Source organism: Paraburkholderia sp. IMGN_8, assembly GCF_038050405.1.
In the GTDB taxonomy this organism is placed as follows: Bacteria; Pseudomonadota; Gammaproteobacteria; order Burkholderiales; family Burkholderiaceae; genus Paraburkholderia.
In genome coordinates, this window is record NZ_CP150900.1 from 339338 (window position 1) to 396376 (window position 57039).

Here is a 57039-nt window from a genome sequence, read left to right on the forward strand (position 1 = left end):
GCTGGCGATATCAACGAAAGCCTGATCGTCGAATTGTATTCGCGGTAATCGGATTAACGGCCGGGGCACCCCGATTGCGTTGCGCAAGGGGGCGTCTCGGCTGTTTATTTTCAGGTTGTTACCGGTCAGCCTTATCGGTGTAACGAGCCGAGGGTATTGAAAAGGAAAACCTATGCAAACCAGTTTGTTGAAGCCCAAGATCATCGCAGTTGAATCGCTTGGTGAGAGCCACGCGAAAGTGGTCATGGAACCGTTTGAACGCGGTTACGGCCACACCTTGGGTAACGCGCTCCGGCGCGTACTGCTGTCGTCGATGATCGGCTATGCGCCGACCGAAGTGACGATCGCAGGCGTCGTACATGAATACTCGACGCTCGACGGTGTGCAAGAGGATGTGGTCAACCTGTTGTTGAACCTGAAGGGCGTAGTGTTCAAGCTGCATAACCGTGACGAAGTGACGGTTACGCTGCGCAAGGAAGGCGAAGGCGTTGTCACTGCTGGCGACATCGAACTCGCGCACGATTGCGAAGTGATCAACCCGGATCACGTGATTGCGCATCTGTCGAAGGGCGGCAAGCTCGATGTGCAGATCAAGGTCGAAAAGGGCCGTGGTTATGTGCCGGGCAACGTGCGTCGTTACGGCGAAGAGTCGGCCAAGATCATCGGCCGTATCGTGCTGGACGCGTCGTTCTCGCCGGTTCGCCGGGTGAGCTACGCTGTTGAAAGCGCGCGTGTCGAACAGCGTACCGATCTCGACAAGCTCGTGATGAACATCGAAACCAACGGTGTTATCTCGCCGGAAGAAGCGATCCGTCAATCGGCGCGTATTCTGGTCGATCAACTGTCGGTGTTCGCTGCTCTGGAAGGCACGGAAGCTACGGCAGAAGCGCCGTCGCGTGCGCCGCAGATCGATCCGATCCTGCTGCGTCCGGTCGATGATCTCGAACTGACGGTTCGTTCCGCGAACTGCCTGAAGGCCGAGAACATCTACTATATCGGCGACCTGATCCAGCGCACGGAAAACGAACTGCTCAAGACCCCGAATCTGGGTCGCAAGTCGTTGAACGAAATCAAGGAAGTACTGGCGTCGCGTGGTTTGACGCTCGGCATGAAGCTCGAAAACTGGCCGCCGGCTGGTCTCGACAAGTAATCCCGGGACAGAACCCGCCGCTGCACTGGCACAGACGCGGATTTTCCTTTAAAATCCGCGTCTTGTCTTTTTTCACTACCGGCCCGTGCGCTCACACCTTTCGGGTGATCGAGCGCGATAGAAGAGCTGGACCAAAACTTTGAATCAAAGGAATTAACATGCGTCACCGTCATGGTCTGCGGAAACTGAACCGCACGAGCAGCCACCGTCTGGCAATGCTCCGTAACATGTCCAACTCGCTGATCGAGCACGAAGTCATCAAGACCACGCTGCCGAAGGCGAAAGAACTCCGTAAAGTCGTCGAGCCGCTGATCACGCTCGGCAAGAAGCCGTCGCTGGCAAATCGTCGTCTGGCGTTCAACCGCCTGCGCGATCGTGACTCGGTCACGAAGCTGTTCGAAGTGCTGGGCCCGCGTTACGCGACCCGTCCGGGCGGCTACCTGCGCGTTCTGAAGTTCGGTTTCCGCGTCGGCGACAATGCACCGATGGCATTGGTCGAATTGCTCGACCGTCCGGAAGTCGAAGAAACCGAAGTGCAAGAAGCTGAGTAAGCTTTTTAGCATCGACGAAAAAGCCAGGCTTTGAGCCTGGCTTTTTTGTTTGTGGCGTCGGGTGTCGCTGTGGCCGGCCAGGCACGGTGGCCAAATGCCGCAGGCGACAAGTGGGCGGGCCTGCGGTACCGCAAAGCTAGGTGATACGATAACGGCACCTGAACCGTGCCTGGCCGGAGCCTTCTGTGAGCGCGAATGTGACCTTGATTCTGACGACGCTGCCGGATGCCGCCGCTGCTCAGAAGCTCGCGGCAGAGGCGCTGGCTGCGCGGCTATGTGCCTGCGTCACGCAGTTGGGCGCGGTGCAGTCCAGCTATCACTGGCAGGGCGCGATCGAAACTGTGCAGGAGATCCAGTTGCTGTTCAAGACGAGCGCTGTACGCGCGCTGGAACTCGAGCAGTACATTCAGGCGCACCATCCCTACGACACGCCGGAAATCCTCTTATGGCAAGCGACGGCATCGGCCGCGTACGGCCAGTGGATCACTGCTGAAACCCAACGCCCTCTCCATGTTTAACGGTCTCGACCGACGCGCGCGCAATGCACTGCGCACCGTCTTTTTCCTGCTCGGCTGCCTGATCCTCGCCCAGTTCGGCGCACTTGCCCATGCCGCGGACGACTTCCTTGATCCCGCCGTGGCCTTCAAATTCAGCGCGACCGAGAAACCGGGCGAAGTCGACGTCACCTACAAGATCGCGGACGGCTATTACATGTACCGCGAGCGGTTTGCGTTCGCGACCCGCAACGGCACGACGACGATCGGTGAGCCGCAATTGCCAGCCGGACACGTGAAGTTCGACCAGACCTTCAACAAGAACGTCGAGACGTACCGCAATGAGTTGACGATCCGCATCCCCGTCAAGCAGGCGCAAGGGCCGTTCGACCTCGCGGTTACGTCGCAGGGTTGCGCGGACGCGGGCATCTGCTATCCGCCGATGGATCGCGTCTACCACGTGAGCGGGGCGGCATTGCAGTTGGCAGGCAGCGTCGGCGCGGCAGCCGCCACCCAGCAATCCGCAGCCGCCGACACGCCGTGGTATGAGCGCGCCACCAACGCTGATTACGCGCAGTCGTTGCTGCAAGGCGGCGGCTTCTTCGCGATCATCGGGCTCTATTTTGTGGCCGGCGTCGTGCTCAGTTTGCTGCCGTGCTCGTATCCGATGATTCCGATCCTGTCGGCGATCATCATCGGCGAAGGCGCCCGGGTGACGCGTGCTCGCGGGTTTGCGTTGTCGCTGGCGTATGTGGTCGGCATGGCACTGGTCTACACGGCGCTTGGCATAGCTGCCGCGCTCATTGGGCAGAGTCTCGGCGCGTGGCTGCAAAACCCGTGGGTGCTGGGCGCGTTTGGCGTATTGCTGACGATTTTCGCACTGACCCTGATTGCGGGGTTCGATATCGCGTTGCCGCAGCGCTGGCAGGACGGCGTGTCGCGTGCGTCGACAGGGCGCTCAGGCGGCAAGTTCGCCGCGGTGGCCGCGATGGGGGCGCTGTCCGCGTTGGTGGTCGGGGCCTGCATGACGGCGCCGCTCTTCGCCGTTCTGGCGTTCATTGCGCACGCCGGCGACGCGCTGCTTGGCGGTGCCGCGCTGTTCTCGATGGGGCTCGGGCTCGGCGTGCCGCTCCTGATCATCGGCCTTGGCGCTGGTACCTTGTTGCCCCGCGCGGGCGCGTGGATGAACGGCGTGAAGGTGTTCTTCGGCGTCGTGCTGCTCGCCGCCGCGCTATGGATCGTGTGGCCCGTGCTCGGCGCCACTGCGACGATGCTGCTGAGCGCGCTATGGTTGCTGGTCGCTGCGGCGGCGCTCGGCGTGTTCTCCTCGCTCGCCGAGGGCGCTTCCGTGTGGCGCCGGCTTGGCCGGGGCATCGGTGCGGCGCTGGCAATCTGGGCCGCTGTGCTGCTGGTGGGCTTGGCCGCTGGATCGTCCGATCCGTTGCGTCCGCTTGCTGTGTTGGCAGCCCGCGGCGGGGATGCGAGTGTAGCGAACGCCGCTAAAACGCCGAATTTGCCGCCACAGGGGGATCTCACGTTTGCCCCGGTTCGTTCCTCGACCGAACTCGACCAGGCCGTCAAAACGGCTGCGCAGCCCGCCATGCTCGATTTCTATGCGGACTGGTGCGTGAGTTGCAAAGAGATGGAGAAATTCACCTTCAGCGATCCGCGCGTCCAAGCCAGGTTGAAGCAGATGAACCTGCTGCGCGCGGACGTCACCGCTAACAATACGGACGACCAAACGCTGCTCAAGCGTTTCGGTCTGTTCGGGCCGCCCGGTATCATCTTCTTCGATCACGGCGGTAATGAAGTGCTGCGTGTCGTGGGATATGAGTCTGCGGACAAATTCTTGCGCAGCCTCGATCGCGCAATCGCGCCCGGGGCGTAGCCGAAAAGCGACTTGCGGTGGTGTGCGCGGTGATTCCCGCCGCGCGACCGGGCACGACTCACGGCACCGCACCGCCAACAAAAAACGGAGGCGCGACTCAAAAGTCCGCCTCCGTTTTTCGTCACACTAACAACGCCCCGAAAAGCGGCGCATCAGCTTACTTCTGCGACCTCAGAATCCGCGCGGCGTCCAATGCGAAATAGGTCAGCACGCCGTCTGCGCCGGCCCGCTTGAACGCCAGCAGCGATTCCATCATCGCCTTGTCGTGGTCGAGCCAGCCGTTCTGCGCCGCCGCTTTCAGCATCGCGTATTCACCGCTCACCTGATACACGTAAGTCGGGAACTGGAATTCGTCCTTCACGCGACGCACGATGTCCAGATACGGCATGCCCGGCTTGACCATTACCATGTCCGCGCCTTCGTCGATATCCGCCTGAACTTCGCGCAGCGCTTCATTCGAGTTGGCAGGGTCCATCTGGTAGGTCATCTTGTTGCCCTTGCCGAGATTCGTCGCGGAACCGACCGCATCGCGGAACGGGCCGTAAAACGCCGACGCGAACTTGGCGGCATAAGCCATGATCCGCGTGTGGATATACCCCTCGCTCTCGAGCATCTCGCGGATCGCGCCGATGCGGCCGTCCATCATGTCCGAGGGCGCCACGATATCGACGCCCGCTTCAGCCTGTGCCTGGGCTTGTTCGACCAGGATTTCGACGGTTTCGTCGTTGATCACGTAGCCGGTTTCGTCGAGTACGCCGTCCTGGCCGTGGCTCGTGTACGGATCGAGCGCGACGTCGGTCAGCACGCCCAAGTCGGGAAAATGCCTTTTCAGTTCACGAACGGCGCGCGGGATCAGGCCCGCGGCATTGGTCGCTTCGCGGCCGTCAGGCGTTTTCAGCGACGGCTCGATCGCGGGAAACAGCGACAACACCGGCACGCCCAGTTCGACGCATTGCTCGGCGACGCCCATCAGCAGGTCAACCGACACGCGCTCGACGCCTGGCATCGACGGCACGGCTTGCCGCACGTTGGTGCCTTCGACGATGAACACGGGGTAGATCAGATCGTTGGTGGTGAGGATGTTTTCTCGCATCAGACGGCGCGAGAAGTCGTCGCGGCGCATGCGGCGCGGACGGTAGTGCGGGTAGAGGCTCATATCGAGTCGAATATCGTGGATGTCGTGGAGTGTGGACAAGTACCGCCTGCCTCCGCTCCCGGAAACTTTTCGAGACAATGGTATATCATACCGATCGAGCAAGGCGCCTAGCGCTGACCTCCCCGCTTCTCCTCCCTGAGCGGGTGCCTGTCGTTTTTCGATTAGGCTGTTTGACCCGCCGTTAAAGCGGCGGGTTTTTTTATGGGCGGCCGAAACGGCGTCTTCGCCCTGTTTTCACCCTGTTTATCCGAAGCCGCCGCGCTTACTGCGCCGGGTCCGCTTCGCCCTTTGCGACGGGAATCAGCCAGCCTTCGATCAGCTCGTGCGCTTCGTCGAGCCCGATGCGCTTGAGCGCCGAGAACAGCTGGGCGGTCAGTTCGCCCCGGTAGCCGGCTGCACGATATTCAGCCAAACCTTTCTGTGTCGCGCGCAATGCGTTCGTGCTTTCCTGGCGCGTCAATTTGTCGCACTTAGTCAGCAGCGTGTGGATCGGCTTACCGGTCGGCGCGAACCACTCGATCATCCGGCGATCCAGATCGGTGAGCGGGCGGCGCGAGTCCATCATCAGGATCATGCCGCGCAATTGCGAGCGCGATTGCAGGTAGGTAGACAGCAGCGCTTCCCAGTGGGCCTTGGCCGCGCCCGGTACTTCGGCATAGCCGTAGCCCGGCAGGTCGACCAGATGCGCAGTCGGCTCGTCAGCCTTGCCAACCGAGAAGTAATTGATGTGCTGAGTGCGCCCAGGCGTCTTACTGGCGAATGCCAGCCGCTTCTGATTGCACAGAATATTGATGGCCGTCGACTTCCCCGCATTCGAGCGCCCGGCAAAGGCGATCTCAGGTTGCGCGGTGGCCGGCAAATCACGCAGGTGATTGACGGTCGTGAAAAAACGGGCTTGGTGGAGCAGGAAGGACATTTTCAGGCCAGGATTCGAGACGCCGGGGAACCCGGAGTGGGGACGGGTCAAGCCCGACTGGCGTCTTAGCGATTAGCGAGTTATTGTACAATACGACGGTTTACTGAAAACCTGAGGGGGCCAGCCCGCGTGCCTTGGCGGCTCTCAGCGGTCACTCAGTCGCCGTCGTATTTTGCAAAACCTCTAAAATCCCACAAGACGAAACAGGGTGTGCGAATGAATCGACTGTGCAAGGCTCTGATGGTGCTTCAAGTAGCGGCAGGTCTTTCAGGTTTGGCAATTCAGGCACGAGCAGCAGATCCGGCAAAACCGGACGTCAATCGGGGGCAGGCAATCGCGGTGCAGGTTTGTGCTTCATGCCACGGCGCGGACGGCAACAGTGCCGGCGGCGCGTATCCGAAGCTGGCGGGCCAGCATCCCGAGTATCTCGTCAAGCAGCTCAAGGATTTCAAGGCGCAGCCGGGCGCCAAGCAGCCCACGCGCAACAATGCGATCATGGCGGGCATGACCGCGGCGCTGTCCGATCAGGACATGGTCAACGTTGCTGCCTATTTCGCCACACAGGCGCCGAAGCCAGGCTACGCGCATAACAAAGACACTGTAGCGCTCGGTCAGAAGATTTATCGCGGTGGGATTGCCGATAAGGGTGTGCCGGCGTGTGCGAGCTGCCACGGGCCGACTGGTCAGGGGATTCCGTCGCAATATCCGCGTCTGTCGGGGCAGTGGGCGGATTACACGGTGGCGCAGCTGACCGCGTTCACGCAAGGTCCGGGCGCGCGTAATAACAACGACGCGATGCATGCAACTGCAGCGCGTCTGTCGGACAGCGAGATCAAGGCTGTAGCCGATTACATCGCGGGCTTGCATTAAGAAGTCCGCACGCAAGTGCAACCGGTCCGATAAGGCCGGTACAAAACAAGAAAAGGGTGGGGGCGTCGTGCCTACGACAGCCCTTCACCCTTTTTTGCTGTTCAGTCGGAGTATGAATGAGCGTCACCACGTCGGGTATGCAGTCGAAGTCGCGCAATCGCATCGTGCGCAGCATCATCGAAGTATTGAGTTCAATGCGCTTCGCGATCGCGCTGCTCGTGATCCTGTCGATTGCCAGCATTATCGGCACCGTCCTCACGCAGGACGATCCGTATCCCAACTACGTCAATCAGTTCGGCCCGTTCTGGGCGGACATCTTCCGCTCGCTGAGCCTGTACACGGTGTACAGCTCGTGGTGGTTCATGCTGATTCTCGGCTTCCTGATGGTGTCGGTATCGTTGTGCGTGATCCGCAATGCGCCGAAGATGGTCGCCGACGCGAAGAGCTGGAAGGACAAGGTTCGCGAAGGCAGCCTGCGCGCGTTCCACCACAAGGGCGAGTTCGCGGTGCACGGCACGCGCCTGCAGATCTCGGCGGTGCTGGCCAAACTCTCCGCCAAGCTCGGCTACAAGTTCGTCACGCGTGAGTCCGACGGCGCGACGCTGATCGCCGCCAAGCGCGGCGCGCTGACCAGGTTCGGCTACATCTCCGCACACCTCGCGATCGTCGTGATCTGTCTGGGTGGTTTGCTGGACAGCAATCTGCCGATCAAGCTGCAAATGTGGCTGTTCGACAAGTCGCCGATTCGCAGCAACACGGTGATCAACGACATTCCGCCAGAACATCGTCTGTCGCAATCGAATCCGACTTTCCGCGGTTATGCGTGGGTGCCGGAAGGGCAGCATGTGTCGACGGCGATCCTGAACCAGCCGGACGGCTCGTTGATTCAAGACCTGCCGTTCTCGATCGAGTTGAACAAGTTCATCGTCGACTATTACTCCACCGGCATGCCGAAGCTGTTCGCGAGCGACATCGTCGTGGTGGACCACAAGACCGGCGCGCGCGTGCCGGCGCGAGTCGAAGTGAACAAGCCGTTCGAATACGACGGCGTGTCGATTTATCAGTCGAGCTTCCAGGACGGCGGCTCGCAGATGCAGATGACTGCATACCCAATGACCGGCAACAGCGCGAAGACCGCGCCGTTCGGCGGCACGATCGGCGGCAACGCGCCGTTGAGCACGGCCTCTCCGCTGGCTGATGGCCAGACTGTCGAATTCACCGATTTCCGTGCGATCAACGTCGAAAACGTCTCGAACGGCAGCGGCCAGAACGATGCCCGCGGCGTCGCCGCGCATCGCTCGCTGAAAGAAGCGTTCGACGAGCGCCTCGGCTCCGGCGCGAAGAGCTCGAAACCGCTGGATCTGCATAACGTCGGCCCGTCGGTGCAGTACAAGGTGCGCGACAAAGACGGTCAGGCGCGCGAGTACAACAACTACATGCTGCCGGTGGACGTAGGCGGCGAGCGGATGTTCCTCGCCGGCATGCGCCTGAATCCGGACGACCCGTTCCGCTACCTGCGCATTCCCGCCGACACCGGCGGCACCGTCAAGGAATGGATGAACCTGCGCGCCACGCTGGAAAATCCGGCCATGCGCGCCGCGGCCGCGCACCGTTTCGCGCTGCGTTCGGTGCCGGGCTCGAATACCGAGCTGCAGCAGCATCTGGAAGAAAGCGCGCTGCGTGTGCTGACCCTTTTTGCTGGCGCGGACGGCAGCATCAAGATGCCGAACGGCCAGACGGTGGGCGGTTTCCAGGCGATCGCCGGTTTTATCGACCATTCGGTGCCGAAGGATGAACAGGAAAAGGCCGCGGGCCTGTTGCTGCGCATGCTTGAAGGCTCGACGTGGGACCTCTGGCAACTGTCGCGCGAACAGCTCGGCGAGCCTGACGCACAGGCCAATGCGGATGCCAGCCGCTTCGTTCAAAGCTCGATCAACGCAATATCCGACAGCTTTTTGTATGGATCGCCGGTCTACTTGCAGCTTGACTCCTTCAAGCAGGTGCAAGCTTCGGTATTTCAGTTGACGCGCGCGCCGGGTAAAAAAGTCGTGTATCTTGGCAGCTTGCTCCTCGTGCTGGGCATCTTTTCGATGTTCTACGTTCGCGAACGGCGCCTCTGGTTCTGGCTCAAAGACACCGCTCACGGCACGAATGTCGTGATGGCGATGTCGAGCGCGCGCAAGACGCTCGATTTCGAAAAGGAGTTCGTCCAAACGCGCGACGCCGTCGGCGCCGCGCTGGGCGCCAAACTCATCGATGCATCCGATGCCGCCGGCGCCTCCGACAAACCCGGCCATGCCGGCGCGCCGTCCGCACGCTCACAAGATTCAACCCGGTAAGATCATGGATTTGACTCAGGTTTCTTCATCCTCCTCTACTTCGCCGTCGCGGCACCAGAAAGCGCCCGCTGGCGAGGCGTTCAACGCAGCGCAGTTCGACGAGCGGCCGTTCCTGAAGCGCCTCGGCATGACCGACTGGCTGTTCGCCCTCGCGATGGTCGCGGGCGCGGGGTTCGCGCTGTCGCGCTATCACCCGTTCATGAACTACTACGACAAACTGGTGCTGGTGTGCGCGGTGCCGGTGTTCGTCGTGCTCGGCTGGCGCTGGAAGCCGGTGCGCCCGCTGATGGTGGGTATCGCGGCGCTGTCGCTGTTTGCGATCCAGATCTATCAGGGCGATCTGACGCGCGCGGATAACGCGTTCTTCCTGAAGTATTTCCTGTCGAGCCAGTCCGCGATTCTGTGGATGAGCGCGCTCTTCGTATTCGCCACGGTGTTCTACTGGATCGGCCTGCTGTCGCGCTCGCCGACCGGCGCCGCGATCGGCTCGAAGATGACCTGGGCCGCGGTGCTGATGGGCTTCGTCGGCCTGATGGTGCGCTGGTACGAGTCGTACCTGATCGGCGCGGACGTCGGTCATATTCCGATCTCGAACCTGTATGAAGTGTTTGTGCTGTTCAGCCTGATCACCGCGCTGTTCTACCTGTACTACGAGCAGCACTACAATACCCGCGCGCTCGGCGCATTCGTGCTGCTGGTGATCAGCGCGGCCGTCGGCTTCCTGATGTGGTACTCGGTCGCGCGCGACGCGCAGCAGATCCAGCCGCTGGTGCCGGCGCTGCAAAGCTGGTGGATGAAGATCCACGTGCCGGCGAACTTCATCGGTTACGGCAGTTTCGCGCTGTCGGCGATGGTCGGCGTCGCGTATCTGATGAAAGAGCGCGGCGTGCTGGCCGATCGCCTGCCGGCGCTCGACGTGCTCGACGACGTGATGTACAAGTCGATCGCCGTCGGCTTCGCGTTCTTCACGATCGCGACGATTCTCGGCGCGCTGTGGGCCGCCGAAGCATGGGGCGGCTACTGGAGCTGGGACCCGAAGGAGACGTGGGCGCTGATCGTCTGGCTGAACTATGCGGCGTGGCTGCATATGCGCCTGATGAAGGGCCTGCGCGGCGCAGTGGCGGCCTGGTGGGCGCTGACCGGCCTGCTGGTGACGACCTTCGCGTTCCTCGGCGTGAACATGTTCCTGTCGGGGCTGCATAGCTACGGCAAGCTGTAAGATCTGGCGTTCTGAACCGACTAAAAACCGCCGCGTGCTTCGCACCGGCGGTTTTTTTATGGCTCGCGGAATATTTGCTGCATTCAACGTGTTTGTTAGAGCAGTACGTATGCATGGCTGGACAAGCCGATCATCAATCTGGCCCCGTAAAATGACCTAACCGATGGGCCGGCAAGGAGCAGCACGATGTGGATCAAGCGAAGCGACAGAATTCAACTCACCGGCGATGACATTGCGCGCAGCGAAATCACGCCGCAGCGGGTTTTTGAAAACCGGCGGCGCGTGTTGCAGGCTGCGGGCGCGGTGGCGCTCGGCGGTCTGATCGGTGTGAATGGCGAGGCGCGGGCGGCGTATGCCTCGCCGGATCCGAAGGCGCAAAAGCTGGCGGCGAAGACCAACGCGAAATTTGTCGCGCTCGACAAGATCACGCCGTTCAAGGACATCACCACCTACAACAACTACTACGAGTTCGGTACCGATAAAGCTGATCCGGGACAGAACGCCGGCACGCTGCGACCGCATCCGTGGAAGGTGAGCGTCGAAGGCGAGGTGAAGAATCCGAAGGTGTACGACATCGACGAATTGCTCAAGCTCGCGCCGCTCGAGGAGCGCGTGTACCGCCTGCGTTGCGTCGAAGGTTGGTCGATGGTGATTCCGTGGATCGGCGTGCCGCTTTCCGAACTGATCAAGCGGGTTCAGCCGACCGGCAATGCCAAATACGTCCAGTTCATCACGCTGGCCGATCCTTCGCAGATGCCGGGCCTGTCGACGCCGGTGCTCGATTGGCCGTACTCCGAAGGGTTGCGGATGGATGAGGCGATGAATCCGCTGACGTTGCTGACGATGGGCCTCTACGGCCAGATATTGCCGAATCAGAACGGTGCGCCGATCCGCGTCGTGGTGCCGTGGAAATACGGCTTCAAGAGCGCGAAGTCGCTGGTCAAGATCCGCTTCCTCGACAAGCAGCCGCCGACCAGCTGGAACACGTACGCGTCGAACGAATACGGTTTCTATTCGAACGTGAACCCGAACGTCGATCATCCGCGCTGGAGCCAGGCGAGCGAGCGGCGCATCGGCGAGGACGGTTTCTTCACGCCCAAGCGCAAGACGTTAATGTTCAACGGCTATGGCGATCAGGTCGCGTCGCTGTATCAGGGCATGGACTTGAAGAAGAATTTTTGAGCGGCGTGAACATGGCTTCCGATACGCAACCTGTTGCTCCAACCGAACGCAAAGTGCCGCGAGCACAATCCGCATCGACGACGGCAAAGCGGCCCACAACCGGCGCACGCTGGATCGTACCGGCGAAGATCGCGGTGTTTATCGCGGCGTTGTACCCGCTCGCGCGCATTGTGCTGTTCGGCGTGACCGATCGGCTCGGCGCGAACCCAATCGAGTTCATCACGCGCTCGACGGGCCTTTGGACGCTCGTCTTCCTGTGCATCACGTTGGCCGTGACGCCGTTGCGCCGGTTGAGCGGCGTGCCGGCGCTGCTGCGGTTTCGTCGCATGCTTGGCCTGTACGCGTTTTTCTACGCGACGCTGCACTTTACGACCTACCTGTGGTTCGACAAATGGTTCGACGTTGCGGCGATTCTGAAGGACATCGGCAAGCGGCCGTTCATCACGGTCGGCTTTGCCGCGTTCGTGTTGCTGATTGCGTTGGCGCTCACGTCGCCGCGCGCGATGGTGCGCAAACTCGGACGCCGCTGGCAGACGTTGCATCGCACGATCTATGCGATCGGCGCGCTCGCGATTCTGCATTTCTGGTGGATGAAGGCGGGCAAGCATGACCTGCTGTTGCCGAGGATTTACGGTGCGATCATGGTTGCGCTGCTGGGATGGCGCTTGATCGTATGGATGCGTGAGCGGAGCTTGAAAACGCGCTGACCGCGCTGCACAGTGCGCAATAGAAAAAGGCGATGCCACGGTGGCATCGCCTTTTTTTATGCGTCAGCTTCGACGTCAGTTTTGACGTTTACGCCGGCAAGATCGTTTCGCCTGCAAATAGCTGTTTCACCTCTTCGCGAGCGCGAACCAAATGCGCTTGTGTACCATCGACCATCACCTCGGCCGCACGCGGACGCGTGTTGTAGTTCGAGCTCATCACGAAGCCGTACGCGCCTGCCGAACGAATCGCCAGCAGATCGCCCGGTTCGACCGCGAGCAGACGCTCGCGACCCAGCCAGTCGCCGCTTTCGCAAACCGGCCCGACTACGTCGTACACGTGTGCAGGCACTTCGTGCTTAACGACCGCGTCGATTGCGTGATACGCCTCGTACATCGCAGGGCGGGCAAGATCGGTCATTGCAGCGTCGACGATGGCGAAATTCTTTTCCGCGCCCGGCTTCAGAAACTCGACGCGGGTGAGCAGCACGCCGGCATTACCGACGAGCGAACGGCCCGGTTCGAAGTACACCTCGCGGTGGCTGTGACCACGCGCTTCGATGCGATCGAGCATGGTGCGCACGAAGTCGCCGATTTCCGGCGGCGTTTCGTCGTCGTAGGTGATGCCGAGACCGCCGCCTACATCGATATGGCGAATTTTCACGCCGTCCTGCTCGATCTGCTCGACCAGTTCCAGAACTTTATCGATCGCGTCCAGATACGGTGCGACCTCGGTGATCTGCGAGCCGATATGGCAATCGATGCCGACCACGTCGAGATGCGTCATCGCCGCGGCGGCACGATAGGTGGCGCGCGCATCCTCGAACGCGACGCCGAACTTGTTCGACTTCAGGCCGGTGGAGATATACGGATGCGTTTTGGCATCGACGTCCGGATTCACGCGCAGCGATACCGGCGCCTTCTTGCCCATTTCCGCGGCAACCGCATTCAGGCGATCCAACTCCGGAATCGATTCGACATTGAAGCACTTGACGCCGGCCGCGAGCGCGTCGCGCATTTCGTCGGCGTTCTTGCCGACGCCGGAAAACACGATGTTTTCCGCCTTGCCGCCAGCGGCCAGCACGCGTGCCAGTTCGCCGCCCGAGACGATGTCGAAGCCGGCGCCGAGGCGCGCGAACACATTCAGCACCGCGAGATTGCTATTCGCCTTGACGGCGACGTGTACGCTCGCGCGACGGCCGGAGCAAGCACCTGCGTACGCGTTCCACGCTTCGGTGAGCGCGGCGCGCGAATAGACGTACAGCGGCGTGCCGAACTGCTCGGCGAGTGAGATGGCGGACACGCCTTCGGCGTGCAACACGCCGTCGACGTAGTCAAATGCAGATCGAGTCATGCGAAAGTCTTATTGAACGGGAGTGACGGCGGAGGCAGGCAGCGGGGCCGCCGTAGCAGCGGATGCGGCAGACACCGGCGGCGCGGCGAGTTCGCTTTCCGGCGCCAACGAGAGCGGCGTGCCCGAAGTGTCGGGTACGGTGCCGGCTGCGGAGGCGGTTTCCGCACCGGGTTTCACTTCATCCGGCGACGGCGGTTGTGTGCGATCGATCGGCTTGGCCGGCAGCGGCGGCACGGTTGGCAGGTAGAGCGAACCGCGTTGCCCGCAGCCGCTGAGTGCGCAACCTGCGAGAATGGCTAAAACCGCTACAATCGCGCGGCCGGGCGCCGCCGCGCGCATCCGAGATACGACTCGCATGACTGTCCCTGAATAAATAATCGATGGAGTTTAGCATGTCCGATAGTGAATACCTGACCCGCGCGGAAGCCGCGCTAGCCGCCATCGAACGCGCACTCGACGACACCGATGCCGACATCGAATTCGAGCGCAGCGGCAATGTCCTGACCCTCGAATTCGAGAACCGTTCGAAGATCATCGTCAACCTGCAACCGCCGATGAGCGAGATCTGGATTGCCGCGAAAGCGGGCGGTTTTCACTTCCGTTTCATTGACGGCGAGTGGCGCGACACCCGTAGCGGCACGGAATTCTTCGCGGCCTTATCGGACTACGCGACGCAGCAGGCCGGCGAGCCGATCCGCTTTGAAGCGTAAATTTGCAGCGTAAAGTCCGCAACCGATACTGCAGTTGAAAAGAAACCGCCGCGCGTCGAGCGCGGCGGTTTCTTTTTCTTCATGTTCTGCGCAGTTCAGACACTACAGGCGCTAGTGCCCGCGGAACAAATTCATGATGTCCTGCTTTTCCTGCTCGCCGACTTGTTGGGGTGCGGCCTCCGCCGCCGAACCGCTGGCCGCCGCATCGAGCGTAGCCTGGCTCACGCCGACTGTCCCTATGAAGCCGTGCCCAGGCGTGAAGTCGTCGAAATACAGTTCCGAACCGATCTCAGTCACGTCGTCCGGCATCGGCATCTTGTATTCCGGCACGCCCTTGAGCGCACGCCCCATGTAATCGATCCACACCGGCAATGCCAGGCCACCGCCTGTTTCCTTATCGCCCAGACTGCGCGGATTGTCGTAGCCGATCCATGCGATGGCCGTCAGCGTGTGCTGATAACCGGCGAACCACGCGTCGCGCGAATCGTTGGTCGTACCCGTCTTGCCGGCGAGATCGGTGCGTTTCAGCACATTGGACTTCGCGCCCGTGCCGCGTTGCGCGACGCTTTGCAGCAGGCTGTTCATCACGTATGCATTACGCGGCTCGATCGCATGCGGCGCGCTTTGGGCGGCGACCAGCGGTTGCGCATGCGCCACCACAATGCCGCGCTGATCGGTGACTTCGGCGATCAGGTACGGGTTGATCCGATAACCGCCGTTGGCGAACACCGAGAACGCGCCCGCCATCTGCAACGGCGTGACGAGACCCGCGCCGAGCGCCATCGGCAGGTAGGCCGGGTGACGATCCGCATCGAAGCCGAAACGCGTGATGTACTGCTGCGCGTATTTGGTGCCGATCTGGTTCAGGATGCGAATTGACACGAGGTTCCGCGACTTCTGCAACGCGGTGCGCATCGTCATCGGACCGTCGAATCCGCCGCCGTAGTTTTTCGGCTCCCACGCCTGACCGCCGGTTTCAGCGGCGCTGAAAAAGAGCGGCGCGTCGTTGATCACCGTGGCCGGTCCGAGTCCTTTTTCAAGCGACGCCGAATAGATGAACGGCTTGAAGCTCGAACCCGGCTGACGCCACGCCTGAGTGACGTGGTTGAACTTGTTCTTGTTGAAGTCGAAGCCGCCGATCAGCGCGCGAATCGCGCCGTCCTGCGGAATCACTGACACGAACGCGCCTTCCACTTGCGGCAATTGCGTGATCGACCAGCTGCCGTCGTCGCCCTTGACGAGGCGAATGATTGCGCCGGGCCGCAGGCGTTGGTTTGGCTGCGCGCGCGTGCCGAGCGCGAACGCGGCGAAGCGCAGACCGTCGCCCTGAATGGTCGCGACGTTGCCGTCGATGAAGGTTGCCTGCACCTGCTTCGGGTTCGCCGCGGTCACCACGGCGGCGATGAGTTCACCGTTGTCGGGATGTTCGAGCAGTGCGTCGTCGATCGCCTGTTCGCGGTCGTCTGCGTCGGACGGCAAGTCGATGAACGCTTCCGGGCCGCGATAACCGTGGCGCCGTTCATAGTCCATCAGACCTTTGCGCAGCGCACGGTAAGCGACGTCCTGGTCGGCCGAGTCGATCGTCGTCACCACGTTCAGGCCGCGTGTGTAGGCCTCTTCGCGATATTGCGCGTACATCATCTGCCGCACCATTTCCGCGACGTACTCCGCGTGCACGCTGAATTCCTTGCCCGCGCCCTTGACGACGAGCGGCTGTTTGCTTGCCTCGTCGTACTGCTCCTGGGTGATGTAATGCAGTTCGTACATGCGCTGCAGGATGTACTCCTGCCTCACCTTCGCGCGCTTCGGATTGACGACCGGGTTATAGGCCGACGGCGCCTTCGGCAGGCCGGCCAGCATCGCCGATTCTGCCAGAGTCAGGTTTTTCAGATCTTTGCCGAAGTACACCCGCGCCGCGCTCGCGAATCCATATGCGCGCTGGCCGAGATAGATCTGATTCATGTACACCTCGAGAATCTGATCCTTGGTTAGCTTCGACTCGATCTTGTATGCGAGCAGCATCTCGTAGATCTTGCGCGTGTAGGTCTTCTCGCTCGAAAGAAAGAAGTTGCGCGCCACCTGCATCGTGATCGTGCTGGCGCCCTGAGTGGCGTGGCCGTTGGTCAGCGCGACGAAGCCGGCCCGCGCGATGCCGGTCAGGTCGACGCCGCCGTGATCGTAGAAGCGCGCGTCTTCGATCGCGAGCACAGCCTTCTTCAGGCTATCCGGCACGTCCTGGATATGGGCGATGTCACGCCGCTCTTCACCGAATTCGCCGATCAGCACATGGTCGGCCGTATAGATGCGCAGCGGCACCTTGGGCCGGTAGTCGGTGAGCGCATCGAGCGACGGCAGGTTCGGCGTTGCCACCACCAGCGCATAGCCGAGCACCAGCAGCGCGCACAGAATGCCGGCGACGATCAGACCCACAAAGCCAAGGATGAGCTTGAGCCACAACGGGCGTTTGCGCTTCTGCGGCGCGGGCGGCGGGGACGTAGGAGACGTGGATTGCATATGGGCACCAAAAAACAGTCCCGCGATTATAGCCGCCTTGCTTTTCAGCTTTCGGCATGCTTACTGACAGTTTTTGACAGGTCTTCGCGCCGCGCAGGAATGACTTCACTGTAGTCGCTTTGAGGTCATGCAGGGCGCGCGGTATGCAATGTTAGCCATTCGGCTGAGTGTCGCGCGGCGGCGCGGCTACGCACAATTCTTCCTCGCTACTCGCGTTCGAATGGTTCGTCGCGTGAGTGAGTCTGGAGGGAGGGCGTGATGACGTTCAAAAGTTCGTGGCTTCAGGGAATGCAACTGGGAGTGGAGCGCTTAGGAGAGCGCTTCGCGGCGGGGATCGATGTCAGTTCGCAGGCGGTGCGTCTTATCGTGGTGAGTCAGCGTTCGCGCGCAAGCGCCGCGCTGCGCATCGAATACTTGACGAGCGTGCCGCTTGCGGCCGGCGCGATGGCCGGCACGGAGATCGCCGACCGGCACGCAGTGGCGCGTGCGTTGCGCGACGCCTTCTCGGCCTTGCCGCGCGTCTGTTCGACGCACGCGTTGCGCTGTGCAATGGCGCTGCCCGCCTCGGCCACCCTGACCACCACGATACCGCTCACGCGGCTCGCTGCGCTCAGCGGTTGCGCGGAAGACTGCGGGCACGAACTGGCCGAGCTCGAACCGGCGGTGATGAGCGAAGTGGAGCGCATCGCGGGGCTCGAGCGGCATGCCTTGGCTGTCGACTGGTTTCTCGACGAAGCGCCGTCGTCGATTCGCTCGGTGACGATCGCCGCGACCGCACGGCAGCATCTCGAAGCGCGCATCGAATGCGCGGCCACCGCGGGCATCTCGCTCACCGCAATCGACGGCGAGCCGCATGCGGCGTTGCGCGCAATGCGTTACGCCGCCAGCCACGATCTCGATCCGCACGAGCCCTATGTCGCGATCTGGATCGGCGCGGATGGCGTGTACGGGTGGCGCATCGCCGACGACAGCATCGTCGGCGAAATTCGTTATCCGGCGCCGGAGCACTCAGATCTCGCCGACGCGTTGCGCGATCTCGCCGATGGTCCCGCACTCGACTGCGCATTGTTGAGTGGCGAGGTCGACTTGCTCGACGGCGTAGGTTTTTCGCTTGCGGATATGGCCGACGTGTTGGGCTGCACGGTGTTGCCGTTCGAGTGCGCAGCGCTTGGCGGCCTCGCGCGGTCGCTAACTGATCCGTTGTTGCACGAGCCGTCCGGCGCGGTCGCATTCGGCCTCGCGCTGCGCGGCGTGCTCGAATGATGCGAGATCGTTTGCATGCCGATGGTTCAGGCGCGCCGGATTCATCGCGTGGCACGCGCCTCGCACGCCCCTGGCTCGGCGGCTTCAATTTGCTGCCCTACCGGCAACGTAACGCGCGGCTTGCGCGGCGGCGCTGTCTGCTCGAATGGACCGGCGCAGCGCTCGCTGGTTGTGCCACCGTGCTTGCATTGGCCGGATGGCAAGCGTTCGAGCGGACGCGGCTCGATGCGCAGCGTGCGTCGCTCGAACGCTCGCTCACACAACTGATCGTGCCGCTCGCCGAGCACGCGAAGTTGCTGCGCGTGCAAGACGAGCAGCGCAAAGGCGCTGCGCGTGCAGCGAGCTTGTCCGAACCGCTCACGCATCTGCGCGATCTGCTGGATGCGCTGAGTTTCGAACCGGGCGATGGCGTCGTTCTGCAGCAGTTACGTCAGCGCGAGCACGAGACGGAGTTGCTGGCGACTTCGAGTGGCCATATCGCGTCGGCCGACTGGCTCAAACGCTTGAGCGCGATTCGCGGCGTGAAGGGCGCGGAGGTGAGTGACCTGCGTCGCTCGGTGCCACGCAGCGGTGCGGTTGCTGCAGCCGGAGAAACCGGCCCGATCGAATTCGGCGCGCGCTTGCGTTGGACCGATCCGCCGCACAAGGTGGCCCATGCGCCGGTCGCCGCTGCGCAACGTCCGATGCAGTCTGAACAATCAAGAGGTGCGAAATGAGTACAACGTTTGTCGATATGGACGGCGCGGCAGGCGCGCGGCTATCCCTGTCCCAATGGATGAAGCGCGTGCGTTTGCCGCTCGATGCGTGGAGCCGGCGGCGTCGCTGGGTAGTCGCTTTGCTGATTGCCGCGCTGGTGGTCGGGCTGGGTGCACATGGCTGGGTTATGGCCGACCTCAGTGGCCTCGGGGCGAGCCAGACAGCATTCGATGCAGCCACGCGGCATCTCGCCGATGCGCGGCGCGCGCTAACGCAATTACCCGCGCTGCGTCGCGAAGCCGCGAGCGCGCACGCCGCACATTTACCGACGCCATGGACCTCCGCGGACGATGTGCGTCTCGTGTCCGAGTTGGCCGCGCAAAATAGCGTCGCGTTGCTCGCGGTGGAACCAGGCGCCGCGAGCGGCTCGGGCGCCGAACATATGCGGCCGATACGTCTCGCCGCGCAGACCGATTTCGTGCATTTGATGTCGTTTCTGCGCGGGCTGTCGGACTTGCCGGTGCTGATCGTCCCCGAGGACGTGACCGTCAAACGGAACGGCGCTTTGCTTGCCGTGAGCGCGACGCTGCGCGTGTTCAGCGCGCTGAGACCGGCGGTTTCAAGTGTCTCCGCGGGCGCATTTGCCGACGACAGCCTCGATACCGATGCCGACGAAGATCTCGTGTTCTACGATCCGTTCTCGCTGCCGCAAATGCTGGCAGGCGGGGACCTGCCCGACGCTTCGCAGTTACGTCTGGCCGGCTTGCTGCACGATCGCACGCGCGGACTCGCCTTACTCGAAACGCCGGACGGCGCGGCGACTGTCGCGCCGGGGCAGCAGTTCGGCGCTGAGCGCGTCACGCGGGTCGACGCGCTCAGCATCACGCTGGCAAATGGCGGCGTGGCGCGTACGCTGGCGCTCGCGGACGCATCCTGATGACGCTTGCGAAACTCATTCGCCGCACCGTGTGGTGTGTGGGCGCTCGTCTATGCTTCGGCGTCGTCGTTAGCGCAGCGGCCGGTGCCGGAGTCGCGCACGCGTCGGCCCAGCTGCAACCGCCACTGCCGCCGTTGTCCGCGAGCATGCCGCTCGACGACGCCATCGCACCGCTCGATGTCCGGTACAACGTACCGCAACTGCCGCGCGGCATTGCCGCCGAAGTGCCCAATCCGTTTCGCAACGATGTCGCCGATGAGCCGGGAGCAGCGCGCGCGGCGGCAACCGCCGGCAACGACCGCGCAGATGACCCGTTTAGCAGCACAGACGGCTCGGTGCCGTTGCGACCACAATCCGCTGCCACTCGCGGCGAGGCCACTGGAGCCGCTGGCGCCGCCGGCGCATCCGCACTCGAAGGTCCGCCGGTGCCGCTGCCCCCGCTGGCGCGCCTGAGCAACGCGCCGCAAAGCCTCGCCGACGGCAAGCTCGCCGTCGACGATAAACCCATCACGCTGAACTTCCAGCGCGCCGAACTCGGTGCCGTGCTCAACGCGTTCGCCCAATTCACCGGACTGAACATCGTTGCGAGCGAAAGGGTGCGCGGCGCCGTCTCGCTGCGGCTCGACAAAGTGCCATGGCGCACCGCGTTCGACACCTTGCTCGACGTCAACGGTCTGGCGATGGAGCGCCACGGCAACGTGATCTGGGTCGCGCCGCTCGCGGATCTCGCCGCGCGCGAGCGGCAGCGCTTCGAAGCGCACGCCCGGGCCGCCGATCTGGAGCCGCTCGCGAGCCGCACCTTCCAGCTGCACTACGCGCGCGCCGAGGACGTGCGGCACCTGCTGACGGGCGCAGGCAACCAGCGCGTGCTGTCCAAACGCGGTGCCGCGACGGCCGATCCGCGCACCAATCTGCTGTTCGTCACCGACCTCGAGGGCCGTCTCGCGCAGATCGCCGCGCTGCTCGCCTCCGTCGACCGGCCGACCCGTCAGGTGCTGATCGAGGCACGTATTGTCGAGGGCGAGCACGGTTTTTCGCGCAATCTGGGTGTGCGTCTGTCAATGGCGGCGGCCAACGCCGACGGCGCTGCCCGAGGCCTCGCCGGCGGCAAGGACGGCACCGTCTACGATCTGTCCGCGCGGCCGATTTCCGGGTTCGACGCCGCTACTGCCGGTCTGACGCTGTTCGCGGCGCAAGCTACGCGGCTTCTGAATATCGAGCTGAGCGCGCTGGAAGCCGAGGGCCGCGGCGAAATCGTGTCGAGCCCGCGGGTCGTGACGGCGGACCGGATGAAAGCGGTCGTCGAGCAGGGCACCGAGCTGCCGTACCAGGCAAAAGTGGGGCAGGGCGTGTCCGGCGTGCAGTTTCGCCGCGCCACGCTCAAACTGGAGGTCGAGCCGCAAATCATGCCGGACGGCCGGGTGGTGCTGGACCTCGACGTCGCCAAGGATAGCGTCGGCGAGCAGACCGATGCGGGCCCCGCGATCAACACCAAACACGTGCAAACGCGGGTCGAGGTCGAGGATGGTGGTACGGTGTCGATCGGCGGCATCTACGCGACCGACGACCGGGACGATGTGACGCGGGTGCCGCTCCTGGGCAAAATACCGGTTTTAGGCGCGCTTTTTCGTCATCGGGCGCATCGCGACAAGCGCAGCGAACTGGCGGTTTTCATCACGCCGCGCGTCGTTCGGACAAATTAGGGGCACGCTGTTGCCGCTCGGGAGCGGCGGCGCGCAGGCTCGACAAGGCAGCCGCTTTGCCAGTAAGCTGCGGCACGAACCATACCGGATTAGCCAGAGGACACCGTTGCAAGCGCGGGACGCACACGCCAATGTATTTTTTGTAGGGCTCATGGGGGCAGGCAAAACCACCGTGGGCCGGGCCGTTGCGCGCCGGCTGGATCGCCCGTTCTTCGATTCCGATCACGAAATCGAGGCGCGCACGGGCGCGCGCATACCCGTGATCTTCGAACTGGAAGGCGAAGCGGGCTTTCGCGACCGCGAAGCGCACGTGATTTCCGATCTGACCGGGCGCGACAATATCGTGCTCGCAACAGGCGGCGGCGCGATTCTGCGGCCGGAAAACCGTGAAGCGCTGCGAAATCGCGGCGTGGTGATCTATCTGCGTGCCAATCCGCACGATCTGTGGCTGCGCACCCGGCGCGACAAAAATCGCCCGCTTTTGCAGACTGAAGACCCGAAAGCACGTCTTGAAGCGCTCTACGAAGTGCGCGACCCGCTGTACCGCGAATGCGCGCATTTTGTGATCGAAACCGGCCGGCCTTCGGTCAACGGACTCGTCAACATGGTTCTGATGCAGCTCGAGATGGCCGGCGTCGCCAAACATCCTGCGTCATAATGGACCGTATGATTACCGTCAATGTCGAACTGGGCGAGCGCGCCTACCCCATCCATATCGGTGCCGACCTGATCGGCCAGACCGCGTTGTTCGCGCCGCATATCGCCGGCAGCTCGGTCACCATCGTGACCAACACCACGGTCGAGCCGCTGTACGGCGACAAGCTGCGCGCCGCGCTGGCGCCGCTCGGCAAGCAGGTGTCGACGGTCGTTTTGCCGGACGGCGAAGCGTGCAAGAACTGGGAAACGCTGAATCTGATTTTCGACGCGCTGCTCGGCGCGCGGGCTGACCGTAAAACCACGCTGATCGCGCTGGGCGGCGGCGTGATCGGCGACATGACGGGTTTTGCCGCGGCCTGCTACATGCGCGGCGTGCCGTTCATTCAGGTGCCGACCACCTTGCTGTCGCAGGTCGATTCGTCGGTAGGCGGCAAGACCGGCATCAATCATCCGCTTGGCAAGAACATGATCGGCGCGTTCTATCAGCCGCAAGCCGTGATCGCCGACATCGGCGCGCTACGCACGCTGCCGGCGCGCGAACTGGCAGCGGGCATCGCCGAAGTGATCAAGACCGGCGCGATTGCCGACGCCGGCTTTTTCAGCTGGATCGAAGCGAACGTCGAGGCGCTCAATCGCTGCGAGCCAGAGGCGCTGGCCGAGGCGGTCAAGCGCTCGTGCGAGATCAAGGCGTCGGTGGTGGCGCAGGACGAGCGCGAAGGCGGCTTGCGCGCGATCCTCAATTTTGGCCACACCTTCGGCCACGCGATCGAGGCCGGGCTCGGCTACGGCGAATGGCTGCACGGCGAGGCGGTCGGCTGCGGGATGGTGATGGCGGCGGACCTGTCCGTGCGTGAGGGCTATCTCGACGAAGCCGCGCGCAAGCGTCTGGTCGACGTGATCGTCGCTGCGCATCTGCCAACCCGCGCGCCCGCGCTCGGCGAGTCGCGCTACGTCGAACTGATGCGGGTCGACAAAAAGGCCGAGGCCGGCGCGATCAAATTCATTCTGCTGAAGCGTTTTGGTGAGACGCTGATCACCCAGGCGCCCGACGCCGCCGTGCACGCAACGCTGGCCGCCGCCGTCTAGAAACGGTGAGGCATTGCAGCAAAGCATCCCGCACCAGCGTCACGAGGCGCCGCCCATGTTTCGGAGAAACCGGTGACTGACAGGCGCAGCGACGATGTAGAGAATCACCCGGGAGGCGCGGCGGCGATCGGCGTGCCTTCGCCCGAAGCACTCGAAGCGCATCTCGCACCGTATGCGGCGCATTCCGCGCAGTCGCGCGGCCGCCGCTATCCCGAAGCCGCGCCTAGCGCGCGCACCGAATTCCAGCGCGATCGCGACCGCATCGTCCACTCGACGGCATTCCGCCGCCTCGAGTACAAAACCCAGGTGTTCGTGAATCACGAGGGCGACCTGTTTCGGACACGCCTCACGCACAGTCTCGAAGTCGCGCAGATCGCGCGTTCGGTTGCACGCAATCTGCGGGTCAATGAAGACCTCGTCGAGGCCATTTCGCTCGCGCACGATCTCGGCCATACGCCATTCGGCCATGCCGGCCAGGATGCGCTCAACGAATGTATGCGCGAACACGGCGGCTTTGAACATAACCTGCAAAGCCTTGCGGTGGTCGACGATCTCGAGGAGCACTACGGCGCGTTCAATGGGCTGAACCTCTGCTTCGAAACACGCGAAGGCATTCTCAAGCATTGCTCGCGCGAGAACGCCCGGCGGCTCGGCGCGCTCGGCGAACGTTTTCTCGAAGGACGGCAGCCGTCGATCGAAGCACAGATCGCGAACGTCGCCGACGAGATCGCATACAACAATCACGATGTCGACGACGGTTTGCGTTCAGGCTTGCTCACGGTGGAGCAGCTTGCCGAAGTGGAGTTATGGCAGACGCACTACGAGGCGGCGCGCGGCGATTTTCCGCAGATCGAAGGGCGGCGGCTGATTCACGAGACGGTGCGCCGCATCATCAATACGCTGATCGTCGACCTGATCGATACAACCACCCTCAATCTGGTCCGGCATGCGCCGGCAACGCTCGACGCAGTGCGGGCCGCTCCGCCGCTCGTCGCGCATAGCGAAGCGATCGCTTCGCAGGCCGCGACGCTCAAGCGCTTTCTGTTCAAGAACCTGTATCGCCACTACCGGGTGATGCGTATGGCGAATAAGGCGCGCCGCGTGGTGGTCGGCCTGTTCAGCGCGTTCACGGAAGATCCGCGGCTGTTGCCGCCCAGCTATCAGTCTCCGGACGCATCATTGCAGTCGCGCTTGATTGCCCACTACATTGCGGGCATGACGGATCGATATGCGGTGAAGGAATACCAGCGGCTGTTCGTGATCGACGACAACTGATCGGTCGGCACGACCGAGCATCGGCGCCGGGATGCGGCGCCGGTGCGCATACCCTTAGTGAACTGCCGCCACCGGGGCGGCGGCCAGGCGTGCCGTTTAACGCAGCCGCGACGCGAGCAGCGCGCTCGCGATCAGCGCGATGCCGCCGACGACTGCAATCGCCTGCCACGGATTTTCGCGCACATACTCATCGGCGTCCGAGATCGCCACTTCGGCGCGTTGGCGCATGGCCTCGCGGGTGTCGTTCAATCGGGCGCGCGCAACCTCGAGCCGCTTGCGAAATTTGCTGCGTAGCGCTACGGCGTCGGCATGCGTGCCGTCGGCCAGCGTGTCTTCGAGTTCCGACATCAGCGTGCGCAATTCGCCGGCGATGTCTTCAGCCGCGTGGCGGCTATGGCGAGCGATACGCCGCGCACGGCGGCTGGTGGCGGTCCAGGATTCGCCGAGGGCGTCTCGTGTATTCGGAAGTGCTGTCATGGTCGCTCCGTCGATGAGGGTGAGAAAAGTCTCCGCGTACTCATGCGGGAAACACGGCGTCACGCAACTTCGATGCCAAAGCTGCGCAGTGTTCCAGCGAGATCATCGCACACGTGTCGGCGGTTTCTGGCGGCAGAAATTGCACTGGAAAGGTCGATCGGCGGTCAAAATTACAATGCACGCGGCAATTACCACAATAGGTGACAGAGGCATAGAATCAAAAACGCCGTCACATGTGTGACGGCGTTTGGCCGAGGTGCGGACTGTTCGCGACGGTTCGATCCATGCAGGCACAGCCTGCCTCCCTAGAAGACGTAACCTATCTTCGCGAAAGTAACGATCGGGTTGAGTCTGATTTTTGCCTCAGACGTCACGGTCAGGTTGCCGACCGGAGTCGACGCGTTCGAGGTCAGTGTCGCGGTTACGCTGAGCGGTATGTATGAGACGGAGAACCCTGCGAACCAGTGTTTGTTGAACGCATAGTTGAAACCGAGATTAAACACCGGTGCCCAGGAACGATCCGTCGATACCGAGGTCGGACCATGCAGTACGCCTTGTTCAAACGCAGTGTTGGTGATCTGCGCGTCCGTGAACCAGACGTACGTGACGCCGAGGCCGGCATATGGTCGGAACGCCGCGGTGGCGTCGTTGAAGTAGTATTTGAACAGGAGAGCAGGACTCCATTGCCTCGCGGAGCCGAGCGTACCGAATTGCTCGAAGGTGCCTTTGCCTAGCAGGTTGAATTTCGGCGGAATGCCAATTTCAGCTTCCGCGGCGATGTGATCGGTGACAAAGTAGCCTAGGCTTAAGCCGATGGTGTCGGAGCTGTCGATGCCAGCGCCCGTGCCGGGTACCGAGATGTTGACGGGTGTCCCGCCGACGCTTGTTTCCTTCAACGGATCGCTACTGTCTTGTGGGGCGAAATGGAACCACCCCGTCGTAGCGTAAAAACTGCCGGCCGATTGCGCGTGAACTGCCGTCATGCAGGCGAGCGCCGCGATCCCTGTTATGGCCTGTTTTAATTTCATATGTGCTCCTCCAAAAAAGGCCCGCTCATTATGACCACAACGTTTGAAACAAACCATACGCGGCAGTTAGAGCTTTCTCCCTAAGCGCCGGGCGGTTTCTGGCTAAGCCGCACCGCGCCGAACCCAGCGCCCATGCGGCTTTTCAGACCTTCGGGTATATACCAACGCGACTATTGGATACTTCAGCATGGCACGGCTTGCACGTCTCTATGTCCCTGACCAGCCGCAGCACGTCATCCTCCGTGGACTCGACCAGCAGCCCGCATTTGTCGACGACCAGGACTACGAGCTCTTCATCGACTGTTTGAAAGCGGCTTCGCGCGACCACCATTTGTCGATCCACGCGTATGCGTTGATGCCGGGCGCTGTGCAATTGCTCGTCACGCCGACCGAGGAGTCGAGTCTGCCGAAAGCGATGCAGGCGGTGGGGCGCCGCTACGTTGCCCACTTCAACCGGCGCTATGCGCGCCGCGGCACGCTGTGGGAGGGCCGCTATCGCGCAACGGTGATCGAGGGCGAGCGCTACTTCCTGCTGGCGAGCCGGGTAGTCGAGATGTGTCCGGTGCGCACGCAGCTCGTGAGCGCGTCGGAGGACTACCGCTGGTCGAGCTACCGCCATCACATTGGCCTCACGCTCGACAGCCTCATTACCGATCATCCGTTGTACTGGTCGCTCGGCAACACGCCGTTCGAGCGGCAACGCGCGTACCGCGAGTTGTGCGAGCAGCCGCTCGACGAGCGCGAGGCCAGCCAGCTTCAGCAGGCCACTTTGAAAGGCTGGGTTTTGGGCAGCGAGACGTATCGGGAGTGGGCGGCGCGAGCGGCGAACCGGCGGGTGTCGCCACTGCCGCGCGGGCGGCCGCGCAAAGTGCGCGAGACGCCGCAGACGCAATAAAGCGTTTCGGATCAAAGGGCTCCGCGCGGAACGGCATCTTCGGATGCCGTTTTCTTTGCACCGTTTTGATATGGAACCAATAAAAATTAGCCGCAATGCACCAACTTGATAATAGGGGTCGTACCATCAGGTTTTGTTTGCTATTCCATTGATTCGTCGCGTATATTCCGAATTCCGGCGCTTTTTGGTACGCGTAGCATCGAGCGTACTGAGCCGCCGTCGTGGTTGCGGTGCGAACTGCGGCAATAGAAAAACGGTTTAACGGCCTGTCCGGCCCCTCACAGACGGTGTCCCCATGAACGACCACCAGCAACCGACTCACCCGGTTCCCGCCGCGCAAGGTCTGTACGACCCGCAAAACGAGCACGACGCCTGCGGCGTCGGCTTCGTCGCTCACATCAAGGGCAAGAAAAGCCACGAGATCATTCAGCAAGGCCTGAAGATTCTCGAGAACCTCGACCACCGGGGCGCCGTCGGCGCCGATCCGCTGATGGGCGACGGCGCGGGCATCCTGATCCAGATTCCGGACGGTTTCTATCGTGAGGAAATGGCCAGGCAAGGCGTCGTTCTGCCGCCGAACGGCGAGTACGGCGTCGGCATGGTCTTCCTGCCGAAGGAACACGCATCGCGTCTCGCATGCGAACAGGAACTGGAACGTACGGTGAAGGCCGAAGGCCAGGTCGTGCTGGGCTGGCGCGACGTGCCGGTCGACCACACCATGCCGATTTCGCCCACCGTGAAGGCGAGCGAGCCGCTGATCCGCCAGATCTTCATCGGCCGCGGCAAGGACATCATGGTGACCGACGCGCTCGAGCGGAAGCTGTACGTGATCCGCAAGACCGCGAGCCACCGCATCCAGGCGCTCAAGCTCAAGCACGGCAAGGAATACTTCGTGCCGTCGATGTCAGCGCGCACGGTGGTCTACAAGGGGCTGCTGCTGGCCGGCCAGGTCGGCGTGTACTACCGTGACCTGCAGGACGAACGCACCGTCTCGGCGCTGGCGCTGGTGCACCAACGCTTCTCGACCAACACGTTCCCGGCGTGGGAACTGGCTCACCCGTACCGGATGATCGCCCACAACGGCGAAATCAACACGGTGAAGGGCAACGTCAACTGGCTGAACGCGCGTACCGGCGCAATCGCGTCGCACGTGCTCGGCGACGACCTCCCGAAGCTTTGGCCGCTGATCTATCCGGGCCAATCGGACACCGCCTCGTTCGACAACTGTCTCGAACTGCTGGTGATGGCCGGTTATCCGCTCGTCCACGCAATGATGATGATGATCCCGGAGGCCTGGGAACAGCACACGCTGATGGACGACAACCGCCGCGCGTTCTACGAATACCACGCCGCGATGATGGAGCCGTGGGACGGCCCCGCCGCGATCGCCTTTACCGACGGTCGTCAGATCGGCGCGACGCTCGATCGTAACGGCCTGCGTCCGGCGCGTTACATCGTCACCGACGACGACCTCGTGATCATGGCGTCGGAGGCGGGCACGCTGCCTATCCCCGAATCGAAGATCGTCAAGAAGTGGCGTCTGCAGCCGGGCAAGATGTTCCTGATCGACATGGAACACGGCCGCATCATCGACGACAAGGAACTCAAGGACAACCTCGCGAACGCCAAGCCGTACAAGAGCTGGATCGACGCGGTCCGGATCAAGCTCGACGAAATCGAGCCGAAGGCCGAAGACGTCGTGACGGAGCGCCGCGAAGCCGCTGCTTTGCTGGATCGCCAGCAGGCATTCGGCTACACGCAGGAAGACCTCAAGTTCCTGATGGCGCCAATGGCGCAAGCCGGCGAAGAAGCCGTCGGATCGATGGGCAACGACTCGCCTTTGGCGGTCATGTCCAATAAGAACAAGACGCTCTATCACTACTTCAAGCAGCTGTTCGCCCAGGTGACGAACCCGCCGATCGACCCGATCCGTGAAAACATGGTGATGTCGCTGGTGTCGTTCGTCGGTCCGAAGCCGAACCTGCTGGACACGAACAACATCAACCCGCCGATGCGTCTCGAAGTGTCGCAGCCGGTGCTCGACTTCAAGGACATCGCGAAGATCCGCGCGATCGATCAGTACACGGGCGGCAAGTTCAGTTCGTATGAACTGAACATCTGCTATCCGGTGGCCTGGGGTAAGGAAGGCATCGAAGCGCGTCTCGCGTCGCTGTGCGCGGAAGCCGTCGACGCGGTGAAGTCCGGCTACAACATGCTGATCGTGTCGGACCGCAAGACCGACCGCGACAACGTCGCGATTCCGGCATTGCTCGCCACTGCCGCGATCCACACGCACCTCGTGCAGCACGGTCTGCGCACGAGCGCGGGTCTGGTCGTCGAAACCGGCTCGGCGCGTGAGACGCACCATTTCGCGTTGCTCGCGGGTTATGGCGCGGAAGCCGTGCACCCCTACCTCGCGATGGAAACGCTCGGCCAGCTCGCCGCCGGCCTGAAGGGCGACCTGTCGGCGGAAAAGGCGGTCTACAACTTCACCAAGGCAGTCGGCAAGGGCCTGCAGAAGGTCATGTCGAAGATGGGCATTTCGACCTACATGTCGTACACCGGCGCGCAGATTTTCGAAGCTGTCGGTCTCGCGGAAGATCTGGTCGCGAAGTACTTCAACGGTACCTCGTCGAAGGTCGGCGGGATCGGCCTGTTCGACGTCGCGGAAGAAGCGATCCGTCTGCACCGCGACGCGTTCGGTGACAACCCGGTGCTCGCGAACATGCTCGACGCGGGCGGCGAGTACGCCTACCGCGTGCGCGGCGAAGAACACATGTGGACGCCGGATGCGATCGCCAAGCTGCAACACTCGGCGCGCAGCAACTCGTATCAGACGTACAAGGAATACGCGCATCTGATCAACGATCAGACCAAGCGCCACATGACGTTCCGCGGCCTGTTCGAGTTCAAGTTCGACCCGTCGAAGGCGATCGCCCTCGACGAAGTCGAATCGGCGAAGGAAATCGTCAAGCGTTTCGCCACCGGCGCGATGTCGCTCGGTTCGATCAGCACGGAAGCGCACGCCACGCTGGCGGTCGCGATGAACCGCATCGGCGGCAAGTCGAACACCGGCGAAGGCGGCGAGGACGAAAACCGTTACCGCAACGAACTGCGCGGCATTCCGATCAAGAACGGCGACACGATGAAGTCCGTGATCGGCGATGAAGTGATCGTCGACATTCCGCTGAAGGAAGGCGATTCGCTGCGCTCGAAGATCAAGCAGGTGGCGTCGGGCCGTTTTGGCGTGACGGCGGAATACCTTGCATCGGCCGATCAGATCCAGATCAAGATGGCGCAAGGCGCGAAGCCGGGCGAAGGCGGTCAGTTGCCGGGCCACAAGGTGTCCGAGTACATCGGCAAGCTGCGTTACTCGGTGCCGGGCGTCGGCCTGATTTCGCCGCCGCCGCACCATGACATCTACTCGATCGAAGATCTGGCGCAGCTGATTCACGACCTGAAGAACGCCAACTCGGCGGCCAGCGTGTCGGTCAAGCTGGTGTCGGAATCGGGCGTCGGTACGGTGGCCGCGGGTGTCGCGAAAGCGAAGGCCGATCACGTCGTGATCGCGGGCCATGACGGCGGCACGGGCGCTTCGCCGCTGTCGTCGGTCAAGCATGCGGGCACGCCGTGGGAACTGGGTCTGGCCGAAACGCAGCAAACACTCGTGCTGAACCAGCTGCGCGGCCGTATCCGCGTGCAGGCCGACGGTCAGATGAAGACCGGCCGCGACGTCGTGATCGGCGCGCTGCTCGGCGCGGACGAGTTCGGCTTCGCGACGGCGCCGCTCGTCGTCGAAGGCTGCATCATGATGCGCAAGTGCCACCTGAACACCTGCCCGGTCGGCGTCGCGACGCAAGATCCGGTGCTGCGTGCGAAGTTCCAAGGCCAGCCGGAACACGTCGTCAACTTCTTCTTCTTCGTTGCGGAAGAAGCGCGCGAAATCATGGCGCAACTGGGCATCCGCAAGTTCGACGACCTGATCGGCCACGCCGAACTGCTCGACATGAAGAAGGGCATCGAGCACTGGAAGGCAAAGGGTCTCGACTTCTCGCGCGTGTTCTATCTGCCGCAAGTGCCGGCTGAGGTTGCACGCAAGCACGTCGACGCGCAGGACCACGGTCTTGAGAAGGCGCTCGATCACACGCTGATCGAGAAGGCGAAGGCCGCGATCGAGAAGGGCGAGCACGTCTCGTTCATCCAGCCGGTGCGCAACGTGAACCGTACGGTCGGCGCGATGCTGTCCGGCACGATCGCGAAGAAGTACGGCCACGACGGCCTGCCCGACGACACGATTCACATCCAGTTGAAGGGCACCGCGGGTCAGAGCTTCGGCGCGTTCCTCGCGAAGGGCATCACGCTGGATCTGGTCGGCGACGGTAATGACTACGTCGGCAAGGGTTTGTCGGGCGGCCGCATCATCATTCGTCCGACCAACGATTTCCGCGGCAAGTCGGAAGAAAACATCATCTGTGGCAACACGGTGATGTACGGCGCGATCGAAGGCGAAGCATTCTTCCGCGGCGTCGCAGGCGAGCGTTTCTGCGTGCGTAACTCGGGTGCGACGGCGATTGTCGAAGGCACAGGCGACCACGGCTGCGAATACATGACAGGCGGCACCGTCGTCGTGCTCGGCGAAACGGGCCGTAACTTCGCGGCCGGTATGTCGGGTGGCATCGCTTACGTGTACGACCCGGACAGCACGTTTGCCGGCAAGTGCAACAAGTCGATGGTCGCGCTCGATCCGGTCTTGCAACAGGCCGAACAGGAACGCACGGTCGACAAGGGCTTGTGGCACAGCGGCGCAACGGATGAAGCACTGCTCAAGGGGCTCATCGAACGTCACTTCCAGTTTACGGGTTCGCCGCGTGCAAAGGCGCTGCTCGAAAACTGGGATGCGTCGCGCCGTCAATTCGTGAAGGTGTTCCCGACCGAATACAAGCGCGCGCTGGGCGAGATGGCTGCGAAGAAGGCGAACAAGGAAGTCCTCGCCGCCTGACTGGCCAATCCGCTGCTCCGTCCGAAGACGTCACATTTAGCCGTACCCGCCGCCTCTCGATGATTCGACACGCGGCGGGTGTAGATCACCCCACCTGATACAGATAGAGAAGAGAACCACATGGGCAAGGCAACCGGTTTTCTCGAGTACGAGCGCCGCCACGAGGCGTACGAAGCTCCGCTCACGCGTGTGAAGCACTACAAGGAATTCGTCGCGGCACTGACCGACGACGAAGCGAAGATTCAAGGCGCGCGTTGCATGGACTGCGGCATTCCGTTCTGCAACAACGGCTGCCCGGTGAACAACATCATCCCGGACTTCAACGACCTGGTGTTCCATCAGGACTGGAAGAACGCGATCGAAGTGCTGCACTCCACGAACAATTTCCCTGAGTTCACGGGCCGCATCTGCCCGGCGCCGTGTGAGGCGGCGTGCACGCTCGGCATCAACGACGATCCGGTCGGCATCAAGTCGATCGAACACGCGATTATCGACAAGGCGTGGGCCGAAGGTTGGGTTGCACCGCAGCCGCCGAAGCACAAGACCGGCAAGAAGGTCGCGGTGGTCGGTTCCGGCCCCGCCGGTTTGGCCGTCGCGCAGCAGCTCGCCCGCGTGGGGCACGATGTGACGGTGTTCGAAAAGAACGACCGGATCGGCGGCTTGCTGCGTTACGGAATTCCTGACTTCAAGCTGGAAAAGTGGCTGATCGATCGCCGCATGCGTCAGATGGAAGCCGAAGGCGTGACGTTCCGCGCCAACGTGTTCATCGGCAAGCCGGATTCGCTGCCGGAGCATATCGCCAACACGGCGAAGGAAACCATCACGCCGGCCGAACTGAAAGAACAGTTCGACGCCGTGGTGCTCGCGGGTGGTTCGGAAACGCCGCGCGATCTGCCGGTGCCGGGCCGTGAGCTCGAAGGCATCCACTACGCGATGGAATTCCTGCCGCAGCAGAACAAGGTCAATGCCGGCGACAAGGTTGCGAACCAGCTGCTCGCGAAGGGCAAGCATGTGGTCGTGATCGGCGGCGGCGATACTGGTTCGGACTGCGTCGGTACGTCGAACCGTCATGGCGCGAAGAGCGTCACGCAATTCGAACTGCTGCCGCAACCGCCGGAAGAAGAGAACAAGCCGCTCGTGTGGCCGTACTGGCCGATCAAACTGCGCACCTCGTCGTCGCATGACGAAGGCTGCTCGCGCGACTGGTCGGTGGCCACCAAGCGCCTCGAAGGCAAGAACGGCAAGGTCGAGAAGCTGATCGCCGCGCGCGTCGAATGGAAGGACGGCAAGATGCAGGAAGTGCCGGGCTCCGAATTCGAAATGAAGGCCGATCTGGTGCTGCTCGCGATGGGCTTTACGCAGCCGGTCTCGCGGGTGCTCGAAGCGTTCGGCGTCGACAAGGATGCGCGCGGCAACGTGCGTGCGTCGACCGAAGGCGACAAGGCGTATTACACGTCGGTGGATAAGGTGTTTACAGCGGGCGATATGCGCCGCGGCCAGTCGCTGGTGGTGTGGGCGATTCGGGAAGGCCGCCAGTGTGCGCGTACGGTCGATGCGTTCCTGATGGGAGGCTCGGAACTGCCGCGCTAAAAGTCTCCGGCCGGTTCACGCCTGCGGGCACGGAAGCCGGCCACAGCTTGCAGGAAGTGGTGGAGACGACAAAGCGGTAAAACGAAGCCGGGCACCTGAGAGGGTGACCCGGCTTTTTAACGTCCACCGAGTGTTTGGCGTGCTATTTTGCGTTTCATTCCCGAGGTAAGTCCCGCGATACTTGCCGGGCTGACCGGGCGGAATCATTTCCGATACCGGCGTCGCGCAGAATCGTCAGCGCGAGTTCGACGTCGTACTCGCTGCGGAACAACTGCAGATAGCCTGAACCGGCGGCGCTGCGCACGCCGTGGCGGTACTTCACAAAACCGCCCTGGGTTTGACACTCGCGTTTCGCCCGGCGCGGTGGCTCGCCTTTGCAGCTAACGCCTCACCGAGATGCCGGCGTTTTAACCGAAGTGGTAGATCGCACCATCACAGACCAGCGCCTCGCCGAGGCAAAGCCGATGGCTCCCACCACGTGCAAACGAAGCCACTGGTTTCCCTTGCAGACCGCTCCGGCGAGCACGCAGTGCGAGGCGGGAAGAATGACTGCCTTGTCACAAACGCGGAGTGTGCGAGAACACCGATTCCAGATGCTCCACTACCTCCTCCAAGCCAGGGGACCCGTTTAAGAATTGGCGGTTTGAGCCGCTTTCTTTTGCCTACTTTTCTTTGCGGCCGGCAAAGAAAAGTAGGTGCCCCCCGCACAGGGGGAACGCTAATAAACCAATAAGTAGAGAAAAAACCACCGCCATAGGCAGACAGAATCAGAAAAAAACCACCACCATAGGCATACAGATCAAAGAAGAGCCAATGCCACAAGGGCCACAACCAAACCCGCCGGGGAGGGCAAAAAACCAAACCAGGTTCCTTACCAACTACTACGATGTAACCCAAAAAATATATCCCCCCGTTAAACTGCGCTGGCAGCGCCCAAGCTGCAAAAAACCACCTTTACGTCACTCAATGCCCGCAACTGGAAAAACCTGCTCGCTACACCTCCGCCCCGCGAGCACGCCCTTGCGGGTAAGGGCATCCCCATCGCGTCGCGCGTTCCTGAAAGGCTCAGCGGGTGTCCTGCTGCTATCCAGTCTGAGCAGCTCGCTGCTCTCCGCCTGCGGCGGCGGCAACCTCGACACCGATCAGCCGGAAACCCCGCGCCTGGCGTCAGTCAACAACTTCCGGGATGTGGCAGGCGCTGCGGCAGGCTACCCAACCGTCGACGGTAAACAGATGCGCCGTGGCGCCTTCTATCGCGCGAACCTGCTAACACTCAGCGCAACAGACCAGGCCACGGTAAACAAACTCGGCATCCTCGCGGTCTACGATCTGCGCACACCCGGCGAAATCGCGCGCACCGCCGACATCCTGCCGGCCGGCGCGGCATTGCAAGCCATCAATGTCCTCGGCACGAGCGACTTCGTCGTGCCCTCGCTCGATTCGGCCGCCGCCGCCGTCGCATTCATGGAGGCCGAGGCGCGTGCGTTCGTCACCGGCGCCGCCCAGCGCGCCAGCTTCGGCACGCTCCTCACGCAGCTCGCCAACGGGGCCGGCGCGCAGCTGTTTCATTCGAATGCAGGGAAGGATCGCACCGGCTGGGTGGCGGCTTTGCTGCTCAGCATCGCCAATGTGCCGCTCGACGTCATCATGCAAGACTATTTGCTGAGTAACGTCTATTCGGCCGTGTCGATCAAGGCGAGCACCGACACGCTACGATCGCAAGACGGCGCCGCTGCGGCGGCGATCGAGGCGCCCTTGTTCAGCGTTCAGGAAAGTTACCTGCAGGCGGGGTTCGATCAGGTGCAGGCGAGCTACGGCACGATGGCGCGCTATCTGATGCAAGGCCTCGGGGTGTCTCAGGCGACGATCGATACCTTGCACGACCGCCTCGTGGCCTGAATCGCGACGGCCGCCGCGCATTCGTCCTGTCGGCAAGCGCAGGCGAAAAAAAAGTCCGCCCGAAGTAAACAGGGCGGACAGAGAAGGGCGGCATCGAGGTTGCCGGGGCTGACTATAAGGCCGCAGCCACGAGGAAAACCTATCCGGTAAGGGCGCGTAAGTGGCTACATAAGCGCCGGCGCATCCTTCTCACGTTTCTGCCAATCCAGCCGGTAGTTCGATCCGCACTTCCAGGCCACCTTGCGCATGATTGCGCACATGACAGCGGCCGCCGCGATCATGCGCGAGCCGCGCGACAATCGCCAGTCCAAGGCCGCAATGACCTTCGCCGCCACGTGCGGCGTCGAGTCGTACGAATGGTTTCATTGCCGCGGCGATGCGATCGTCGGGAATACCCGGGCCGTGATCGCGCACGCTAATGACCCAGCGCCGGCCATTGCGCGTAGTCGCGATATCGACGGGTGGCGCACCGTGCTCGAGCGCGTTGTCGACGAGATTCGTCACCAGCCGGTCGAGCAGCGTGCGCGGCAGCCTGAATGACGAACCGGCCTGCAGATCGAGCGTGAAAAGCGGCGTCTCGGTGCTGTCGCTGGCGGAAAACTGTTCTTGCAGAAACGCGTCGACTTCAACGGGTGGCCCGGCGTCGGCGGATTGACCGGCGAATTCCAGAAACTGCTGGACGATGTTGGTCAGCGAGTCGACGTCGCGAATCAGCCCCGCGCGCTCGCTTTCCGCGACCAGCACGCTCGCGCGCAATTTGAGCCGCGTCAGCGGCGCTTTCAGATCGTGCGCGACGCCCGCCAGCATCACCGCCTGGTCGTCGCCGGCTTCGTTCAGGCGCCGCATCATGTCGTTGAACGAACCGATCAGTTCGCGCAGTTCGCGCGGGCCCTGCACGGTGACGGGTTCCGGCCGTCCGCCGGAGCCGAACTCAAGCGCGGCTTCAGCCACGCGCGACAAGGGCCGTTGCATCTGCCAGACCGCCAGCAGCGACAGGATCAGCGCGGCCAGCAGCATCGATACCGATTCGACGAGAAAGTGCGGGCGCGGCGGAACGTCGACCGGCACGACTACCCAGTTCGATTTGCCGGGGAAGAGTACCCACAACTGAGGCGGGCGCAAATCATCGACGGCAATCTGCGTACCGGGCGGCAAGTTTTCGCGCAGATGCCGGCTCAGTTCGACCAGCGGACGACGGGTCGGCGTGTGCAGATGGACGCTCGCCGGCATGTTCCAGGTCGGCACGAGGTGCACGCGCATCGCGGGCGCGAGCGCGGCGCCCTTGATCGGCTCGCCGTTGAGCGCCTGTAGCACCAGCAGAATGCCGCGCGCGAAGCCGTCGATTTCATGGCGCGGCGGCTGCATCACCACCAGCACGAACCAGCCCGCCTGAATCGCGAACAACACCGCCGTCGACAGCAATGCCATTCTGCCGAACAGCGTGTTCAGCGGGTTTTTCATGCGGTTGAGGCGACCTCGTCGGCGAAGGGCGTGCCGTCGGCGTCGGGCACGAACACGTAGCCTTTGCCCCGCACCGTTTGCACGTAGCAGGGGTTGGACGGATCGTCTTCGATCACCCGGCGCAGGCGCCAGATCGGCACGTCGAGACTGCGGTCGCGAAAGGCGAGATTGTCGCGATGCACGAGATCGTGAATCAGCACGCGCGACAGCACCTTGTACGGATTGTTGACGAAGATTTTCAGCAGCGCGAACTCGCTGTCGCGCAGCGGGAGCTTCGAGTCGTCGCGCGTGAGCGAACGCGTGGCGAAGTCGAGTTCGAACGGACCGAAGCGATACGGCTTGCGGGCCTCGGGCGCACTGGTGGTGGAGGGACCGCGGCGGCGCAGCACCGTATGGATCCGTGCGAGCAATTCGCGGGGATCGAACGGCTTGGTCAGATAATCGTCCGCACCCAGCGAGAGCCCGACGATACGATCGGCCACCGTGCCGCGCGCCGTCACGAAGATCACCGGGATGTCGTCGCCGGCGGCGCGCAGCGCGGTGAGCGTGCGCAGGCCGTCGGTGTTCGGCATCATGATGTCGAGCACGACGACCGACGGCCGTTCACGTTCGAGCCGGCGCTGCAAATGGGTGCCGTCGTGCAGCACCGACGCGTCGAAGCCGTTCGATTGCAGAAATTTGCATAGCAGATCGCGTACGACCGGGTCGTCGTCGACGATAAGGACCTGTGGATTCATGGCGAAATTCTAGACTGGCGCGCACGGCGCGCGGCCGACTGTTTTCTTACCAATGCTTACGGAGCCTCGCGCCGCGCGCTCCGCCTTTCGCGCGAGGCCCGCCGCCAAAGGCTCACCGCATATTTCAACGTAGCCATATTCGGCAACCCGTCCAGCGGGGCTGAAGACGTTTCGCATCGCTGATATTCCTCCGATGAAAGAATTGGCGCGCAATCGAAACGGCTGGCAACGAATCGCAACTGCTCGTAAGAACCGCCGAAAAGCGCGCTTTTCTTCGTGCATCGCCACCTCGCGTGCGGCGAGATGATTCGTCGTGCAGTACGTTGCGCCGCATGTCGAAAACAGCCTAACGCCTTGGGCCCGCGACAGGCGGCGTGAAATCGAAACCTAGCGCCACGCGAGGCTCATGATGACCGTTCATAGTAATCTCAGTTCAACCCGTTTTTCTTCACTGGCGCCCACGCCGGCGGCGGAGAAGCCGGCGGCTCCGAGCAGCCCGTCGGCGACGCCGCAAGCACAGGGCACCGCCACCCAGGCGTTGCCGCCGGTGCCTACCGGGCTCGTCGGACATAACGTCAACACGACCGCCTGACCCCTGAGGCCCGTGTGTCGACCCCAAAAATTTTAGACCGCTTCATACGTGTCGCTACGTGGTTGACGCTCGGCGCGGCGCTGCTGCCGCTCAGCGGCTGCGGCGTCGCCGCGCTGCCGTGCCGGCTCGCCTCGGCGACGCTGAAAATCGTCCCGGTGGTCGGCCATGCGGCGGCCACGCCGTTCGACGCGTGTTCATCCGCCATCGACTGAATCATGACACTCAAACGGATTGCCTGTGCATTGGCGCTGCTCGGCGCAATGTTCCCGTTGGCCGCGCAGGCGCAGCCGGCGGCGCGCGAAGGGGCGGCCAGCGCGGCGTCGAAGGGTGCGTCCGCCGATGCGCGCAAGCGGTCGCAGGACGCCCCGTTTGCGTTTCGCGGCATCGCGCTCGGCATCACGCTCGACGAATTCCGTTCGGGTTCGACCGTACGGGCGACGCCGCTCGGCAGCGTGCCTGTCTGCGAGACGGATGTGCAGGCGGGCGCGCTCGGCATGCGCCTGAAATCGCATGAGAGTCTGACGGTCGCGTGCCGCTGGGCGCATCGCGGCGACGAAGGCTGGGCCGTGTCGCAAGCTGTCGTCGACGGCGCGCCGGCGCAGGAGCATGTGCTGCGCTTCGCTCGCGTCGAAGGACAGAGCGCGCTGCGTCTGTATGAGATTTCTTTCGTGATCGACGAGGTCACCGCCGAGGACCTGCGCGACGCGCTTGCCGACCGTTACGGCGCGCCGCGTCTGGTTACGCAAAAAGCGTCGTCGTCCGGGGCGATGCCGATGTATGTCTGGGAAAACGCCGTGAGTTCGATCACGTTGTGTTTTCTGCCCGGCACCCGCAACGGCACGCTCACCTATCTGCTGAAGGGTTCCGACGCGTGGGTGAAATCGGTCGTGCGGCAATGGGAGGCGTGCGGCGCCGATGCGGGTTGATGCGCCGCTTCGGCTACCGCGCGTGTGACCGCGTTGGTGACCTTTCCGCACGAGGGCCGCAAGGTCCGTTTTTAATCTGGCCGGTCCGGCCAAGGAGCACGCATGACTGCGCTACGTCTCACTGTCGCGTTAAGCGCGGCGGCTTGCCTCGCGGCTTGCGCGAGCAGCAACCAGAACTCGATCGTCGAGACGCCGATGTCGCCGCCGCTCGCGTCGACGCCGCTGAACGTCAACACGCAGGGCGCGATCTATCAGGCTGGCACCCCGCTGCTGCTTTATGAAACGCCGCGTGCGCAGCATATCGGCGATGTGCTGACGATCCGCCTCGCGGAGTCGTATAGCGACAGCAATAGCTCGACCGCGGCGGCGAACCGTTCGAGCAGCATTACCGCAGACGCCGCCGATCATTCGACCAACGCGGCCGCGCGGCTCGCGAGGCTCTTCAACATCGGCTCGGCCAGCACCGAGTTCAAAGGGCAGGGCAGTCTCACCGACGCCAGCGGCATGACCGGCACGTTGGCGGTCACCGTGATCGGCACGATGTCTACGGGCAATCTGGTGGTATCGGGCGAGAAGGTCATCGCGATGAGCGGCAACCGTGACCGCCTGCGCCTGTCCGGTATCGTCAATCCTAAGGATATCGAAGCAGGCAATTATGTTGCTTCTAGCAAGGTCGCGAACGCACGGATCGAGCAGGCCGGCGTGGGGATGGTCTCCGACGCGACGACGATGGGCTGGCTGCAGCGAATGTTTCTGAGCGTGCTGACTTTCTAGAATCGACGTGTCGGCGCCTCGAGCGCGAGGCGCACCTCGTTTTACGCGCTAAGCGAGCGGCGGCGCGCTGCGCTCCGCCGCGCCGATTTCGCCGTCCGGCACGAACACATAGCCACGTCCCCATACGGTTTGCACGTAGCGCGGCTCGGACGGATCGACTTCGATCAGCCGCCGCAAACGCCAGATCGACACATCCAGGCTGCGATTGCGATGCACCTCGCTATTGCCATGCAGTTTCTCAAGCAACTGTGCGCGCGTCAGCACCGTCATCGCGTGGGTGACAAACACCTTGAGCATGGCGAATTCGCTGGAACGCAGCGTGATGCGTTCGCCGTCGCGGCGCAATTCGCGCGCCGGGAAGTTCACCTCGAAGCGGCCGAAGCGATACGGCGCACGATGCTCCGGCGCGCTCGGCGCAATCGCGCCACGGCGGCGCAGCACCGTACGAATTCGCGCGACCAGCTCGCTCGGTTCGAACGGCTTGCCGAGATAATCGTCGGCGCCGAGTTCGAGACCGATCACTCGGTCGATCACGTCGGCGCGCGCGGTCAGCAGAATCACGGGAATATCGTCGCCGGCGACGCGCAATGCGCGCAGCGCACTGATGCCGTCGAGCTCCGGCATCATGATGTCTAGCACGACCAGCGCGGGACGATCGTCCTGTAATTTTCGCTGCAACGCCATACCGTGTTCGAGCACGGAAACCTTGAAACCGCGCCCTTGCAGATATTGGCTGACGAGCTCGCGTACGACGGGGTCGTCGTCGACGACCAGAATGGATTGGTTCATCCAGGTCATCTTAGTGATCCGCGCGAGCGGCGCAAAGCGCGTAACGCTTTCGAATCCTTTCCCGCGTAAGAGAAAGCAAGCGGGCCGCTCAGGTGGCCTGCTCAGTTGGCCTGGGAAGTTTGAATGGTCTGCATCGGCTGCGGACCGAGGGCGGTCTGATCGACCACCATCCGGTCGATCAAACCGTTGAGTTTGGTCGACGCGCTGGAGAAGCGATCGGCGTTGAGGCCGCCGGTCTGGTAACGCGCGGTGACCAGAATACGGCCGTGCTGGAGCAGCGTCAGATCGATGATCGACAGGTACTGAACCGATTCGTCGCTGAACGAGCGGCGGCCGTAATCGATCGCGGCGTTATAGACGAGCCGCGCCTCGCAACCGGCCGGCGAGGTGCCCGGATTGTAGACATCCGAACGAATGCCGCGACGCTCGAGCGCATGTTGCAGCGCCGGCACAAAATCACCGACCGACACCGCCTGATTCACCTCGATGCAAACACTACGCACGGCGGCTGGCCGGCCGTTGACGAAGGTCGGCGACGAATAGTTCGCCGCGATCGCGTAGCCCGCCTGAATCACCGAACCGGTGGCGTCGGCCGCCGAGATCAGCGTCCATGCGCAGCCGTTCAGGCCGAGCGCCATGATAGCGGATGCGGCAAGCCTGGCACCGGGCCGCCGCAACATGACCCACCCAGCCAGTGAGGCACGCGTTACAGCGAAAGCGCGCGAGCTCGGCGTGAAGGTCATGGTGCGGGGTGCCTCGCGACTGTGAACAGGGCGATGGATAACGGCGATCAAGCTCACGCTCAGCGCGTGATGCGCAGGCGCAATTCGTTTTGCCCTTGCACGCTCGCAGTAACGTTGACGCGCCGCTCGGCGGTGGTCACGATGAAATGCTGTCGCGTCGGCGTGTTGACGTCGTGCACGACGTTCGGAAAGCATGCCGCGATATCGGCGCCGATTTCTTCGAGTGGATCGTTCACGACGCCGTCGGCTTGCCAATGTGCGCGCCAGTGGCAATCGTACGAGTGGCTGTTCGCACGGCAATCGTCCGCGTCCGGCAACCCCGGCAGTTGCGTGGCAGGTTGTGCGCGCAGTTGCTTGAAGTCGGGTGCTTCGACGATGTGTTTGAGCGCGGGGCAAACGTCTGCCGGCTCGTTGGGCTGGGTGGCTTGCGCAGCGTATGCGGTGCTCGAGAGCAGCAGTGCTGCGCCGAGAGCAAGCGCGAGGCGCTGGGTCAAAGGATGGGAGCGGCGATCGAATGACATGTGCGAAGGGTCCAGTAGCGGTGATGGCGTGGCGGGCCGGACGTGGTATGGCCCGCACGACAATCGTCGCTGCTGCAGGGCATTTTCAAAGCGGGGAACAGCTTGCCCGCTTCGCAAATGCTTTCTAACTCTTTTCGCGTGTTTCCGGATCTTGCGGCGTGTCGCTCAGCCGAGCGTGAGGCCGCCGTCCACGTGGATCGCCTGGCCGGTGATGTGACGCGCTTCGTCCGACAACAGAAACGCGACCAGTGCGGCGATGTCCGCGGGTTCGGCGACATGGCCGAGCGGTGTCGCTTCGGTGGCGCGGGTCCACGCCGATGCATTATCGGCACTTGGCCCGCGATCTTTACGGGTGTAGCCGGGCGCCACGCAATTGACCGTCACGCCATGCGGCGCGCCTCGTCATCGGCGCCGCGTGCGTGCAACATCAAACGCCGTGCGCGGCGCGGCGATGCGCCGGGCCAGCGCAGCGCCGATGCCGGAGCCCGCGCCGGTGATCAGCACCGCGCGCTCGAGTTCAGCGCCGCTCATGCCGCGACCGGTTCGTCCAAGCGTTCGACGTCGAGCGTTTCCGCGTGGAACGCCGCCAGCGATTCGCGATGCGCGACGCTGACGATCGCCGCCTTCGGCAGCCGTTCGGTGAACAGGTGGTAAAGGCGCGCTTCGTTTTCTGCATCGAGCGCGCTGGTCGCTTCGTCGAGGAACAGGTAGTCGGGCTTGTGCAGCAGTACACGGGCGCCGGCGAGGCGTTGTTGTTCGCCTGGCGAGAGAATCCGCGTCCAGTGTCCCGATTCCTGCAACCGGTCCGCGTACTCCGACAGATGGCAGACGCGCAGCGCTTCGCGGCATTCGTCGTCGGTATAGGTAGCGGCGGGGGACGGGTAGGTGAGCGCCGCTTTCAGCGTGCCGATCGGCATGTAGCTGACCTGCGGGATGAACATCATGCGCGCGTTGACAGGCGCGTCGATCGACCCGTCGCCGAATGGCCAGAGCCCGGCGAGCGCGCGCATCAGTGTGCTCTTGCCCGAGCCGGACGGCCCGCGCACCAGCCAGCGCGAGCCCGGCTGAATCGCGACATCGCGGATGCGCGACAGCGGGTTGCCGTTCGGCAGCGCGAGCTTGAGGCCGTCGGTGGAAAGCTTGTCGTCGTCGACGAAATGCAGGTTGATGCCGCCATGCGCGGTAGCCGGCGACACTGATTCCTTCAGACGCGGCGCATGCACGACGCGCTTGAATTCACGCAGCCGGTTCACGGTAGCGCGCCATTCCACCAAGCTGGTGTAACTGTTGATGAACCACGAAAACGAATCGCTGACGGTGCCGAATGCGCTCGAAATCTGCATCAGCACGCCGAACGTGAAGGCGCCCGCGAAGTAGCGCGGCGCGGCGACTACCAGCGGAAAGATGATCGCGATCTGACCATAGAAAGCCGACACAAAGGTGAGCCGCTTGGTGTACTTCATCACCTGCCACCAGTTGTCGCGAATGCGGCCGAACAGCGTGTGCGTGTTCGTCTTCTCGGTTTCCATGCCGTTGTAGAAGGCGATCTGTTCGGCGTTCTCGCGCAGACGAATCAGGCCGAAACGGAAATCCGCCTCGACTTTCTGTGCCTGGTAATTGATCGGCACGAGCGGATGGCCGACTTTCTGGATGATCAGCGAACCGACCACCGCGTAGAGCGCAGCGGCCCACACCATGTAGCCGGGAATCTGCACCGGCATGCCGCCGAGCGAGACGGTCAGCGCGCCGGCGAGCGACCACAGGATCGTGATGAACGACACCAGCGTGACGACCGTTGACAGCAGATCGAGCGTCAACGACAGCGTGGTGGTGGCGAACGATTGCAGGTCGTCGCTGATCCGCTGGTCGGGGTTGTCGGCGAGCCGGTCGCGTTCGATCCGGTAGAAGGCGCTGTCATGCAGCCATTCGTTCAGATAGCGCGTGGTCAGCCACTGACGCCAGCGGAAGCCGAGCATCTGCCGCAGATAGCGGCCGTACACCGCGAGGATGATGAAGGCGAACGCGAGCCCCGAGAACACCATCAACAGGTGCGGGAAATCGTGCACGTTCTTGGTTTGCAGCGCGTTGTAGAAGTCGGCGCTCCAACGGTTCAGGCGCACGTTAATCCACACGACGAGCAGATTCATCACGATGATCGCGACGAGCAAGCCCCACGCCGTTTTTCGTTCTTCGGAGACCCAGTAAGGTTTGATCAGGCTCCAGGCGGAGACTTTGTCGTCCGGCGGCAGCACGGGGCGGGCAGAGCTATTCGGTGTCATGAGCATCCTGATGTAGTGCTGGCCCATCAAGGGCTGACCCATTGGGGGCCGCCCCACGGCGGGTTTGCGGTGCATGCCCGGGCGTCGTGCTCGACGAACGCACGCCCGTGTGAGCGTCCGATTCTGGCGCGACCCCCTTAAGCGAAAATTAATTTCCGCCTGCAGGACTCGCCCGGGTGCCGGCGTCGCGCGGGCGGCGAAGCGTGCCGCCGACGCCAGGCTCCTGCGGCATCCGGTCTCGGCATTGTGCCAGAGCGGCGCGCGCGGCCATATTGATGAATCGATAGATGGTGCCGGATCAACTGTAGACCACCGCGCGAGCCGCTGGTTTGCGGGCGTCGCGCCTTTTATGGTCTAATGGCCTTCGACGAAACAGGGGTGCTTCGCACACCGGCAGCGTGGATGTCCACGCAGCGGCAGCGAGGCTGAGAGAGACCCTTTGCACCCGATCCGGGTAATACCGGCGCGGGAAGTTTCCGGAAGCAGCCAGTCTTCCATTCCCCGCCGGGCGGCGTCCGTCTTTTGGACGCGCGTGTTGCCCGGCCGGCCTTACCCGCCGGTTTCGTCCTGGGTACGTGCGCTTGTTGCCGTACGGAAAGGACTCGATGACCGCCTATTCTTCAGACATGAGTTTTGCTCTTCGCCACGCTGCTGTCGGCGTGCCGCGCTGCTTTGGCTTGGCTTGCCGTTGCGGTGATCGGGAGTGTGCACGATGAACCGTCCTGCTCAACCCGATTTCGCGGTGCTCGGCGGCGGCCTGTGCGGACGCCTCGTCGCGTGGCGTCTTGCTGGGCAAGGGTATCGCGTGGCGCTCTATGAGCGTGGCGACGCTGCCGGTTCGCAAGCCGCCGCGTGGGTCGCCGCGGCGATGCTGGCGCCGCTTGCCGAAGCCGCCAGCGCCGAGTTGCTGATTACGCGGCTGGGCGCGAGCTCGCTCGAAAGCTGGCCGCGTGTGCTGGCCGAATTGCCCGAACCGGTGTTTTTCCAGCGCAACGGCACGCTGGTCGTATGGCATCACGCCGACCGCACCGAAGCGCCGCTGTTCGAACGCCGGGTGCGCTCGAACGCGCCTGCCGAACTGCTCGATGGCGGCTTTGTGACGCTCGCCGGCGCGCAGGTCGGCGCCGCCGAACCCGCGTTGGCGGGCCGCTTCAATCAGGGCTGGCTGCTGCCGCGCGAAGGGCAACTGGATAACCGCCAGGTATTGTCCGCGCTGGCCGCGGGTCTTGCCGAGCGCGGCGTCGAAACGCATTGGAACACGGCTGTCGACGATCATGCGTTGCCGCCCGCGCGCGTCACGATCGATTGTCGCGGTCTCGGCGCGAAGGCGGTTCTGCCCACATTGCGCGGCATTCGCGGTGAAGTCGCGCGCGTGCATGCGCCCGGTATCAACCTGACGCGGCCGGTGCGCCTGTTGCATCCGCGCTATCCGCTCTATATCGCGCCGAAGCAGGACGATCTCTACGTGATCGGCGCAACCGAGGTGGAAGGCGAGGACATGTCGCCGGTCAGCGTGCGCTCGGCGCTCGAACTGCTGAGCGCGGCATTTTCCGTGCATCCCGGTTTCGGCGAGGCACGCATCCTCGAACTGAATTCGCAGTGCCGCCCGACTTTGCCGGACCACCGTCCGGCGTTGCTGTGGGACGGCGCGCAGACCTTGCGCGTGAACGGCCTGTACCGGCACGGCTACATGATCGTGCCCGAAGTCGCCGACGAAGCCGTGCGCTTCGCCGCGGCGCTGCTCGACGGCCGCATCGGCGATGCCGACGCGTTTGCGGACTGGCAACGCGACGCGCGCTGGAGCGAGCTGTTTCAACTGGATTCCACGCGGGAGCCGGCATGAGCGCTGCGGTTTTTAATGCACGCATTGCACGCTGCGCCGCTACCGCCATCGATTGAACCGTATTCGAACACCATGGACATTCATATCAACCAGAAGCCGTTGTCGCTGCCCGAAGGCGCGACAGTCGCCGATGCGCTCGCCGCGTTCGGCGCGCGTCCGCCGTTCGCGGTCGCGCTAAACGGCGATTTCGTCGCGCGCTCCCAGCATGCGGCGCGCGCGCTGCAGCCGGGCGACAAGCTCGATGTCGTGCAACCCGTGGCCGGCGGCTGAGCCTCGTCGAGGCCCGACTGAACCGCCACGCATTGCCGGAGACAAGGATTATGCAAATGATTTCCCCCCGACCCGCCGACGCGCTCACGCTGTACGGCGAAACCTTCGCCAGCCGCGTGCTGCTCGGCACGTCACGCTATCCGTCGCTGCAATCGCTGTCCGATTCGATCGACGCCGCGCGGCCCGGCATGGTTACCGTCGCGCTGCGCCGGCAGATGAACGAAGGTGGCGCCGAAGCCGGCTTCTTCGATCTGCTCAAACGCCACGGCGTGCCGCTGCTGCCGAACACGGCCGGCTGCCTGACCGTGGGCGAGGCGGTGACGACCGCGCACATGGCGCGTGAGATTTTCGAAACCGAGTGGATCAAGCTCGAACTGATCGGCGACGACTACACGTTGCAGCCCGATCCGGTCGGCCTGATCGAAGCGGCCGCGCAGCTGATCAAGGACGGCTTCAAGGTCCTGCCGTATTGCACCGAAGATCTGGTGATCGGCCGCCGTCTGCTGGATGCGGGCTGCGAAGCGCTGATGCCATGGGGCGCGCCGATCGGCACCGGCAAGGGCGTGATCAATCCGTACGGCCTGCGGGTGTTGCGCGAGCGGCTGCCCGATGTGCCGCTGATCGTCGACGCAGGCCTCGGCGTGCCGTCGCACGCGGCGCAAGTGATGGAGTGGGGCTTCGATGGCGTGCTGCTGAACACCGCGGTATCGCAGGCGACGCATCCCGACGCCATGGCGCGCGCCTTCGCGCTGGGCGTCGAGGCGGGCCGCCAGGCCTTTCTGGCGGGACCGATGGCCGAGCGCGAAAGCGCGCATGCGAGCACGCCGGTGGTCGGCATGCCGTTCTGGCATCAAGACGGGAGCGCCGCATGACGCAGACTTTGCTTTTGAAGGATCGCGACGTCTTCTGGCCGCCCGCCGACGAACTCACCGAAGCCGCCGAACGCATCCGCGCCCGTCTGGGCGACTGGCCGCCGACGCACGCGCCGTGGCGCATTTGCCTGACCGCGCCGGACGAGCCGAACGGCGGCGACCTGATCATCGTCGCCGACACGCAGCAGCATGGCGAGCAGGTGGCGCGCTGGCTGGTGCAGGGCGCGGGCGTGATTGAAGCCGCGGAGAACCGCGCGGCACTGCATCTGGGTGGCGAAAAATACCGTCTGGAGGGCCACCTGGCGGAAGACTGGATCGCCGCGCTGGCGGCGTTTCTGGACTGCGGTTTCGATCCGCACGACGCGCTGGTGCTGGCGCTGGCCTGGCGCGACGGCGACGAAACCCGTGCGGACGACGCATTTCCGGCCGACCTCGGGCGTTTCCCGCGTATCGCCGGTTTGCCGGACGCGCCGGCGCAAGCGTTCGCGCGTTGCCCGGACCGGCTGGGTCTGTATCCGGTGCTGCCGACCGCGGATTGGGTCGAGCGCGTGGTGGGCTTCGGCGTGAAAACCATTCAGTTGCGCCGCAAATCGGCCGAACCCGTCGATGAACTGAAGCGCGAAATCGCCCGTTGCGTCGCCGCCGGCCGCGAGCACGACGCCCAGGTTTTCATCAACGATCACTGGCAAGCCGCGTTGGAAGCGGGCGCATACGGCGTCCACCTCGGCCAGGAAGATGTCCATACCGCCGACTTGCCGGCGCTTGCCGCGGCGGGTGTCCGGCTCGGTTTGTCGACTCACGGTTTCTACGAGATTCTGACCGCGCTGCATTTCCGGCCAAGCTATATTGCACTGGGCGCGGTGTTCCCCACCACCACCAAAGTCATGCCCACGGCGCCGCAGGGCCTGAGACGCCTCGCGCGTTACGTGCGGCTGCTCGACGACGTCGTGCCGCTCGTGGCGATCGGCGGAATCGACCTGCAGGTGTTGCCGGACGTGCTGGCGACCGGCGTGGGTTGCGCAGCGGTGGTGCGGGCGGTGACGGAAGCGGCCGATCCGGCTGCCGCCGTTTCTGCGTTGCAACACGCGTTTACGCAATAATCGTCAACTTGAGTAAAGGGACAGGGCACCTCACGGCAACTTTCGCATGATGGCCCTATAATTCGGCCTTCCGTGTAAAAGGACTGTCAGTTTCGTGTCTTCCTCCCCCGAGACCTTACTCGAGCTGCGCGACGTCGACTTCGGTTATGGCGACCGGCCCGTCCTGTCGAACCTGAATCTGCGCTTCAAGCGCGGCCAGGTCGTCGCAGTCATGGGCGGCTCGGGTTGCGGCAAAACCACGGTGCTGCGTCTGATCGGCGGTCTGGTGCGCGCACAGCGCGGCCAGATCCTGTTTCATGGCCAGGACGTCGGCCAGCAGACGCGTGAAGGCCTCTACGCGCTGCGCCGCAAGATGGGTATGCTGTTCCAGTTCGGCGCGCTGTTCACCGATATGTCGGTGTTCGAAAACGTCGCCTTCGCGCTGCGCGAGCACACCGATCTCCCCGAAGAACTGATCCGCGACCTCGTGTTGATGAAGCTCAACGCGGTCGGCCTGCGAGGCGCCCGCGATCTGCCGCCGTCCGAGATTTCCGGCGGCATGGCGCGGCGCGTGGCGCTGGCTCGCGCGATTGCCCTCGATCCCGAGCTGATGATGTACGACGAGCCGTTCGCCGGCCTCGATCCGATTTCGCTCGGCATCACCGCGAACCTGATTCGCGCGCTGAATCAGGCACTTGGCGCAACGTCGATCCTCGTCACGCACGACGTGCCCGAATCGTTCGCGATCGCCGATTACGTGTATTTCCTCGCCAACGGCGGCGTTCACGCCGAAGGCACACCGGCCGAGCTGCGCGCGTCGACCGATCCTACGGTGCGCCAGTTCATCGACGGCGCGCCGGACGGTCCGTTCAAATTCCACTATCCCAGCAAGACGCCGCTCGCGGCGGATTTCGGCATCGGCGGGGGGCAGTCATGATCAGTACACTCGGTCGCTCGGTGCTCGACGGGTTGGGAATGGCCGGCTACGCCACGCGCTTCTTCTTCAGGCTGGTGCTCGAGTTTTTCCCATTGCTGCGCCGTCCGCGCCTTGTCACAAAGCAGATCCACTTCGTCGGCAATTATTCGCTGGTGATCATCGCGGTGTCGGGCCTGTTCGTCGGCTTTGTGCTCGGCTTGCAGGGCTATTACACGCTGAACCGCTACGGCTCCGAACAGGCGCTCGGGCTCCTGGTCGCACTCTCGCTGGTGCGCGAACTCGGGCCGGTGGTGACCGCGCTGCTGTTCGCGGGGCGCGCCGGTACGTCGCTGACGGCCGAAATCGGACTGATGAAGGCGGGCGAGCAACTGACCGCGATGGAAATGATGGCGGTGGACCCGGTCAAGGTCGTGGTCGCGCCGCGCCTGTGGGCAGGCATTATTTCCATGCCGATTCTGGCCGCGATTTTCAGCGCCGTCGGCGTAGTAGGCGGTTATGTGGTTGGCGTGCTGCTGATCGGCGTCGATGCCGGCGCGTTCTGGTCGCAGATGCAAGGTGGCGTCGATGTCTGGCGCGACGTCGGCGCCGGGGTCGTCAAGAGCGTGGTGTTCGGCTTCGCGGTGACTTTCGTGGCGCTGTTTCAGGGCTACGAAGCCAAGCCGACGCCGGAGGGCGTGTCGCGCGCCACGACCAAGACCGTCGTGTACGCGTCGCTTGCCGTACTCGGCCTCGATTTTCTGCTGACTGCACTGATGTTCAGTTAAGACTGCGCCGCACGTTTCCCGTCGGCGGGCGCGTCACTGATCGCGCGCGGCGGGAGTACGGATGGCGAGGCGGATTCACTTTGGGATAACGATGAAAAAGACTGCTCTCGACTTCTGGGTCGGCCTGTTCGTGGTGTTGGGTTTCGTGGCGTTGCTGTTTCTCGCGCTGAAGGCCGGCAACATGAGCTCGTTGTCGTTTCAGGCAACGTACCCGGTCAAGCTCAAGTTCGACAATATCGGCGGACTGAAGGCGCGCGCGCCGGTGAAAAGCGCGGGCGTGACGGTTGGCCGGGTCGCGTCGATCGGCTTTGACAGCAACGCGTATCAGGCTGTCGTGACGATCGATCTCGACAAGCAATACCAGTTTCCGAAAGACAGTTCGGCGAAGATCCTGACCTCGGGTCTGCTCGGCGAGCAATACATCGGGCTCGAACCCGGCGGCGACAGCGAGATGCTCAAGGCGGGCGACGCGATCTCGATGACGCAATCGGCGATCGTGCTGGAGAACCTGATCGGACAATTTCTGTACAGCAAGGCGGCAGACTCGGGTGCGTCCAAATCCGGCTCATCTGCTGCTGCACCTGCCGCGGCGCCAGCGCCGGCGGTTCCGGCACCGACCCTGCCCGCTTCCGGCGCGGCTGGTCAATAAGGAGAACAAGAATGCAGACCATACGGCTCAGAGGCGTGCGCGCCTTCCAGGTCGCGACGCTGGCGGTGGCGGCAGCCACGCTCGCCGGCTGCACGACCGTGCAGACGCCGACCAAGGGCGACCCGCTGGAGGGTTTGAACCGCACGATCTTCACCGTCAACGACAAGCTCGACCAGTACGCGTTGAAGCCGGTCGCGAAGGGCTACGTCTGGGCGACGCCGCAACCGGTGCGCGACAGCGTCACCAACTTCTTCTCGAATATCGGCGACGTCTACATCGCGGCCAACAACCTGCTGCAATTGAAGATTACCGATGGCGTCGAAGACATCATGCGGATCGTGATCAACACGGTGTTCGGTGTCGGCGGCCTGTTCGACGTGGCGACGCTCGCGAAGCTGCCCAAGCATGACAACGACCTTGGTCTGACGCTCGGCCACTATGGCGTGCCGGCGGGGCCGTACCTCGTGCTGCCGCTGTTTGGGCCGAGCACGGTGCGCGACGCGGTCGGCTCGATCGGCAACTATTATGTGAACCCGCTAAGCTACATCGATCCGCCGGGTTTGAGCTGGGCGCTGTATGGGCTGAACGTGATCAACACGCGCGCGAATCTGCTTAGCGCGGGCGAAGTGCTGGAAGGCGCCGCGCTCGACAAGTACTCGTTCGTGCGTAATGCGTATCTGCAACGCCGTCAGTATCTGCTGTCGGACGGCAAGCAGTCGGCGGCGCTGCCGAACTACGGCGACGAAGCGCCGCTGCCGAAGTACGAGGACGTCGGCGGCGGCGCGGCTGCGGCAGGCACGCAGGGTGCTGCGGCGAAGGCTGCCACAGCGCCGCAGGCGGCTTCGGCGGCCGGCGCGACGACAGGTACGACCAGTGCGGCTGCGCCCGAAGCCGCGTCCGGCACGTCGGAAACGCCGCCGCTCGATATGAACGGCGGTCCGGAAACGACCCAGATTCCGGCAGGTCAACTGGTCCCGCCGACGCGTTTTAACTTTCCGTCATTCAAATTGCGTTGATTGTGCTGCCGTAACACCTCGATACGACTCTCGCAGTTTGCGCATGGATTGCTGCTGAACTCGCGTGTTAATGTCCGCTCAAACGGTTGCACTATTTTTAAGGCAAGGCTCGATATGAAAAAATTCTTTCTGATTCCGTTCTTCGTTGCGTTGTTCTCGTTCGGAAGTGCCGGTGCATCGGCACAAACCGTCGATTCGAGTTCGCCGGATACGCTGGTCAAGACCGTCACCCAGCAGGTGATCGACGCGATCCACGCCGACAAGTCGATCCAGCAAGGTGATATCTCGCACATCACCCGGCTCGTCAACGAAAAGATCCTGCCGTACACCGACTTCCGCCGTACCACGCAACTGGCGATGGGCCGCAACTGGCGTACCGCCACGCCGGACCAGCAAAACGCCGTGGTCGAGCAGTTCAAGGCGCTGCTGATCCGCACGTACTCGGGTGCGCTCGCCCAGGTCCGCGACCAGCAGATTCAGTACAAGCCATTCCGCATGAACCCGGACGACACCGACGCGGTGGTGCGCTCGGTGGTGATGAACAACGGTTCGCCGATCGAACTCGACTACCGTCTGTACAAGACGCCGCAAGGCTGGCGCGTGTATGACATCAACGTGCTCGGCGCATGGCTGATCCAGGCGTATCAGCAGCAGTTCAACGAGCAGATCCAGCAAAAGGGCGTGGACGGACTGATCCAGTTCCTCACGCAGCGCAACCAGCAACTGGCCTCGGGCAAGCAGTCGTGAGCGAGGTGCTGAGCCCCGTCGTGAGCCGCTTCGACAGCGGCGCGACGCTGACCCACGCGAGCGCGAAAGCCGCGCTCGCGGCGGGTTTGCAGCGGATCGCAGCGGGCGCGAAGGGTGTCGATTGCGCGCCGCTCGCGCAGTTCGATTCGTCCGCGCTTGCCGTCCTGCTCGCGTGGCAGCGTGCCGCCCAGGCACGCGGCGCCGCGTTCGAGATTGTCAATCTGCCGGCTGGTCTCGCCAGTCTCGCGCAAGCCTACGGCGTCGACACCCTTCTGCCGGCGCGACATTGACGCACTAATTGCGTCACTCCCAATCCCCTTGGCCGAGCAGGGGCTGTCGATTTTTGCCCTATAATCAAACGTTTTTTGGGGCACATAACCGGCCCCAATTGCGTTCCTTCCAGCACTTTTGCGCCCCCGTTAGGGCTCCTTTAGGCGCCGCGATGCCCGCGGCGCACAGTCATGTCAGCCATAGAAATTCGTAACGTCAAGAAGCGCTACAAGGACTTACAGGCGCTCAAGGGCGTCAGCCTCACGGTGGAAGAAGGCGAGTTTTTCGGACTGCTCGGTCCGAACGGCGCGGGCAAAACGACGCTCATCAGCATCCTCGCCGGTCTCGCGCGTGCCGATGAAGGCAGCATCGCCGTGCGCGGGCACGATGTCGTCGACGATTTCCGTCTGGCGCGCCGCGCGCTCGGCGTGGTGCCGCAGGAACTCGTGTTCGATCCGTTCTTCACGGTGCGCGAAACCTTGCGCATTCAATCCGGCTACTTCGGCCTGCGCAATAACGACGCGTGGATCGAGGAGATCATGGCCAATCTCGACCTCACCGACAAAGCCGACGCTAACATGCGCGCGCTGTCGGGCGGCATGAAGCGCCGCGTGCTGGTCGCGCAGGCGCTGGTGCACCGGCCGCCGGTGATCGTGCTCGACGAGCCGACCGCGGGTGTCGATGTGGAATTGCGTCAAACCTTGTGGAAATTCATCTCGCGCCTGAATCGCGAAGGTCACACGATCGTGCTGACCACGCACTATCTGGAAGAGGCCGAATCGCTGTGCGACCGTATCGCGATGCTGCGGCGCGGCGAGGTGGTCGCGCTCGAGCGCACCAGCACGCTGCTGCAACGCTTTGCGGGCATGCAATTGTTTCTGCGCTTCGCGCAAGGCGCGTTGCCCGTCGAGTTGCGTCCGCTCGAAGTGGAAAGCGGCGCGGGCAACGGCAATGGCCGTCAGCATCTATTGCGTCTGGCGAGCTACGACGACGTCGAGCGGATTCTCGCGCAGTGCCGCGCGGCGGGTTGCACATTGGAAGAAATCGAGGTCCGCAAAGCCGACCTCGAAGACGTGTTCGTTCAGGTGATGAACGGTCCGGAAGTGATCGAGGGGCTTGCATGAGCGGCTATAGTGGATTCGGCACGCTGTTTTACAAGGAAATCCTGCGCTTCTGGAAGGTGTCGTTCCAGACCGTGCTGGCGCCCGTCATCACCGCGCTGTTGTATCTGACGATTTTCGGCCATGCGTTGCGCGATCATGTGCATGTGTATCCGGGCGTCGAATACACGAGCTTCCTGATTCCGGGCCTCGTGATGATGAGCGTGTTGCAGAATGCGTTTGCGAATAGCTCGTCGTCGCTGATCCAGTCGAAGATCACCGGCAACCTGGTGTTCGTGCTGTTGCCGCCGCTGTCGCACTACGAGATGTTCGGCGCCTATGTGCTCGCCGCCGTCGCGCGTGGTTTGGCGGTCGGCTTCGGCGTGTTCATCGTGACGATCTGGTTCGTGCCGGTCAGCTTCAGCGCGCCGTTGTACATCATTCTGTTCGCGGTGTTCGGCGCGGCGATCCTCGGCACGCTTGGTTTGATCGCCGGGATCTGGGCCGAAAAGTTCGATCAGCTTGCCGCGTTTCAAAACTTTCTGATTATGCCGCTCACGTTCCTCTCGGGCGTGTTCTACTCGACGCATACGCTGCCACCGGTGTGGCGCGAAGTGTCGCGACTCAATCCCTTTTTCTACATGATCGACGGCTTTCGCTACGGTTTCTTCGGGATGTCGGATATCGATCCGCTCGTGAGCCTCGCGATTGTCGCCGGTTTCTTCGTGGTGCTGGCCGTAGTGGCGATGCGTATGCTTGCCTCCGGCTACAAACTGCGCCACTGATCAGGAGCTTCTCTCATGTTGCCGACTCCCGAACAGGTCAAGCAATACATTGCAGCTGGGCTCGCTTGCCAGCATCTCGAAGTCGAAGGCGACGGCCAGCATTTCTTTGCGACCATCGTTTCGCCGAGTTTCGAAGGCAAGCGTCTGATCCAGCGCCATCAACTCGTGTACGCGGCGCTCGGCGACCGCATGCGCGAAGAAATCCACGCGCTCAGCATGAAAACGCTGACGCCCGCCGAATGGCAGAACGCGTAATCTGGAAATTTAGTGCGAATTACTCAAGAAGGGCGCGACGTCGGTAGCGGCGCGTCGAACACAGGCAAAGCAGGCCCGGCTGAAGTCCGGGTACATCAGGAACTGACAGGCATGGATAAACTCGTCATTGAAGGTGGCTACACGCTTTCGGGTGAAGTCGTCGTCTCAGGTGCGAAGAATGCGGCGTTGCCGATCCTGTGCGCGGGTCTGCTCAGCGCGGAGCCGGTGCATCTGGAAAACGTGCCCGACTTGCAGGACGTGCGCACGATGCTCAAGCTGCTCGGCCAGATGGGCGTGCGTATCGAGAGCGGCGCGGGGCGTGTGGCGCTGGATGCGTCGAAGGTCGATAACCTCGTCGCGCCGTATGAACTGGTGAAGACGATGCGTGCGTCGATCCTCGTGCTCGGCCCGCTGGTCGCGCGCTTCGGTCACGCCAAGGTGTCGCTGCCGGGCGGCTGCGCAATCGGCGCGCGTCCGGTCGATCAGCACATCAAGGGCCTGCAGGCGATGGGCGCCGAGATCACGATCGAGCACGGTTTCATCGAAGCACGCGCGAAGCGTCTCAAGGGCGCGCGTATCGTGACCGACATGATTACCGTGACCGGTACTGAGAACCTGCTGATGGCGGCCGTACTGGCCGAAGGCGAAACGGTGATCGAGAACGCCGCGCGCGAGCCGGAAGTCGGCGACCTCGCGCATCTGCTGGTCTCGATGGGCGCCAGGATTGAAGGCATCGGCACGGATCGTCTGGTGATCCAAGGCGTCGACAAGCTGCATGGCGCGAAGCACACGGTGATTCCGGATCGCATTGAAGCCGGCACGTTCCTGTGCGCGGTGGCTGCCGCCGGTGGCGACGTCACGTTGCGCAAAGTGCGTCCGCTGATTCTCGAAGCCGTGACGGACAAGCTGCGCGAAGCGGGCGTGACGATCGAGGAAGGCGAGGACTGGATGCGCGTTCGCATGGACAAGCGTCCGAGCGCGGTCACCTTCCGCACTTCCGAATACCCCGCGTTCCCGACCGACATGCAAGCGCAGTTCATGGCGCTGAACGCGATCGCTGACGGCACTTCGCAAGTCGTTGAAACGATCTTCGAAAACCGCTTCATGCACGTGCAGGAATTGAACCGTCTCGGCGCCAACATCACGATCGACGGCAACACCGCGCTCGTGACCGGCGTCGACAAGCTCTCGGGCGCGAAGGTGATGGCCACCGACCTGCGCGCGTCGGCGAGTCTCGTGATCGCCGCGCTGCGTGCCGACGGCGAAACGCTGATCGACCGCATCTATCACCTGGATCGCGGCTACGACCGGATGGAAGCCAAGCTCACCGCCATCGGCGCGAAAGTGCGCCGCATCGCCGGGAGTCAGGCATGAGTTCGATGCCGCAAACGTCGTCGTCGCCGGCGGTGAGCGCGCCGCTCACGCTGGCTTTGTCGAAAGGGCGTATCTTCGAAGAGACGCTGCCGCTGCTCGCCGCAGCGGGCATCGAAGTGGCTGAGGACCCGGAAACCTCCCGCAAGCTGATCCTGCCGACCACCGATGCGAACCTGCGCGTAATCATCGTGCGCGCGACCGATGTGCCGACGTACGTCGAGTACGGCGCCGCAGATTTCGGCGTGGCCGGCAAAGACGTGCTGCTCGAACATGGCGGCAGCGGGCTGTATCAGCCGGTCGATCTGGATATCGCGCGTTGCCGGATGTCGGTCGCAGTGGCGGCGGGCTTCGATTACGCCAGCGCAGTGCGCCAGGGCGCACGCCTGCGTGTGGCCACCAAATATGTGGAAACCGCGCGCGAGCATTTCGCCGCCAAGGGCGTTCACGTCGACCTGATCAAGCTGTACGGCTCGATGGAACTGGCGCCGCTGGTTGGCCTCGCTGACGCGATCGTCGACCTGGTCAGCTCGGGAAATACCTTGCGCGCCAACAATCTTGTCGAGGTCGAGGAGATCATGCAGATTTCGTCGCGCCTCGTTGTGAACCAGGCGGCGCTGAAGCTCAAGCGCGCCGCGCTGCGGCCGATCCTCGACGCGTTCGAACGCGCGTCGAAGCCCGGCGCTGCGGCGGCCTGAGTAGTTTGA

55 protein-coding genes, 1 pseudogene and 1 riboswitch (1 of these 57 running past the window's edge) are annotated in these 57039 nt (G+C 63.1%); of the genes and pseudogenes, 41 read left to right on the forward strand and 15 right to left on the reverse strand.

Features of this window, described 5'->3' with window-relative positions; all coding sequences use genetic code 11:
* The 5 genes from rpsD to dsbD all read left to right on the forward strand — a co-directional run.
* A protein-coding gene (gene rpsD, locus WN982_RS01700) for a 30S ribosomal protein S4 (protein ID WP_341314099.1) crosses the window boundary here: on the forward strand, window positions 1-48 show its 3' end. 576 nt of this gene lie to the left of the window's left edge; the window shows 48 of its 624 coding nt (coding positions 577-624); its start codon lies off the left edge, out of view; the stop codon is at window positions 46-48.
* 124 nt (window positions 49-172) lie between these two features.
* Window positions 173-1150, forward strand: coding sequence for a DNA-directed RNA polymerase subunit alpha (gene rpoA, locus WN982_RS01705; protein WP_006052226.1), 978 nt, complete (start codon window positions 173-175; stop codon window positions 1148-1150).
* A gap of 158 nt (window positions 1151-1308) precedes the next feature.
* Entirely contained in the window at window positions 1309-1701 is a 393-nt protein-coding gene (rplQ, locus tag WN982_RS01710; protein ID WP_008923330.1) for a 50S ribosomal protein L17, read from the forward strand.
* Between the two features lie 185 nt (window positions 1702-1886).
* The gene (cutA, locus tag WN982_RS01715) at window positions 1887-2219 is read left to right on the forward strand and encodes a divalent-cation tolerance protein CutA (RefSeq protein WP_341314100.1); all 333 of its coding nucleotides are present in this window, start codon (window positions 1887-1889) and stop codon (window positions 2217-2219) included.
* Complete coding sequence (dsbD, locus tag WN982_RS01720) at window positions 2212-4083, forward strand: protein-disulfide reductase DsbD (protein WP_341314101.1); 1872 nt, start codon at window positions 2212-2214, stop codon at window positions 4081-4083. Before cutA ends, dsbD begins: the two co-directional genes overlap by 8 nt.
* Window positions 4084-4240: 157 nt before the next feature.
* Here the strand turns inward: dsbD and hemB are convergent, their stop codons facing one another.
* Window positions 4241-5239 (reverse strand): porphobilinogen synthase, encoded by a 999-nt coding sequence (gene hemB, locus WN982_RS01725; protein WP_341315689.1) that lies wholly within the window; start codon window positions 5237-5239, stop codon window positions 4241-4243.
* A 262-nt stretch (window positions 5240-5501) separates the two neighbouring features.
* A complete protein-coding gene (gene yihA / locus WN982_RS01730) occupies window positions 5502-6155 on the reverse strand; it encodes a ribosome biogenesis GTP-binding protein YihA/YsxC (protein WP_341314102.1) in 654 nt (217 codons plus the stop codon).
* 216 nt (window positions 6156-6371) lie between these two features.
* On the opposite strand from yihA, the gene WN982_RS01735 reads away from it, so the two are divergent.
* The 5 genes from WN982_RS01735 to msrQ all read left to right on the forward strand — a co-directional run bounded on the left by WN982_RS01735 (window position 6372) and on the right by msrQ (window position 12472).
* Window positions 6372-7025 (forward strand): c-type cytochrome, encoded by a 654-nt coding sequence (locus WN982_RS01735; RefSeq protein WP_341314103.1) that lies wholly within the window; start codon window positions 6372-6374, stop codon window positions 7023-7025.
* A 116-nt stretch (window positions 7026-7141) separates the two neighbouring features.
* On the forward strand, window positions 7142-9364 hold the full coding sequence (locus WN982_RS01740) for a cytochrome c biogenesis protein ResB (RefSeq protein WP_341314104.1): 2223 nt from the start codon (window positions 7142-7144) through the stop codon (window positions 9362-9364).
* Between the two features lie 4 nt (window positions 9365-9368).
* The gene (gene ccsB, locus WN982_RS01745; protein ID WP_341314105.1) at window positions 9369-10583 is read left to right on the forward strand and encodes a c-type cytochrome biogenesis protein CcsB; all 1215 of its coding nucleotides are present in this window, start codon (window positions 9369-9371) and stop codon (window positions 10581-10583) included.
* Between the two features lie 186 nt (window positions 10584-10769).
* On the forward strand, window positions 10770-11765 hold the full coding sequence (msrP, locus tag WN982_RS01750; RefSeq protein ID WP_341314106.1) for a protein-methionine-sulfoxide reductase catalytic subunit MsrP: 996 nt from the start codon (window positions 10770-10772) through the stop codon (window positions 11763-11765).
* A gap of 11 nt (window positions 11766-11776) precedes the next feature.
* Window positions 11777-12472 (forward strand): protein-methionine-sulfoxide reductase heme-binding subunit MsrQ, encoded by a 696-nt coding sequence (gene msrQ / locus WN982_RS01755; RefSeq protein ID WP_341314107.1) that lies wholly within the window; start codon window positions 11777-11779, stop codon window positions 12470-12472.
* A gap of 88 nt (window positions 12473-12560) precedes the next feature.
* Here the strand turns inward: msrQ and lysA are convergent, their stop codons facing one another.
* On the reverse strand, window positions 12561-13823 hold the full coding sequence (gene lysA / locus WN982_RS01760) for a diaminopimelate decarboxylase (protein WP_341314108.1): 1263 nt from the start codon (window positions 13821-13823) through the stop codon (window positions 12561-12563).
* Window positions 13824-13832: 9 nt separating this feature from the next.
* Window positions 13833-14180, reverse strand: a complete 348-nt coding sequence (locus WN982_RS01765; RefSeq protein ID WP_341314109.1) for a lipoprotein — start codon at window positions 14178-14180, stop codon at window positions 13833-13835.
* 35 nt (window positions 14181-14215) lie between these two features.
* Between WN982_RS01765 and cyaY the strand changes: the two genes are divergently transcribed.
* Window positions 14216-14533 (forward strand): iron donor protein CyaY, encoded by a 318-nt coding sequence (gene cyaY, locus WN982_RS01770; RefSeq protein WP_341314110.1) that lies wholly within the window; start codon window positions 14216-14218, stop codon window positions 14531-14533.
* 111 nt (window positions 14534-14644) lie between these two features.
* On the opposite strand, the gene WN982_RS01775 is transcribed toward cyaY, so the two are convergent.
* Window positions 14645-17047 (reverse strand): penicillin-binding protein 1A, encoded by a 2403-nt coding sequence (locus tag WN982_RS01775; protein ID WP_341314111.1) that lies wholly within the window; start codon window positions 17045-17047, stop codon window positions 14645-14647.
* Between the two features lie 258 nt (window positions 17048-17305).
* Between WN982_RS01775 and pilM the strand changes: the two genes are divergently transcribed.
* The 7 genes from pilM to WN982_RS01810 all read left to right on the forward strand — a co-directional run bounded on the left by pilM (window position 17306) and on the right by WN982_RS01810 (window position 24664).
* Window positions 17306-18310, forward strand: a complete 1005-nt coding sequence (gene pilM / locus WN982_RS01780; protein ID WP_341314112.1) for a pilus assembly protein PilM — start codon at window positions 17306-17308, stop codon at window positions 18308-18310.
* Window positions 18310-19026, forward strand: a complete 717-nt coding sequence (locus WN982_RS01785) for a fimbrial assembly protein (protein WP_341315690.1) — start codon at window positions 18310-18312, stop codon at window positions 19024-19026. The genes pilM and WN982_RS01785 overlap by 1 nt, the downstream gene beginning before the upstream one ends.
* Window positions 19023-19943 carry a hypothetical protein gene (locus WN982_RS01790; RefSeq protein ID WP_341314113.1) on the forward strand — a complete coding sequence of 307 codons (921 nt, stop codon included), beginning with the start codon at window positions 19023-19025 and terminating at the stop codon, window positions 19941-19943. The genes WN982_RS01785 and WN982_RS01790 overlap by 4 nt, the downstream gene beginning before the upstream one ends.
* Window positions 19943-21646 (forward strand): type IV pilus secretin PilQ, encoded by a 1704-nt coding sequence (gene pilQ, locus WN982_RS01795; protein ID WP_341314114.1) that lies wholly within the window; start codon window positions 19943-19945, stop codon window positions 21644-21646. The genes WN982_RS01790 and pilQ overlap by 1 nt, the downstream gene beginning before the upstream one ends.
* Before the next feature lie 106 nt (window positions 21647-21752).
* Complete coding sequence (locus tag WN982_RS01800) at window positions 21753-22304, forward strand: shikimate kinase (RefSeq protein WP_341314115.1); 552 nt, start codon at window positions 21753-21755, stop codon at window positions 22302-22304.
* Window positions 22304-23389, forward strand: coding sequence for a 3-dehydroquinate synthase (gene aroB / locus WN982_RS01805; protein WP_341314116.1), 1086 nt, complete (start codon window positions 22304-22306; stop codon window positions 23387-23389). The genes WN982_RS01800 and aroB overlap by 1 nt, the downstream gene beginning before the upstream one ends.
* 72 nt (window positions 23390-23461) lie before the next feature.
* Window positions 23462-24664, forward strand: a complete 1203-nt coding sequence (locus WN982_RS01810; RefSeq protein ID WP_341314117.1) for a deoxyguanosinetriphosphate triphosphohydrolase — start codon at window positions 23462-23464, stop codon at window positions 24662-24664.
* A 96-nt stretch (window positions 24665-24760) separates the two neighbouring features.
* On the opposite strand, the gene WN982_RS01815 is transcribed toward WN982_RS01810, so the two are convergent.
* Both WN982_RS01815 and WN982_RS01820 read right to left on the reverse strand, forming a co-directional pair.
* A complete protein-coding gene (locus WN982_RS01815; RefSeq protein WP_341314118.1) occupies window positions 24761-25141 on the reverse strand; it encodes a DUF883 family protein in 381 nt (126 codons plus the stop codon).
* Window positions 25142-25446: 305 nt separating this feature from the next.
* The gene (locus WN982_RS01820) at window positions 25447-26169 is read right to left on the reverse strand and encodes an OmpW family outer membrane protein (RefSeq protein WP_341315691.1); all 723 of its coding nucleotides are present in this window, start codon (window positions 26167-26169) and stop codon (window positions 25447-25449) included.
* A gap of 187 nt (window positions 26170-26356) precedes the next feature.
* Here WN982_RS01820 and WN982_RS01825 point away from each other — a divergent pair, with 187 nt between their 5' ends.
* The 4 genes from WN982_RS01825 (at window position 26357) to WN982_RS01840 (ending at window position 35552) form a co-directional block, all read left to right on the forward strand.
* Entirely contained in the window at window positions 26357-27064 is a 708-nt protein-coding gene (locus WN982_RS01825) for a transposase (protein ID WP_341314119.1), read from the forward strand.
* Window positions 27065-27359: 295 nt separating this feature from the next.
* Window positions 27360-32063 carry a glutamate synthase-related protein gene (locus tag WN982_RS01830; RefSeq protein WP_341314120.1) on the forward strand — a complete coding sequence of 1568 codons (4704 nt, stop codon included), beginning with the start codon at window positions 27360-27362 and terminating at the stop codon, window positions 32061-32063.
* A 120-nt stretch (window positions 32064-32183) separates the two neighbouring features.
* Window positions 32184-33653, forward strand: coding sequence for a glutamate synthase subunit beta (locus tag WN982_RS01835; protein ID WP_341314121.1), 1470 nt, complete (start codon window positions 32184-32186; stop codon window positions 33651-33653).
* Between the two features lie 966 nt (window positions 33654-34619).
* Window positions 34620-35552 (forward strand): tyrosine-protein phosphatase, encoded by a 933-nt coding sequence (locus WN982_RS01840; protein WP_341315692.1) that lies wholly within the window; start codon window positions 34620-34622, stop codon window positions 35550-35552.
* A 189-nt stretch (window positions 35553-35741) separates the two neighbouring features.
* Here the strand turns inward: WN982_RS01840 and WN982_RS01845 are convergent, their stop codons facing one another.
* Both WN982_RS01845 and WN982_RS01850 read right to left on the reverse strand, forming a co-directional pair.
* Window positions 35742-37013 (reverse strand): ATP-binding protein, encoded by a 1272-nt coding sequence (locus WN982_RS01845; RefSeq protein ID WP_341314122.1) that lies wholly within the window; start codon window positions 37011-37013, stop codon window positions 35742-35744.
* Window positions 37010-37750 carry a response regulator gene (locus WN982_RS01850; protein ID WP_341314123.1) on the reverse strand — a complete coding sequence of 247 codons (741 nt, stop codon included), beginning with the start codon at window positions 37748-37750 and terminating at the stop codon, window positions 37010-37012. The genes WN982_RS01845 and WN982_RS01850 overlap by 4 nt, the downstream gene beginning before the upstream one ends.
* Window positions 37751-38156: 406 nt before the next feature.
* On the opposite strand from WN982_RS01850, the gene WN982_RS01855 reads away from it, so the two are divergent.
* The 4 genes from WN982_RS01855 to WN982_RS01870 all read left to right on the forward strand — a co-directional run bounded on the left by WN982_RS01855 (window position 38157) and on the right by WN982_RS01870 (window position 40042).
* Window positions 38157-38342, forward strand: a complete 186-nt coding sequence (locus WN982_RS01855) for a hypothetical protein (RefSeq protein WP_341314124.1) — start codon at window positions 38157-38159, stop codon at window positions 38340-38342.
* Window positions 38343-38386: 44 nt separating this feature from the next.
* A complete protein-coding gene (locus tag WN982_RS01860; RefSeq protein WP_341315693.1) occupies window positions 38387-38554 on the forward strand; it encodes a DUF6726 family protein in 168 nt (55 codons plus the stop codon).
* A 3-nt stretch (window positions 38555-38557) separates the two neighbouring features.
* The gene (locus tag WN982_RS01865; protein WP_341314125.1) at window positions 38558-39268 is read left to right on the forward strand and encodes a hypothetical protein; all 711 of its coding nucleotides are present in this window, start codon (window positions 38558-38560) and stop codon (window positions 39266-39268) included.
* Between the two features lie 102 nt (window positions 39269-39370).
* On the forward strand, window positions 39371-40042 hold the full coding sequence (locus WN982_RS01870) for a flagellar basal body L-ring protein FlgH (RefSeq protein ID WP_341314126.1): 672 nt from the start codon (window positions 39371-39373) through the stop codon (window positions 40040-40042).
* A 48-nt stretch (window positions 40043-40090) separates the two neighbouring features.
* Here the strand turns inward: WN982_RS01870 and WN982_RS01875 are convergent, their stop codons facing one another.
* From WN982_RS01875 to WN982_RS01900, 6 genes and pseudogenes are all read right to left on the reverse strand, one after another.
* Entirely contained in the window at window positions 40091-40831 is a 741-nt protein-coding gene (locus WN982_RS01875; RefSeq protein WP_341314127.1) for a response regulator, read from the reverse strand.
* 101 nt (window positions 40832-40932) lie between these two features.
* The gene (locus tag WN982_RS01880) at window positions 40933-41511 is read right to left on the reverse strand and encodes a hypothetical protein (protein WP_341315694.1); all 579 of its coding nucleotides are present in this window, start codon (window positions 41509-41511) and stop codon (window positions 40933-40935) included.
* Window positions 41512-41633: 122 nt separating this feature from the next.
* Window positions 41634-42095, reverse strand: coding sequence for a hypothetical protein (locus tag WN982_RS01885; RefSeq protein ID WP_341314128.1), 462 nt, complete (start codon window positions 42093-42095; stop codon window positions 41634-41636).
* A 165-nt stretch (window positions 42096-42260) separates the two neighbouring features.
* Window positions 42261-42491, reverse strand: a pseudogene (locus WN982_RS01890) (SDR family oxidoreductase); the annotation flags it as partial.
* 6 nt (window positions 42492-42497) lie between these two features.
* Window positions 42498-42626, reverse strand: a complete 129-nt coding sequence (locus WN982_RS01895) for a hypothetical protein (protein ID WP_341314129.1) — start codon at window positions 42624-42626, stop codon at window positions 42498-42500.
* Window positions 42623-44374, reverse strand: a complete 1752-nt coding sequence (locus tag WN982_RS01900) for an ABC transporter ATP-binding protein/permease (protein ID WP_341315695.1) — start codon at window positions 44372-44374, stop codon at window positions 42623-42625. The genes WN982_RS01895 and WN982_RS01900 overlap by 4 nt, the downstream gene beginning before the upstream one ends.
* A 364-nt stretch (window positions 44375-44738) precedes the next feature.
* Window positions 44739-44863: riboswitch (TPP riboswitch) on the forward strand.
* A 223-nt stretch (window positions 44864-45086) separates the two neighbouring features.
* Here WN982_RS01900 and WN982_RS01905 point away from each other — a divergent pair.
* The 15 genes from WN982_RS01905 to hisG all read left to right on the forward strand — a co-directional run bounded on the left by WN982_RS01905 (window position 45087) and on the right by hisG (window position 57030).
* A complete protein-coding gene (locus tag WN982_RS01905) occupies window positions 45087-46217 on the forward strand; it encodes an FAD-dependent oxidoreductase (RefSeq protein ID WP_341314130.1) in 1131 nt (376 codons plus the stop codon).
* Window positions 46218-46289: 72 nt separating this feature from the next.
* Window positions 46290-46487 carry a sulfur carrier protein ThiS gene (gene thiS, locus WN982_RS01910; RefSeq protein WP_341314131.1) on the forward strand — a complete coding sequence of 66 codons (198 nt, stop codon included), beginning with the start codon at window positions 46290-46292 and terminating at the stop codon, window positions 46485-46487.
* Between the two features lie 56 nt (window positions 46488-46543).
* Entirely contained in the window at window positions 46544-47359 is an 816-nt protein-coding gene (locus tag WN982_RS01915; RefSeq protein WP_341314132.1) for a thiazole synthase, read from the forward strand.
* The gene (gene thiE, locus WN982_RS01920) at window positions 47356-48459 is read left to right on the forward strand and encodes a thiamine phosphate synthase (protein ID WP_341314133.1); all 1104 of its coding nucleotides are present in this window, start codon (window positions 47356-47358) and stop codon (window positions 48457-48459) included. Before WN982_RS01915 ends, thiE begins: the two co-directional genes overlap by 4 nt.
* A gap of 94 nt (window positions 48460-48553) precedes the next feature.
* Window positions 48554-49375 carry an ABC transporter ATP-binding protein gene (locus tag WN982_RS01925; protein WP_341314134.1) on the forward strand — a complete coding sequence of 274 codons (822 nt, stop codon included), beginning with the start codon at window positions 48554-48556 and terminating at the stop codon, window positions 49373-49375.
* On the forward strand, window positions 49372-50139 hold the full coding sequence (gene mlaE, locus WN982_RS01930; RefSeq protein WP_341314135.1) for a lipid asymmetry maintenance ABC transporter permease subunit MlaE: 768 nt from the start codon (window positions 49372-49374) through the stop codon (window positions 50137-50139). Before WN982_RS01925 ends, mlaE begins: the two co-directional genes overlap by 4 nt.
* Before the next feature lie 91 nt (window positions 50140-50230).
* A complete protein-coding gene (gene mlaD / locus WN982_RS01935; protein ID WP_341314136.1) occupies window positions 50231-50788 on the forward strand; it encodes an outer membrane lipid asymmetry maintenance protein MlaD in 558 nt (185 codons plus the stop codon).
* A gap of 11 nt (window positions 50789-50799) precedes the next feature.
* Window positions 50800-51804 (forward strand): VacJ family lipoprotein, encoded by a 1005-nt coding sequence (locus WN982_RS01940; RefSeq protein WP_341314137.1) that lies wholly within the window; start codon window positions 50800-50802, stop codon window positions 51802-51804.
* Window positions 51805-51918: 114 nt separating this feature from the next.
* A complete protein-coding gene (locus WN982_RS01945) occupies window positions 51919-52551 on the forward strand; it encodes an ABC transporter substrate-binding protein (protein ID WP_341314138.1) in 633 nt (210 codons plus the stop codon).
* Window positions 52548-52841: an STAS domain-containing protein gene (locus WN982_RS01950; protein ID WP_341314139.1), complete on the forward strand. Its 294-nt coding sequence runs from the start codon at window positions 52548-52550 to the stop codon at window positions 52839-52841. The genes WN982_RS01945 and WN982_RS01950 overlap by 4 nt, the downstream gene beginning before the upstream one ends.
* A gap of 171 nt (window positions 52842-53012) precedes the next feature.
* Entirely contained in the window at window positions 53013-53945 is a 933-nt protein-coding gene (locus WN982_RS01955) for an ABC transporter ATP-binding protein (protein WP_341314140.1), read from the forward strand.
* Window positions 53942-54706 (forward strand): ABC transporter permease, encoded by a 765-nt coding sequence (locus WN982_RS01960; protein WP_341314141.1) that lies wholly within the window; start codon window positions 53942-53944, stop codon window positions 54704-54706. Before WN982_RS01955 ends, WN982_RS01960 begins: the two co-directional genes overlap by 4 nt.
* A 15-nt stretch (window positions 54707-54721) precedes the next feature.
* Entirely contained in the window at window positions 54722-54961 is a 240-nt protein-coding gene (locus WN982_RS01965; protein ID WP_006052280.1) for a BolA family protein, read from the forward strand.
* Window positions 54962-55072: 111 nt separating this feature from the next.
* Window positions 55073-56335, forward strand: a complete 1263-nt coding sequence (gene murA / locus WN982_RS01970; RefSeq protein ID WP_341314142.1) for a UDP-N-acetylglucosamine 1-carboxyvinyltransferase — start codon at window positions 55073-55075, stop codon at window positions 56333-56335.
* On the forward strand, window positions 56332-57030 hold the full coding sequence (gene hisG / locus WN982_RS01975) for an ATP phosphoribosyltransferase (RefSeq protein WP_341314143.1): 699 nt from the start codon (window positions 56332-56334) through the stop codon (window positions 57028-57030). The genes murA and hisG overlap by 4 nt, the downstream gene beginning before the upstream one ends.
* The last annotated feature ends 9 nt before the right edge of the window (window positions 57031-57039 follow it).

Coding starts and splice junctions, on each gene's coding strand:
- WN982_RS01960 (WP_341314141.1), top strand. CDS start 53,942: ATGAGCGGCTATAGTGGATTCGGCACGCTGTTTTACAAGGAAATCCTG.
- WN982_RS01830 (WP_341314120.1), top strand. CDS start 27,360: ATGAACGACCACCAGCAACCGACTCACCCGGTTCCCGCCGCGCAAGGT.
- WN982_RS01825 (WP_341314119.1), top strand. CDS start 26,357: ATGGCACGGCTTGCACGTCTCTATGTCCCTGACCAGCCGCAGCACGTC.
- WN982_RS01765 (WP_341314109.1), bottom strand. CDS start 14,180: ATGCGAGTCGTATCTCGGATGCGCGCGGCGGCGCCCGGCCGCGCGATT.
- WN982_RS01940 (WP_341314137.1), top strand. CDS start 50,800: ATGCAGACCATACGGCTCAGAGGCGTGCGCGCCTTCCAGGTCGCGACG.
- WN982_RS01905 (WP_341314130.1), top strand. CDS start 45,087: ATGAACCGTCCTGCTCAACCCGATTTCGCGGTGCTCGGCGGCGGCCTG.
- WN982_RS01865 (WP_341314125.1), top strand. CDS start 38,558: ATGACACTCAAACGGATTGCCTGTGCATTGGCGCTGCTCGGCGCAATG.
- WN982_RS01915 (WP_341314132.1), top strand. CDS start 46,544: ATGATTTCCCCCCGACCCGCCGACGCGCTCACGCTGTACGGCGAAACC.
- WN982_RS01850 (WP_341314123.1), bottom strand. CDS start 37,750: ATGAATCCACAGGTCCTTATCGTCGACGACGACCCGGTCGTACGCGAT.
- thiS (WP_341314131.1), top strand. CDS start 46,290: ATGGACATTCATATCAACCAGAAGCCGTTGTCGCTGCCCGAAGGCGCG.
- pilM (WP_341314112.1), top strand. CDS start 17,306: ATGACGTTCAAAAGTTCGTGGCTTCAGGGAATGCAACTGGGAGTGGAG.
- WN982_RS01820 (WP_341315691.1), bottom strand. CDS start 26,169: ATGAAATTAAAACAGGCCATAACAGGGATCGCGGCGCTCGCCTGCATG.
- lysA (WP_341314108.1), bottom strand. CDS start 13,823: ATGACTCGATCTGCATTTGACTACGTCGACGGCGTGTTGCACGCCGAA.
- WN982_RS01735 (WP_341314103.1), top strand. CDS start 6,372: ATGAATCGACTGTGCAAGGCTCTGATGGTGCTTCAAGTAGCGGCAGGT.
- WN982_RS01815 (WP_341314118.1), bottom strand. CDS start 25,141: ATGACAGCACTTCCGAATACACGAGACGCCCTCGGCGAATCCTGGACC.
- WN982_RS01775 (WP_341314111.1), bottom strand. CDS start 17,047: ATGCAATCCACGTCTCCTACGTCCCCGCCGCCCGCGCCGCAGAAGCGC.
- hisG (WP_341314143.1), top strand. CDS start 56,332: ATGAGTTCGATGCCGCAAACGTCGTCGTCGCCGGCGGTGAGCGCGCCG.
- msrQ (WP_341314107.1), top strand. CDS start 11,777: ATGGCTTCCGATACGCAACCTGTTGCTCCAACCGAACGCAAAGTGCCG.
- WN982_RS01875 (WP_341314127.1), bottom strand. CDS start 40,831: ATGAACCAATCCATTCTGGTCGTCGACGACGACCCCGTCGTACGCGAG.
- WN982_RS01955 (WP_341314140.1), top strand. CDS start 53,013: ATGTCAGCCATAGAAATTCGTAACGTCAAGAAGCGCTACAAGGACTTA.
- WN982_RS01965 (WP_006052280.1), top strand. CDS start 54,722: ATGTTGCCGACTCCCGAACAGGTCAAGCAATACATTGCAGCTGGGCTC.
- WN982_RS01900 (WP_341315695.1), bottom strand. CDS start 44,374: ATGACACCGAATAGCTCTGCCCGCCCCGTGCTGCCGCCGGACGACAAA.
- WN982_RS01880 (WP_341315694.1), bottom strand. CDS start 41,511: ATGTTGCGGCGGCCCGGTGCCAGGCTTGCCGCATCCGCTATCATGGCG.
- WN982_RS01740 (WP_341314104.1), top strand. CDS start 7,142: ATGAGCGTCACCACGTCGGGTATGCAGTCGAAGTCGCGCAATCGCATC.
- WN982_RS01870 (WP_341314126.1), top strand. CDS start 39,371: ATGACTGCGCTACGTCTCACTGTCGCGTTAAGCGCGGCGGCTTGCCTC.
- yihA (WP_341314102.1), bottom strand. CDS start 6,155: ATGTCCTTCCTGCTCCACCAAGCCCGTTTTTTCACGACCGTCAATCAC.
- mlaD (WP_341314136.1), top strand. CDS start 50,231: ATGAAAAAGACTGCTCTCGACTTCTGGGTCGGCCTGTTCGTGGTGTTG.
- WN982_RS01790 (WP_341314113.1), top strand. CDS start 19,023: ATGAGTACAACGTTTGTCGATATGGACGGCGCGGCAGGCGCGCGGCTA.
- murA (WP_341314142.1), top strand. CDS start 55,073: ATGGATAAACTCGTCATTGAAGGTGGCTACACGCTTTCGGGTGAAGTC.
- WN982_RS01840 (WP_341315692.1), top strand. CDS start 34,620: ATGCCCGCAACTGGAAAAACCTGCTCGCTACACCTCCGCCCCGCGAGC.
- aroB (WP_341314116.1), top strand. CDS start 22,304: ATGGACCGTATGATTACCGTCAATGTCGAACTGGGCGAGCGCGCCTAC.
- WN982_RS01855 (WP_341314124.1), top strand. CDS start 38,157: ATGATGACCGTTCATAGTAATCTCAGTTCAACCCGTTTTTCTTCACTG.
- msrP (WP_341314106.1), top strand. CDS start 10,770: ATGTGGATCAAGCGAAGCGACAGAATTCAACTCACCGGCGATGACATT.
- mlaE (WP_341314135.1), top strand. CDS start 49,372: ATGATCAGTACACTCGGTCGCTCGGTGCTCGACGGGTTGGGAATGGCC.
- dsbD (WP_341314101.1), top strand. CDS start 2,212: ATGTTTAACGGTCTCGACCGACGCGCGCGCAATGCACTGCGCACCGTC.
- WN982_RS01895 (WP_341314129.1), bottom strand. CDS start 42,626: ATGAGCGGCGCTGAACTCGAGCGCGCGGTGCTGATCACCGGCGCGGGC.
- ccsB (WP_341314105.1), top strand. CDS start 9,369: ATGGATTTGACTCAGGTTTCTTCATCCTCCTCTACTTCGCCGTCGCGG.
- cyaY (WP_341314110.1), top strand. CDS start 14,216: ATGTCCGATAGTGAATACCTGACCCGCGCGGAAGCCGCGCTAGCCGCC.
- WN982_RS01785 (WP_341315690.1), top strand. CDS start 18,310: ATGCGAGATCGTTTGCATGCCGATGGTTCAGGCGCGCCGGATTCATCG.
- rpoA (WP_006052226.1), top strand. CDS start 173: ATGCAAACCAGTTTGTTGAAGCCCAAGATCATCGCAGTTGAATCGCTT.
- thiE (WP_341314133.1), top strand. CDS start 47,356: ATGACGCAGACTTTGCTTTTGAAGGATCGCGACGTCTTCTGGCCGCCC.
- WN982_RS01835 (WP_341314121.1), top strand. CDS start 32,184: ATGGGCAAGGCAACCGGTTTTCTCGAGTACGAGCGCCGCCACGAGGCG.
- WN982_RS01845 (WP_341314122.1), bottom strand. CDS start 37,013: ATGAAAAACCCGCTGAACACGCTGTTCGGCAGAATGGCATTGCTGTCG.
- rplQ (WP_008923330.1), top strand. CDS start 1,309: ATGCGTCACCGTCATGGTCTGCGGAAACTGAACCGCACGAGCAGCCAC.
- WN982_RS01945 (WP_341314138.1), top strand. CDS start 51,919: ATGAAAAAATTCTTTCTGATTCCGTTCTTCGTTGCGTTGTTCTCGTTC.
- pilQ (WP_341314114.1), top strand. CDS start 19,943: ATGACGCTTGCGAAACTCATTCGCCGCACCGTGTGGTGTGTGGGCGCT.
- hemB (WP_341315689.1), bottom strand. CDS start 5,239: ATGAGCCTCTACCCGCACTACCGTCCGCGCCGCATGCGCCGCGACGAC.
- WN982_RS01885 (WP_341314128.1), bottom strand. CDS start 42,095: ATGTCATTCGATCGCCGCTCCCATCCTTTGACCCAGCGCCTCGCGCTT.